This is a genomic window from Armatimonadota bacterium (assembly GCA_031459715.1).
Classification (GTDB): domain Bacteria; phylum Sysuimicrobiota; class Sysuimicrobiia; order Sysuimicrobiales; family Humicultoraceae; genus Humicultor; species Humicultor tengchongensis.
The window spans coordinates 1-56,845 of record JAVKIA010000016.1 but is presented as its reverse complement, the minus strand read 5'-3'; the positions used below and the strand labels follow the sequence as shown (position 1 = coordinate 56,845).

Annotated in this window: 53 protein-coding genes, 1 other RNA gene, 1 pseudogene and 1 riboswitch (1 of these 56 cut by a window edge); of the genes and pseudogenes, 5 read left to right on the top strand and 50 right to left on the bottom strand. The window is 70.9% G+C overall.

The genetic code is table 11. From position 1 onward, the window contains the following. The 8 genes from QN152_07840 to hisS all read right to left on the bottom strand — a co-directional run. On the bottom strand, positions 1-100 hold the 5' portion of the coding sequence (locus QN152_07840) for a hypothetical protein (GenBank protein MDR7539424.1). 50 nt of this gene lie to the left of the window's left edge; only the first 100 of its 150 coding nucleotides appear in the window; its start codon is at positions 98-100; its stop codon lies off the left edge, out of view. Next, positions 97-1,428 carry a CCA tRNA nucleotidyltransferase gene (locus QN152_07835; protein ID MDR7539423.1) on the bottom strand — a complete coding sequence of 444 codons (1,332 nt, stop codon included), beginning with the start codon at positions 1,426-1,428 and terminating at the stop codon, positions 97-99. Before QN152_07835 ends, QN152_07840 begins: the two co-directional genes overlap by 4 nt. Before the next feature lie 64 nt (positions 1,429-1,492). Further along, on the bottom strand, positions 1,493-1,813 hold the full coding sequence (locus QN152_07830; GenBank protein MDR7539422.1) for a YtxH domain-containing protein: 321 nt from the start codon (positions 1,811-1,813) through the stop codon (positions 1,493-1,495). Next, positions 1,803-2,948 (bottom strand): tRNA 2-thiouridine(34) synthase MnmA, encoded by a 1,146-nt coding sequence (gene mnmA / locus QN152_07825; GenBank protein ID MDR7539421.1) that lies wholly within the window; start codon positions 2,946-2,948, stop codon positions 1,803-1,805. The genes QN152_07830 and mnmA overlap by 11 nt, the downstream gene beginning before the upstream one ends. Before the next feature lie 81 nt (positions 2,949-3,029). Beyond that, positions 3,030-4,367 carry a replication-associated recombination protein A gene (locus QN152_07820; protein ID MDR7539420.1) on the bottom strand — a complete coding sequence of 446 codons (1,338 nt, stop codon included), beginning with the start codon at positions 4,365-4,367 and terminating at the stop codon, positions 3,030-3,032. A 51-nt stretch (positions 4,368-4,418) separates the two neighbouring features. Further along, a non-coding RNA gene (gene ssrS / locus QN152_07815) (6S RNA) lies at positions 4,419-4,621 on the bottom strand. A gap of 115 nt (positions 4,622-4,736) precedes the next feature. Beyond that, positions 4,737-6,533 (bottom strand): aspartate--tRNA ligase, encoded by a 1,797-nt coding sequence (aspS, locus tag QN152_07810; GenBank protein MDR7539419.1) that lies wholly within the window; start codon positions 6,531-6,533, stop codon positions 4,737-4,739. Between the two features lie 19 nt (positions 6,534-6,552). Continuing rightward, entirely contained in the window at positions 6,553-7,911 is a 1,359-nt protein-coding gene (hisS, locus tag QN152_07805; protein MDR7539418.1) for a histidine--tRNA ligase, read from the bottom strand. A 286-nt stretch (positions 7,912-8,197) separates the two neighbouring features. On the opposite strand from hisS, the gene QN152_07800 reads away from it, so the two are divergent. Next, positions 8,198-8,965 (top strand): nucleotidyltransferase family protein, encoded by a 768-nt coding sequence (locus QN152_07800; GenBank protein MDR7539417.1) that lies wholly within the window; start codon positions 8,198-8,200, stop codon positions 8,963-8,965. Positions 8,966-8,968: 3 nt separating this feature from the next. Here the strand turns inward: QN152_07800 and dtd are convergent, their stop codons facing one another. From dtd to secD, 9 genes are all read right to left on the bottom strand, one after another. Continuing rightward, a complete protein-coding gene (gene dtd / locus QN152_07795) occupies positions 8,969-9,430 on the bottom strand; it encodes a D-aminoacyl-tRNA deacylase (GenBank protein ID MDR7539416.1) in 462 nt (153 codons plus the stop codon). Positions 9,431-9,484: 54 nt separating this feature from the next. Next, positions 9,485-10,588 (bottom strand): DUF763 domain-containing protein, encoded by a 1,104-nt coding sequence (locus tag QN152_07790; protein ID MDR7539415.1) that lies wholly within the window; start codon positions 10,586-10,588, stop codon positions 9,485-9,487. A 47-nt stretch (positions 10,589-10,635) separates the two neighbouring features. Next, complete coding sequence (locus QN152_07785) at positions 10,636-11,811, bottom strand: aminotransferase class I/II-fold pyridoxal phosphate-dependent enzyme (protein ID MDR7539414.1); 1,176 nt, start codon at positions 11,809-11,811, stop codon at positions 10,636-10,638. Beyond that, positions 11,757-12,212 carry a nuclear transport factor 2 family protein gene (locus tag QN152_07780; GenBank protein ID MDR7539413.1) on the bottom strand — a complete coding sequence of 152 codons (456 nt, stop codon included), beginning with the start codon at positions 12,210-12,212 and terminating at the stop codon, positions 11,757-11,759. The genes QN152_07785 and QN152_07780 overlap by 55 nt, the downstream gene beginning before the upstream one ends. A gap of 85 nt (positions 12,213-12,297) precedes the next feature. Next, the gene (locus QN152_07775) at positions 12,298-14,502 is read right to left on the bottom strand and encodes a bifunctional (p)ppGpp synthetase/guanosine-3',5'-bis(diphosphate) 3'-pyrophosphohydrolase (protein MDR7539412.1); all 2,205 of its coding nucleotides are present in this window, start codon (positions 14,500-14,502) and stop codon (positions 12,298-12,300) included. Positions 14,503-14,521: 19 nt separating this feature from the next. Continuing rightward, positions 14,522-18,013 carry a single-stranded-DNA-specific exonuclease RecJ gene (gene recJ, locus QN152_07770; GenBank protein ID MDR7539411.1) on the bottom strand — a complete coding sequence of 1,164 codons (3,492 nt, stop codon included), beginning with the start codon at positions 18,011-18,013 and terminating at the stop codon, positions 14,522-14,524. Between the two features lie 45 nt (positions 18,014-18,058). Beyond that, positions 18,059-18,349 carry a LapA family protein gene (locus tag QN152_07765; GenBank protein MDR7539410.1) on the bottom strand — a complete coding sequence of 97 codons (291 nt, stop codon included), beginning with the start codon at positions 18,347-18,349 and terminating at the stop codon, positions 18,059-18,061. Between the two features lie 4 nt (positions 18,350-18,353). After that, positions 18,354-19,328 carry a protein translocase subunit SecF gene (gene secF / locus QN152_07760; GenBank protein MDR7539409.1) on the bottom strand — a complete coding sequence of 325 codons (975 nt, stop codon included), beginning with the start codon at positions 19,326-19,328 and terminating at the stop codon, positions 18,354-18,356. Between the two features lie 11 nt (positions 19,329-19,339). Next, positions 19,340-20,674: a protein translocase subunit SecD gene (gene secD, locus QN152_07755; GenBank protein MDR7539408.1), complete on the bottom strand. Its 1,335-nt coding sequence runs from the start codon at positions 20,672-20,674 to the stop codon at positions 19,340-19,342. Positions 20,675-20,825: 151 nt separating this feature from the next. Here secD and QN152_07750 point away from each other — a divergent pair, with 151 nt between their 5' ends. Further along, positions 20,826-21,848: a DUF72 domain-containing protein gene (locus tag QN152_07750; GenBank protein MDR7539407.1), complete on the top strand. Its 1,023-nt coding sequence runs from the start codon at positions 20,826-20,828 to the stop codon at positions 21,846-21,848. 70 nt (positions 21,849-21,918) lie between these two features. Here the strand turns inward: QN152_07750 and QN152_07745 are convergent. The 10 genes and pseudogenes from QN152_07745 to QN152_07700 form a co-directional block, all read right to left on the bottom strand. Next, positions 21,919-23,178: pseudogene (locus QN152_07745) on the bottom strand (DNA polymerase domain-containing protein). 871 nt (positions 23,179-24,049) lie between these two features. Continuing rightward, a complete protein-coding gene (locus QN152_07740) occupies positions 24,050-24,376 on the bottom strand; it encodes a hypothetical protein (GenBank protein MDR7539406.1) in 327 nt (108 codons plus the stop codon). 42 nt (positions 24,377-24,418) lie between these two features. After that, positions 24,419-25,054, bottom strand: coding sequence for a hypothetical protein (locus tag QN152_07735; protein MDR7539405.1), 636 nt, complete (start codon positions 25,052-25,054; stop codon positions 24,419-24,421). Positions 25,055-25,149: 95 nt separating this feature from the next. Further along, complete coding sequence (locus QN152_07730; protein ID MDR7539404.1) at positions 25,150-26,421, bottom strand: PAS domain-containing protein; 1,272 nt, start codon at positions 26,419-26,421, stop codon at positions 25,150-25,152. 249 nt (positions 26,422-26,670) lie between these two features. Further along, positions 26,671-27,777, bottom strand: a complete 1,107-nt coding sequence (locus QN152_07725; protein MDR7539403.1) for an HD domain-containing protein — start codon at positions 27,775-27,777, stop codon at positions 26,671-26,673. Next, positions 27,767-28,825 (bottom strand): response regulator, encoded by a 1,059-nt coding sequence (locus tag QN152_07720; GenBank protein MDR7539402.1) that lies wholly within the window; start codon positions 28,823-28,825, stop codon positions 27,767-27,769. The genes QN152_07725 and QN152_07720 overlap by 11 nt, the downstream gene beginning before the upstream one ends. Further along, on the bottom strand, positions 28,806-31,394 hold the full coding sequence (locus QN152_07715) for a PAS domain S-box protein (GenBank protein MDR7539401.1): 2,589 nt from the start codon (positions 31,392-31,394) through the stop codon (positions 28,806-28,808). Before QN152_07715 ends, QN152_07720 begins: the two co-directional genes overlap by 20 nt. Continuing rightward, the gene (locus QN152_07710) at positions 31,391-31,798 is read right to left on the bottom strand and encodes a response regulator (protein ID MDR7539400.1); all 408 of its coding nucleotides are present in this window, start codon (positions 31,796-31,798) and stop codon (positions 31,391-31,393) included. Before QN152_07710 ends, QN152_07715 begins: the two co-directional genes overlap by 4 nt. Positions 31,799-31,812: 14 nt before the next feature. Beyond that, the gene (locus tag QN152_07705; protein MDR7539399.1) at positions 31,813-34,602 is read right to left on the bottom strand and encodes a PAS domain S-box protein; all 2,790 of its coding nucleotides are present in this window, start codon (positions 34,600-34,602) and stop codon (positions 31,813-31,815) included. Between the two features lie 142 nt (positions 34,603-34,744). Next, positions 34,745-35,278 carry a DinB family protein gene (locus QN152_07700; GenBank protein ID MDR7539398.1) on the bottom strand — a complete coding sequence of 178 codons (534 nt, stop codon included), beginning with the start codon at positions 35,276-35,278 and terminating at the stop codon, positions 34,745-34,747. Between the two features lie 147 nt (positions 35,279-35,425). On the opposite strand from QN152_07700, the gene QN152_07695 reads away from it, so the two are divergent. Beyond that, positions 35,426-36,739 (top strand): hemolysin family protein, encoded by a 1,314-nt coding sequence (locus tag QN152_07695; protein MDR7539397.1) that lies wholly within the window; start codon positions 35,426-35,428, stop codon positions 36,737-36,739. Positions 36,740-36,819: 80 nt separating this feature from the next. On the opposite strand, the gene QN152_07690 is transcribed toward QN152_07695, so the two are convergent. From QN152_07690 to recG, 16 genes are all read right to left on the bottom strand, one after another. Next, positions 36,820-38,088 (bottom strand): M28 family metallopeptidase, encoded by a 1,269-nt coding sequence (locus tag QN152_07690; GenBank protein MDR7539396.1) that lies wholly within the window; start codon positions 38,086-38,088, stop codon positions 36,820-36,822. After that, on the bottom strand, positions 38,085-39,371 hold the full coding sequence (locus QN152_07685; protein ID MDR7539395.1) for a GGDEF domain-containing protein: 1,287 nt from the start codon (positions 39,369-39,371) through the stop codon (positions 38,085-38,087). Before QN152_07685 ends, QN152_07690 begins: the two co-directional genes overlap by 4 nt. A 61-nt stretch (positions 39,372-39,432) precedes the next feature. Beyond that, positions 39,433-39,972 (bottom strand): HIT domain-containing protein, encoded by a 540-nt coding sequence (locus QN152_07680; protein ID MDR7539394.1) that lies wholly within the window; start codon positions 39,970-39,972, stop codon positions 39,433-39,435. Then, positions 39,969-40,721 (bottom strand): ribonuclease III, encoded by a 753-nt coding sequence (gene rnc / locus QN152_07675; GenBank protein MDR7539393.1) that lies wholly within the window; start codon positions 40,719-40,721, stop codon positions 39,969-39,971. Before rnc ends, QN152_07680 begins: the two co-directional genes overlap by 4 nt. Before the next feature lie 4 nt (positions 40,722-40,725). Then, positions 40,726-41,976 (bottom strand): beta-ketoacyl-ACP synthase II, encoded by a 1,251-nt coding sequence (fabF, locus tag QN152_07670; protein ID MDR7539392.1) that lies wholly within the window; start codon positions 41,974-41,976, stop codon positions 40,726-40,728. A gap of 16 nt (positions 41,977-41,992) precedes the next feature. Continuing rightward, positions 41,993-42,241, bottom strand: a complete 249-nt coding sequence (acpP, locus tag QN152_07665) for an acyl carrier protein (protein ID MDR7539391.1) — start codon at positions 42,239-42,241, stop codon at positions 41,993-41,995. A gap of 101 nt (positions 42,242-42,342) precedes the next feature. After that, positions 42,343-43,092 carry a 3-oxoacyl-[acyl-carrier-protein] reductase gene (fabG, locus tag QN152_07660; GenBank protein MDR7539390.1) on the bottom strand — a complete coding sequence of 250 codons (750 nt, stop codon included), beginning with the start codon at positions 43,090-43,092 and terminating at the stop codon, positions 42,343-42,345. Beyond that, positions 43,092-44,030, bottom strand: a complete 939-nt coding sequence (gene fabD, locus QN152_07655; GenBank protein MDR7539389.1) for an ACP S-malonyltransferase — start codon at positions 44,028-44,030, stop codon at positions 43,092-43,094. Before fabD ends, fabG begins: the two co-directional genes overlap by 1 nt. Next, the gene (locus tag QN152_07650) at positions 44,027-45,088 is read right to left on the bottom strand and encodes a beta-ketoacyl-ACP synthase III (GenBank protein MDR7539388.1); all 1,062 of its coding nucleotides are present in this window, start codon (positions 45,086-45,088) and stop codon (positions 44,027-44,029) included. The genes fabD and QN152_07650 overlap by 4 nt, the downstream gene beginning before the upstream one ends. Next, the gene (gene plsX, locus QN152_07645) at positions 45,085-46,164 is read right to left on the bottom strand and encodes a phosphate acyltransferase PlsX (GenBank protein ID MDR7539387.1); all 1,080 of its coding nucleotides are present in this window, start codon (positions 46,162-46,164) and stop codon (positions 45,085-45,087) included. Before plsX ends, QN152_07650 begins: the two co-directional genes overlap by 4 nt. A gap of 39 nt (positions 46,165-46,203) precedes the next feature. Next, positions 46,204-46,392, bottom strand: a complete 189-nt coding sequence (gene rpmF, locus QN152_07640) for a 50S ribosomal protein L32 (protein ID MDR7539386.1) — start codon at positions 46,390-46,392, stop codon at positions 46,204-46,206. 39 nt (positions 46,393-46,431) lie between these two features. Further along, positions 46,432-46,938 (bottom strand): DUF177 domain-containing protein, encoded by a 507-nt coding sequence (locus tag QN152_07635; GenBank protein MDR7539385.1) that lies wholly within the window; start codon positions 46,936-46,938, stop codon positions 46,432-46,434. A 70-nt stretch (positions 46,939-47,008) separates the two neighbouring features. Further along, positions 47,009-47,461 (bottom strand): hypothetical protein, encoded by a 453-nt coding sequence (locus QN152_07630; GenBank protein MDR7539384.1) that lies wholly within the window; start codon positions 47,459-47,461, stop codon positions 47,009-47,011. Further along, entirely contained in the window at positions 47,461-47,976 is a 516-nt protein-coding gene (gene coaD, locus QN152_07625) for a pantetheine-phosphate adenylyltransferase (GenBank protein MDR7539383.1), read from the bottom strand. Before coaD ends, QN152_07630 begins: the two co-directional genes overlap by 1 nt. Beyond that, positions 47,973-48,518 (bottom strand): 16S rRNA (guanine(966)-N(2))-methyltransferase RsmD, encoded by a 546-nt coding sequence (rsmD, locus tag QN152_07620; protein ID MDR7539382.1) that lies wholly within the window; start codon positions 48,516-48,518, stop codon positions 47,973-47,975. Before rsmD ends, coaD begins: the two co-directional genes overlap by 4 nt. Position 48,519: 1 nt before the next feature. After that, on the bottom strand, positions 48,520-50,637 hold the full coding sequence (gene recG, locus QN152_07615) for an ATP-dependent DNA helicase RecG (protein MDR7539381.1): 2,118 nt from the start codon (positions 50,635-50,637) through the stop codon (positions 48,520-48,522). Between the two features lie 181 nt (positions 50,638-50,818). On the opposite strand from recG, the gene rpmB reads away from it, so the two are divergent. Further along, complete coding sequence (gene rpmB, locus QN152_07610; protein MDR7539380.1) at positions 50,819-51,010, top strand: 50S ribosomal protein L28; 192 nt, start codon at positions 50,819-50,821, stop codon at positions 51,008-51,010. Here rpmB and hslO read toward each other — a convergent pair. From hslO to QN152_07590, 4 genes are all read right to left on the bottom strand, one after another. After that, positions 50,994-51,869, bottom strand: a complete 876-nt coding sequence (gene hslO, locus QN152_07605) for an Hsp33 family molecular chaperone HslO (GenBank protein ID MDR7539379.1) — start codon at positions 51,867-51,869, stop codon at positions 50,994-50,996. The genes rpmB and hslO overlap by 17 nt on opposite strands. Before the next feature lie 82 nt (positions 51,870-51,951). Next, positions 51,952-52,587 carry a thiamine diphosphokinase gene (locus tag QN152_07600; protein ID MDR7539378.1) on the bottom strand — a complete coding sequence of 212 codons (636 nt, stop codon included), beginning with the start codon at positions 52,585-52,587 and terminating at the stop codon, positions 51,952-51,954. Then, positions 52,584-53,102, bottom strand: a complete 519-nt coding sequence (gene thiT, locus QN152_07595) for an energy-coupled thiamine transporter ThiT (GenBank protein ID MDR7539377.1) — start codon at positions 53,100-53,102, stop codon at positions 52,584-52,586. Before thiT ends, QN152_07600 begins: the two co-directional genes overlap by 4 nt. A 74-nt stretch (positions 53,103-53,176) precedes the next feature. Beyond that, a riboswitch (TPP riboswitch) is annotated at positions 53,177-53,302 on the bottom strand. Positions 53,303-53,350: 48 nt separating this feature from the next. Further along, on the bottom strand, positions 53,351-54,343 hold the full coding sequence (locus QN152_07590) for an AIR synthase family protein (protein MDR7539376.1): 993 nt from the start codon (positions 54,341-54,343) through the stop codon (positions 53,351-53,353). Positions 54,344-54,365: 22 nt separating this feature from the next. Between QN152_07590 and QN152_07585 the strand changes: the two genes are divergently transcribed. Next, a complete protein-coding gene (locus tag QN152_07585) occupies positions 54,366-54,599 on the top strand; it encodes an Lrp/AsnC ligand binding domain-containing protein (protein MDR7539375.1) in 234 nt (77 codons plus the stop codon). Between the two features lie 42 nt (positions 54,600-54,641). Here the strand turns inward: QN152_07585 and QN152_07580 are convergent, their stop codons facing one another. The 3 genes from QN152_07580 to QN152_07570 form a co-directional block, all read right to left on the bottom strand. Further along, the gene (locus tag QN152_07580) at positions 54,642-55,043 is read right to left on the bottom strand and encodes a secondary thiamine-phosphate synthase enzyme YjbQ (GenBank protein ID MDR7539374.1); all 402 of its coding nucleotides are present in this window, start codon (positions 55,041-55,043) and stop codon (positions 54,642-54,644) included. Position 55,044: 1 nt separating this feature from the next. Further along, a complete protein-coding gene (locus tag QN152_07575) occupies positions 55,045-55,965 on the bottom strand; it encodes a Gfo/Idh/MocA family oxidoreductase (GenBank protein ID MDR7539373.1) in 921 nt (306 codons plus the stop codon). Beyond that, positions 55,962-56,845 (bottom strand): DegT/DnrJ/EryC1/StrS family aminotransferase (locus tag QN152_07570; GenBank protein MDR7539372.1); only part of this gene is annotated, 884 nt, incomplete at its 5' end. The genes QN152_07575 and QN152_07570, both read right to left, overlap by 4 nt.

Genomic DNA, 56,845 nt, shown 5'->3' with positions numbered 1-56,845 from the left:
GGGAAACCAGCCAGGGGGCTACAGTGGGCAGAATGGCCCCGACCACGACCATCACCGCCAGGGCCAGGAAGAAGATGCGCAGCGCGTTCTGTTCGCTCATAGTTCCCCTCTTCCGCCTGCCGGCTCGATTTCCTTGCCATCCCCCGCAGGATCCGGGCGCTCCCCCCGGGGGAACCGTCGCTCCACCAGGGCCAGCGCCTCCTCCCGTGTCCGCACCATACCTTCCAGCTGAGCGTCCCGTACCGCCTCCAGGATCTGGCGGAATCGCGGGCCCGGGGGATAGCCGCGGGCGATAAGATCGTCCCCACTGACCAGGCGGGGCGGATGCCGCTCCTCCTCACTGAGCCGGGCCAGCGCCTGCTGAGCCCACCGCCACAGGCTGAGGTCGCCGTGGCTGGCCAGGCAGTCCGCGCGGTGCAGCTCCAGGTGGTCGGCGATGTCAGGACGTGCCAAGAACCGCTTCGCCTTTGCCGGCCGCATCGACGGCAGGGTACGCACCCGCAGGTGCTCCCGCACCAGGTCCACAACCCGCGTGACCTCCTCACCCTTCAGGCGCAGCCGGCGGCAGACCGCCTCGGCCATCCGTGCGCCCACCTCATCGTGCCCGTCGAAGCGGATGCGCTCGGCGCGGCGGAACGTAAGAGGCTTGCCCACATCGTGCAGGAGCACCCCCAGGGCCAGCACCGGGGAGGGATCGCGCAGGTGGGCCAGGGCCAGTCGGGTGTGGGTTAAGACGTCCCCCTCCGGATGGAACTCCGGGGGCTGCTCCACGCCCTCCAGGGCCGCCACCTCCGGGAGGATCACCGCCAGCAACCCGCTCTCCCGCAGCCGGTCCAGCCCCACGGCACGTCCCCCGCTGGTCAGCAGACGGAGAAGCTCGTCACGAATGCGCTCACCGCTGACCCGGGCGATCTCCCCCGACCGCCGCTGGATGGCACGGAACGTCTCCTCCTCGATGGCGAAGTCAAGCTCCGCGGCGAGGCGAACGGCACGGAGCATGCGCAGGTGGTCCTCGGCGAAGCGCGCCTCCGGGTCCCCCACGGCGCGGATACGCCGCGCCTCCAGGTCCTGGCGGCCGCCCACCAGGTCGATCACCGCCCCATCCAGGGGGTCGTAGAGGAGGGCGTTGATGGTGAAGTCCCGGCGGGAGACGTCCTCCTCCAGGCTGGCGTACTCCACGAAGGATGGACGTCGGCCGTCCAGGTAGGGGCCTTCGCGGCGGAAGGTAGCCACGTGGTAAGTCCCGCCCTCGGTGACCACCTCCACCACGCCGAAAGCCGCGCCCACGGCAAGGGTGCGCGCAAAGAGTGCACGCACCTGCTCCGGGCGGGCCTCGGTCACGATGTCGATGTCACGCGGTGACCGACCCATGAGCAGGTCGCGCACCGCACCGCCAACTAGGTACGCACCCCAGCCGGCGGCACGCAGCCGCCGGACGATCTGCGCCGCCCCCTCCAGACCGGTCAGGCCCGCCTCCGCCGCCCCGACGCGCTCACTCGTCCAGGGAGGATCCCTCGTCAGCGACCAGCCCTTCCCGCCCTCGACGCAGAAGCTCCTCCGCCTTCTCCCGGAGGTCCTCCACCGTCTCCCGGGCCCGGCCGCGGAACTCCTCTGCCCGGGCCCGCGCCCGGGCCACGGCCTCCTCGGCGCGTTCCCGCGCCCGATCGCGCCACTGCACGCCGCGCTCACGCAGCCGCTGCCGCGCCTCCTGGTCGACCCGCGAGGTCAGCAGGAGGGCCAGCCCCGCGCCCAGCGCGGCTCCCAGCAGCAGGCCCACAGTAAACCCGGTATTGCGCTTTCCTTCAGATACCATCGGCCACCTCCGTCAGTGCCGCCTCGGAAGAGGCGGCAGGCTCTCCATTGCCGGGCCGGACGCACTCGATGACGCCCCCGCCCAGCACCACTTCTCCGGCGTAGAGGGTAACCGCCTGTCCCGGCGCGGCAGCCCGCTGAGGCTGGTCGAACCTGACGCGCAGGACGCCCGTGCGGTCCACCCATGCCGTCGCCGGCACCTCCCGGCCCGCATGGCGCACCCGCGCCGTTACCCGCAGGGGGCCGGGCGGCGCCTCCCCGCCGATCCAGTTGACCTCGCGCGCCACGATCTCCCGCACCAGCAGCTCCTCTTCCGTCCCCACGACGACGGCATTGCGGACCGGGTCGATATCCACCACGTACAGCGGCCGGCCGGCGGCCACCCCCAGGCCGCGGCGCTGCCCGACGGTGAACCGCCCCAGGCCCGGGTGGGTTCCCAGCTGCCGCCCTCGCCGGTCCAGGATCGGGCCTGGGCGCGCCGCCTCGGGACGGCGGTGGGCCACTACCTCCCAGTAGCGCCCGCGGGGGACAAAGCAGATCTCCTGGCTGTCCGGCTTGTCTGCCACGCGCAGTCCCAGGCGGCGGGCCATCTCCCGGACCTGGGGCTTGGCGAACTCTCCCACTGGGAACAGCAGGTGATGCAGCTGCCCCTGCTGCAGGGCGTAGAGGACGTAAGACTGGTCTTTCTGGGCGTCGCGGGCCCGCAGCAGTAGGTAGCGCCCGGTTTGCGGGTCGCGGCGCACCCGGGCGTAGTGACCGGTGGCCAGGTAGTCCAGCCCCATGGCCCGGACCTTGCGCAGCAGCAGCGAGAACTTCACCGCCCGGTTGCAGGCGATACAGGGGTTGGGGGTTCGCCCCCGCGCGTAGGCGTCGCAGAAAGTCTCGATCACTGCCCGCTCAAACTCCGCCCGCAGGTTCAGGACGTAGTGCCGGATTCCCAGGCGCTGGGCCGCGGCCCGGGCGTCCCCGATGGCCCCCGCGCCGCAACAGGTCCGAAAGCCCTCGTCGGTTGGGGGAAGCCAGTGGGGCCAGAGGTTCATGGTAAGCCCCACCACCTCGTGGCCCTGGTCCACCAGGAGGGCCGCTGCCACCGCACTGTCCACTCCGCCGCTCATGGCGACGGCCACACGCGCCATACCGTCTGATTATACCCTCCTTACCGTCCCGCGGCCGGGCCACCGCAGTGGGCGCACCCCGCAGGAGTGCGCCAGGAGGGCCTACAACCTGGAAAAAGCGTACCGCTTGATCCCCTTCCACCAGGCCAGGAGGCGGCGGCGGATCTCCTTCTCCAGGCCGGAGGTCGACGGCTGGTAGTAGATGCGATCGCGCAGGTTGTCAGGCAGGTACTGCTGCTCGGTGAAGTGCCCCGGGTAGTCGTGGGCGTACTTGTATCCCTCACCGTGGCCGAGGCGGGCGGCAGCCAGGCTGTGGCTGGCATCCCGCAGGTGGCGCGGCACGGGGTCGGCGCGCTCCTCCTCCACGTCCCGCATGGCCGCGCCGATGGCCGCCACCACCGAGTTGCTCTTGGGGGCGGTGGCGATGTAGATGGCCGCCTCGGCCATGGGGATGCGGGCCTCGGGCAGACCCACAAACTCCACCGCCTGCGCGGCAGCGGTGGCCACCACCAGGGCCATGGGATCGGCCATGCCCACGTCCTCGGCGGCGTGCACCACCATCCGCCGGGCGATAAAGCGGGGATCTTCGCCGGCGGCGAGCATGCGGGCCAGCCAGTAGACGGCGGCGTCGGGGTCGCTGCCGCGCAGGCTCTTGATGAAGGCGGAGATGGTGTCGTAGTGGACATCCCCCTCCCGGTCATAGAGAAGGGCGCGCCGCTGGCTGGCCTCACGCGCCACCGCCAGGTTGACCCGGCGCGGCCCACCGGCCTCCGCCGGAGCCATGGCCACGGCCGCCTCCAGCATGTTTAGCGCCACCCGGGCGTCCCCATTGGCGATGCGCACCAGGTGGGCCAGGGCGTCATCCTCCAGCACCACCTGCTGCCCGCCCAATCCCCGGGGATCGGCCAGCGCGCGCTGTATGATCGCCCGCAGGTCCTCCTCGCGCAGTGGCTCCAGCTGAAGCACGCGGGCGCGGGAGACCAGTGTGGCGTTAACCTCGAAGAAAGGGTTCTGGGTGGTCGCCCCGATAAGGATGATCGTCCCGTCCTCCACCGCCGGCAGCAGGACGTCCTGCTGCGCCTTGTTGAAGCGGTGGATCTCGTCAATGAAGAGGATCGTCCGCGTCCGGTAGTAGGCGCGGCGGTCCAGGGCCTCGGTAATGATGCGCTTCAGGTCAGCCACGCCCGCGGTGACCGCGTTGACCTGCTCGAAGTGAGCGCGAGTGAGCCGGGCAATGATGTGCGCCAGGGAGGTCTTCCCCGTCCCCGGAGGACCATAGAGGATCAGGCTCACCAGCTCGTCGGTCTCGATGGCGCGGCGGAGGAAGGTTCCCGGACCCACGATGTGCTCCTGCCCCACGAACTCCTCCAGGGTCCGCGGTCGCAGACGCGCCGCCAGTGGTGCATCGGCGGGAAGACGGTCGGGGAGGAAGAGGCTCACGGTGGCCTCAGGCAGGGAACGATGGCTTCACTGCATGGACGCACAGGTAGACAAATCCCCGCCGTACCGAAGGCGCCGGAGTTCCCGAACCTGTCCTCGACAGGTGGGTGCCCTCCCGGCCGTTTCTGACACTCCCGGCAGAGACCGGACCGCCGGTCCGGTCCCCGGGGCTGTCATCCGCGTCCAGCGTCCGGGCTCCCGTGTACACAGTGTTGGCTCGGAACTACTGGCGCGCTCGCGTACGGCAGGGATCCCTGCTCATACCCATCATACACGCCCCCGTCCGGGCTGACAACGAATCCCCAGGCCGTTTCTTGACCCGCAGGCCCCCTGCCCATCCCCCTCCTGCGCTTGCCGCCCTTAGGGGATTTACCCTGCCCGATGCGGCGGCGGAGCGGCACCTGCAGCCTCCTCTTCCTCAAGGATGGCGATGTGGACCTCCCGCAGCTGCCGGGGATCGATCCGGGATGGCGCTCCGGTCATCAGGTCAGTGCCGGCCGTCGTCTTGGGAAAGGCGATGACCTCCCGGATGGTCTCCTCCCCCGCCAGGAGCATCACCAGGCGGTCGAAGCCCAGGGCGATGCCCCCGTGCGGTGGAGCACCATAGCGCAGGGCCTCCAGGAGGAAGCCGAACCGCTCCTGAGCTTCTTCCTCGCTCAGCCCGATGACGCCGAACACCTCTCGCTGCAGCGCGTGGTCTGCGATACGGATGCTCCCACCCCCCAGCTCCACCCCATTCAGGATCAGGTCGTAGGCACGCGCCCGCACCGCCAGCGGGTTGCTGGCCAGCAACGGCCGGTCGGCCTCCAGCGGTGCCGTGAACGGGTGGTGGACAGCGACCAGCCGGCCCTCCTCCTCGCTGGGTTCCAGCAGGGGAAATTCCGTCACCCAGCAGAAGTGGTAGGTCCCAGCCGGCACCAGCCCGGCGGCCTGCGCTGCCATCTGCCGCACCCTCCCCAGGGCCGCCGCTACCATCTGGGCCGGGCCCCAGGTGAAGAGCATCAGGTCGCCGCCGCCTGCCCCCAACCGCTCGGCCAGGCGGGCGGCGAGGGCTGCCGGCAACCGGGAGCCGAGGCTACCGCCCGTGGTCTCACCTTCCAGGGTCAGGGTGGCCAGCCCGGTGCCTCCAGCAGCCCTGGCCGCCTCCGCCAGGGCTTCCTCCTGTCGCCGGGGGAGGTTCGCTCCACCGGGAACCGCCAGGCCGCGGACGACCCCCCCGGCGGCGACCGCCTCCCGCAGGAAGGCGGGCCCTGCGGCCGTGAACAGATCGGAGAGATCGCTGATGGCCAGGCCGAAGCGCAGGTCGGGTTTGTCTGTCCCATAACGCAGCATGGCCTCGGCGTAGGTCAGGCGGGGAAATGGCCGCGGCACGGAGATCCCCGTGGCCTCCTCGATCGCCTCAGCCAGAACGGCCTCGGTCACCTCCAGCACGGCGCTCTCGTCGGCGAAGGACATCTCCAGGTCCACCTGGGTGAACTCCGGCTGGCGGTCGGCGCGGAGGTCCTCGTCGCGGAAGCAGCGGACGATCTGGTAGTAGCGGTCCAGTCCCGCCACCATCAGAATCTGCTTGAACAGTTGCGGCGACTGGGGCAGGACGTAGAAGCGGCCGGGCTGCAGGCGGCTGGGCACCAGGAAGTCGCGCGCCCCCTCAGGTGTGGACCTGATCAGCATGGGCGTCTCTACCTCCACGAATCCCCTGGCGTCCAGCGCGCGGCGGATGGCCTGCGCCATCCGGTGTCGAAGGACGAGGTTACGGGTCATCCGGGGCCGGCGCAGGTCCAGGTAGCGGTAGCGCAGGCGGACGCTCTCGTCCACCGGATGCTCCTCGTTCAGGGGAAATGGCGGCGTCTCCGCTCGGGCCAGGGTGATCACCCTGTCGGCCCGCACCTCCACCGCCCCCGTGGCCAGGCGCGGGTTTTCCGTACCCGGCGGCCGGGCCCGCACCTCCCCCTCGACCAGGACCACGTACTCCAGGCGCACCTCTCCGGCCTCCCGGTAGGCCTCGGCTGCCTGCGGCTGGACCACCACCTGGACCAGTCCCTCCCGGTCCCGCAGGTCCAGGAAGATCACCCCGCCCAGGTCGCGCCGGCGGTGCACCCAGCCGGCCAACCGGACGCGACGGCCGGCATCGGCCGGGCGCAGGCTGCCGCAGTGATCAGTGCGCATCAGGCCGTCCACTCTCCCGTCACCTCCCCTCGCCCATGGTGGCCGAGACGGCAGAGACGACCTCGCCCAGCGGTACCCGCCGCTCGCTGCCCGCAGCCAGCACGCGCAGCGTCACTTCCCCGCTGGCCAGCTCAGAGTCTCCCAGAATCAGGGCCACGCGGGCGCCCAGCCGGTCGGCGTGGCGCATCTGCGCCCGCACCGCGCGGTTGAGCAGGTCCCTGTCGGCGGCGATCCCCGCCCGCCGCAGCCGATCCACCACGCGGATGGCCTCCCGCCGCGCGGCCTCCCCCACCGCCACCACGAATACCGCAGGAGGGGTCTCCGCCGTGGGGATGGGCAGCCCCTCCTGCTCCAGCACCAGGAGCAACCGCTCCAGCCCCAGGCCGAAGCCCACCCCCGGGGTGGGCGGGCCGCCGAGCTGCTGGGCCAGGCCGTCATAGCGCCCCCCGCCGAACATGGCGTTCTGAGCGCCCAGCCTGCCGGAGAAGACCTCCACCGCGGTGCGCGTGTAGTAGTCCAGTCCGCGGACGATGAACGGATCCAGGACGTAGGGGATCTCCAGGGCCTGAAAGTGCGCCTGCACCCCTTCAAAGTGCTCGCGGCAGGCGGCATCCAGATATCCGTAAATGGGCGGGGCCTCCGCGGTGATCCGACGGCAGCCTGCCTCCTTGCAGTCCAGGATGCGCAGGGGGTTGGTCTGCAGCCTCCGCTGGCAGTCGGCGCACAGGGCCCGGGCGTACCGACCAAAGTACTGGCGAAGGGCCTCCAGGTACCGGGGACGGCAGACGGGGTCACCGACGCTGTTCAGGCGCACCTCCACCTGCGTCAGGCCCAGGCTCTGCAGCAACCGCACCGGCAGGCTGATTACCTCCGCGTCTGCCTCCGGCCCGGGGACGCCGATGATCTCTGCGCCGAACTGGACGTGCTGCCGGTAGCGCCCCAGCTGGGGGCGGTCGTACCGGAACATGGGGGCGACGTAGTAGAGCTTCACTGGCTGCGGCCAGGAGGGCCCACCGTGTCCCAGGTAGGCGCGCACCACGGCCGCCGTTCCCTCCGGGCGCAGCGTCAGGCTGCGGCCCCCGCGGTCGGTGAAGGTATACATCTCTTTCTGCACCATGTCGGACTCCTCGCCCACGGTGCGGGCAAAGACCTCGGTGTGCTCCACCGCGGGCGTGCGGATCTCCCGGAAGCCGAAGCGCTCCGCCGTCTGCCGCACGCGCTGCTCCAGCGCCTGCCAGCGCCCGACCTCCTCGGGCAGGATGTCCCGCATGCCTCGGGGGACCTGGTACCGCATCTCCTCCTCCAGCGCTCCGCGCCGCCCGACAAGCGAACACGCTCCCGTCCGCTCAGGGACGGGAGCGTGAACCCGTGGTGCCACCCTGCTTCCGCCGCGCCCCCGGCGCGGCGGCCCTCGTACCGCCGTAACGGAGCGGACCTGCGGTGGCCGCGTGGTGCGGCCACAGCTCCGGGCTGTCTTCGGAGGCGAGAACCTGGAGACGCTCTCCACCGCGGCCCTGCGGCCGGGCGCCTCCTCTCTAGAAGGGTCGCCTCCTACTCCTGCCCGTCATCGCGCGTGCTCTCATTCTAGGTGTCCGCGCGACCGGGGGTCAAGGCAGGGTGCAGGCTGGCAAGGCCGGGAGCCCCGAGGAGGCGGAAGGGCGGGGGTGGCCCAGCCCGCGGGACGGGGAGCCAGGAGAGGTCCGCCCCCGGCGGGAATACACCTCTTCGGGATGCAGGCCGTTATCCTGGCAGGTGGACGCGGCGAGCGGCTGCGCCCCTTCACCGCCGACCGACCCAAAGCCATGGTGGAGGTGCACGGCGCTCCGCTGCTGGCATACCAGCTCCGCTGGTTGCGCGGCCAGGGCGTGACCGACGTGGTCATCGCCTGCGGGTACCGCCACGAGGTGATCGTCAACTTCTTCGGCGACGGCGCCGCCTGGGACCTGCGCATCGCCTACTCCGTGGAAGAAGAGCCTCTGGGGCGCGGGGGAGCCCTGAAGCAGGCCATGCGCACCTTGCCGGCGGCTACCGCTCCGTGGCTGGCCACCAACGGGGATGTCATCACCGACCTGCCTCTGGCCCCGGCGCTGGACCAGCACCGCAGCCACGGTGTCCCCGCCACAGTGGTGGTCACGCCATTCCGCAGCCCGTACGGGATCGTGGACGTGGACGCCCGCAACCGGGTGGTGGGGTTTCGGGAGAAACCCGAGCTCCCCTACTGGATCAACGCCGGGATCTACCTCTTCTCCCCCGAGGTAGTACCCCTGCTGCCGGAACGCGGCGACCATGAGGACACCACTTTCCCCCGCCTGGCCGCCGAGGGACGTCTTGGGGCCTACCGCTCACGGGCGTTCTGGCGCGGGGTAGACACGGTGAAGGACCTGGCCGAGGTGGCCAGGGCCCTGCAGGAGAACCCCTTTCTCCGCCCCTGACCGTCAGCGGCCGATCCCCTGCATGCGCTCGCGCTCCAGGAGGATGGTCACCGGACCGTCATTGTGGATTTCCACCAGCATGACAGCGCCAAATCGGCCTGTGGCCACCGGCACCCCCAGCGCGCGCAGCGCCTGGTTGAAGGCCTCGTAGACCGCCTCCGCCTGGGGGCTGGCGGCGGCCTCCACGAAGGACGGCCGACGGCCCCTGGAGATGTCACCGTAGAGGGTGAACTGGGAGACGCTGAGCACCGCGCCCCCCACCTCCAGCACCGACCGGTTCAGCCTGCCGGTCTCGTCACCGAAGATGCGCAGGTTGGCCACTTTCTCCGCCAGCCAGCGGGCCTCTGCCGGCGTGTCGGTAGCCCGCACCCCTACCAGGACCACCAGCCCTGGACCGATGCTGGCGGCCACCTCTCCCTCCAGGCGCACCGCCGCCTGCCGCACCCGCTGCACGACCAGGCGCATCTGACTCGGCTAGGCTGCTGGAGGCCACACCGCTTGAGAGTTTCCGGACACGTTCTAGGCCGCGCCCAGCGTGTGCAGGCGGCGGATGGCCCCCAGCCGTTCCGGCTCCCCCAGGCGGGCCCGGCGGACGGCATCTTCCAGAAGGGCGATGGTCCGATCGTAGGTGGTCCGGTCTACGGGGAAGGGATGGCCGTCTTTGCCCCCGTGGGCGAAAGCGAACCGGGCCGGATCGCGCCAGGAGGGTGGAGCGCCGGCCAGCACCTCCGAGAGGAGGGCCAGCGCCCGAAGCGTGCGGGCACCCACCCCGGGCAGGCCCAGCAGGGCTTCAAATGTTGAGGCCTGAGCCTGGTAGGTACGCAGCAGAGCACCGGCCAGGCGTTCCGGGTGGATGTCCGTCCACTCCACGGCGTGATGTACGGGCAGCCGCAGGTCGGGCGTTGGGAGCTCTGCGGCCGGCGAACGGATGCGGGCCAGCTCGGCCAGCAGGCGCTGTGGCGGCTCGCTGGCCAGGGTGGTGATAGCACTGCGGGCGGCTGCGCTTTCAGCCGCCACCAGGTTCAGCACCGGACCGGTGTGGTCGCAGCAAATGGCGGCGTGAGGCTCGCAGACGAAGCTCTGCACCGCCTCACCCAGCCAGTGGTACCGCCTGGCCGTCCGATCGGCCGGCCGCATTCCCTGCTGGACCACCCCCCAGGCGCCCTCCCGGGTGAGGAAGAAGGTGTGGTGGTAGAGCTGGTAACCGTCCTGCAGGGCGTTGTTATCCACTTTGGCTGCCAGGCGGCTGGCGTAGACCAGGGGAGCTGGGTCCAGCCCGAACCGCTCTCCGTAGGCGGACAGCTCCCAAGGCGTGTGCCGGGAGGCAGCCCCCTTCCCTCCGGCCACCAGGAGGCCCAGCGTCCCTTCGGTGCCCTTCAGCCCTTCTTTGAGGGCGCCGCAGACCGTGGTGGTCACCCCACTGCTGTGCCAGTCGAATCCCAGCAGGCAGCCGAAGGCCTGGAACCAGAAGGGGTCTGCCAGGCGGCGCAGGACACCCGCGGGGCCGGCGTCCTCCACCAGCGCCTCCACCACGGCCCGCGCCAGCCGCACCATGCGGGCAAACAGCCAGCGCGGAGCCCGCCCGCCGTGAAGGGGAAGGGTGGCGGTGCCGGTGCGGCGCATGCTTTACCCCCCGCCGGCCCGAGACTTTGGTCTGCCCGCGGCCCGCCTCACCGCGCCATCTCCACGCGCGCCCGCTGCAGCCGCTCTCCTGCCCGGGCCAGGGTCTCCTTCCGCTTGGGGAAGGCGAAGCGGAGGCAGGACCGCCCCAAAGCCTGGGTATGGTAGAAGGAACTGCCGGGGACCGCGGCCACTCCTACATCCATCACCAGACGACGGGCGAAGGTGACGTCGTCCTGGCTGCTCAACCCGCTGAAGTCGGCCATCACGTAGTAGGCCCCCTGCGGCCTGAAGGGGCGGAATCCCGCCGCAGCCAGGATCTCCATCATCAGGTCCCGCCTGGCCTGGTAGGCCGCCGCCAGGTCGCGGTAGTAGCTTGGCGGGAAGCGCAGCCCGGTGACCGCTGCCTGCTGGAGCGGGGCCGCCGCCCCCACCGTGAGGAAGTCGTGTGCTCGCCGGATGCCGTCGCTGATTCGGGGGTCGCGGGCAATTGCCCAGCCCACCCGCCAGCCGGTGACGCTGTATGTCTTGGATACGCTGTTGACGGTAACCGTGCGCTCGGCCATACCTGGCAGGCCGGCCAGGCTGAGGTGCCGGGCCCCATCATAGAGGATGTGCTCGTAGACCTCGTCGGTGACGGCCACCGTCCCGAAGGTGCGGCAGAGGTCGGCCACCAGCTCCAGCTCCTGGCGGCTGAACACCTTGCCCGTGGGGTTGTGCGGGGTGTTGACGATGACAGCTCGGGTGCGCCCGCCGAAGGCGGCGCGCAGTTCCCCCGGGTCGAAGGCGAATCCGGAGTGGTCGAGGTGGAGCCGCACAAACCGGGGCACCGCCCCCGCCAGCAGGGCGTCGGGGACGTAGTTCTCGTAGAAGGGTTCGAAGATGATCACCTCGTCTCCCGGGTCGAGCAGCGCCAGCAGGGTGGCCATCATCGCCTCGGTGGCCCCGCAGGTGACGGTGACATGCCGGTCCGCGTCGACTTCTACACCGCTGTCCCGGGCGAACTTCTCGGAGATGGCCGCCCGCAACGGCGGCGCCCCCCAGGTGATGGCATACTGGTGGACGCCCTCGCGCAGGGCACGGATGGCGGCGTCCACCAGCTCCGGCGGAGGGTCGAAGTCGGGAAAGCCCTGGGCCAGGTTGATCCCCTGGTGGAGCGCACTCAACCGGGTCATCTCCCGGATGACCGACTCGGTAAAGAGGCCCACACGCGCCGCAGTGCCCATTCACCCTCCTCCCAGGAGCTGCCGCACCAGGTCGCGGGAATCGTAGTAGACCCGGTGTCGGCGAATCTTGCCCTCCGCCACCTCCAGGAAGACAGCGAACCCTGGCGGTAGGTCCGCCGCGGTCCGGGGATCCGCCCGGGAATGCGCAGGTGCAGGGTGCGGTGCCGGCCCTGGGCGATCCCCTCCGCCGCCACAACCTCCCCCGCAGCGACCACGCGACGCAGGGTGATCTCCTCCTCCCAGTCCTGAAAGAATCGGGAAAACGCCTCGCGGATGGCCCGCTGTCCCTGGATCAGGGGACTGGCCGGGAACTCCAGGACGGCGTCCTCCGCGTACAGGGCCATCAGCGCGTCCAGGTCGCGATGGTTGAGGGCCGCCACCTGGCGCTGGGCGACCTGCACCGGATCCCGCCTTGCGCCCCGCCCTCCCACCTCCGCCCGCCCCCCAGGAGCACGTCCGGGAGATCTCCCACGGCACGCCCCGGGGCTAGCCCGGGAGGACCCGCTCGACGTTGAAGACATCGGCGACCTGCCCCACCCGCTGCAGCACGCCGCGCAGCTGCTCCACGTTGCCCACGTCCAGCACCAGGTTCACCACCGCCACCCTGTCCTTGCGCACGCGGGCGTTCACCGAGACCACGTTGGTGCGGGATTCGGCGATGGCCGCCAGGATGTCCTTGAGCAGCCCCACCCGGTCGAAGGCTTCCACTTCCACCTCCACGGGGTAGCAACCGTCCTGCAGCGCCTCCCACTCCACGTCCAGCAGCCGCTCCGGGTGTTGCCGCAGGAAGGCCATGTTGGGACAATCTTCCCGGTGCACGGCCACCCCCCGGCCCCGCGTTACGTAGCCGACGATGCGGTCGCCGGGCAGGGGGGTGCAGCAGCGGGAGAAGCGCAGCAGGGCATTGTCCACGCCGCGGACACGCACGCCCCTCCGCGGCCGCAGTGCCGCGGGGACCGCCGCCTCCGCTGGAGCCGCCCCTTCGCCCGCCGCCTCCTCGCCCCGCAGCGCCTGCACCACCTGCAGCAACGACAGGTCGCCGTTGCCCACGGCAGCCAGCAGCTCCTCCTCGCCGGGCAGTCCGAACCGGCGCACCACCTCCCGCAGCCGTTCCCCCTTGGCCAGTGCCGCCGCAGCCGCGCCGCCGCTGCGGCGCAGCTCCCGCTCCAGCAGCTCCCGGCCGCGCTCGATGTTCTCCTCACGGCGCTCGCGCTTGAACCACTGCTTGATCTTGGCCTTGGCGTTGCTGGTAACAACGAAGGTGAGCCAATCGCGGCTGGGGCCGGCGCTGGTCCTGCTGGTGATGATTTCGACGATGTCTCCCGTGTGCAGGCGGTGCGAAAGCGGGACCAGCCGGCCGTTCACCCGGGCGCCGCTGGCGCGGTGCCCCACCTCGGTGTGGATGCGGTAGGCGAAGTCGATGGGGGTGGCTCCGGCGGGCAGGTCGACGACGTCGCCCTTGGGCGTGAAGACGAAGACCTCGTTCTGGAAGAGGTCCAGCCTGACGGACTGGACAAAGGCCCGCGCGTCCTGCACCTCCTGGTGCCATTCCAGGAGCTGGCGCAGCCAGGAGAGCTTGCGGGCGAACTCCCGCTCCTCCGGCCGGCCCTCCTTGTACCGCCAGTGGGCGGCGATGCCGTACTCCGCCTCGTGGTGCATCTGGTGGGTGCGGATCTGGATCTCCAGCGGCTCCCCCTCATAGATGACGGCGGTGTGCAGGGATTGGTAGCCGGTAGTCTTGGGATTGGCGATGTAGTCGTCGAACTCCCCGGGGATGGGCCGCCACAGGGCGTGCACCACTCCCAGGGCGGCGTAGCACTCCTGCACGGTGTCCACGACGATGCGCACCCCTAGCCGATCGTAGATGCGAGCCACCGACGCCCCGGCGTACTTGGGCCGTTGCATCTTCTGCCAGATGCTGTAGATGTGCTTGGGCCGGGCGCTGATGTTGTAGCGCTCCACCTTGATCCCGGCCCGGTTCAGCTCCCGGTGCAGCACGTCGATGACCCGGTCCAGGTGGCTGGTGGCCGCCGCCTGGGCCAGCTGGGTAGCGATCTCGTCATAGGCCTGAGGGTGCAGTTCGCGGAAGGCCAGGTCCTGCAGCTGCGCCGTGATCTGGCCGATGCCCAGCCGCTCCGCCAGCGGCGCGTAAATGTCCAGGGTCTCCTGGGCGGTGCGCTTGCGCTTCCACTCCGGGAGGTACTGCAGGGTGCGCATGTTGTGCAGCCGGTCGGCCAGTTTTATGAGGACGATACGGATGTCGTTGGCCATAGCCAGGAACATCTTGCGCAGGCTCTCCGCCTGCCGCTCCTCCCGACTCTGCCACTCGATGCGGCCCAGCTTGGTCACGCCGTCCACCAGGGCGGCGATCTCGCCGCCGAAACGCTCCTCCACCTGCGCCAGGGTCACGCCCGTGTCCTCGGCGACGTCGTGCAGCAGGGCGGCGGCGATGGTCACGGGGTCAAGGCGCAGTTCGGCCAGGATGGTGGCGACGGCCAGGGAGTGGTGGACGTATGGCTCGCCGGAGGCGCGGACCTGCCCGCTGTGGGCCGCTTCGGCGAAGAGGTAGGCCTCGCGCAGGATGTCCAGATCTGCCCGGGTGAAGTGCGCGCGCACCCTGGCTATCAGGTCCTGCGCCTCCTTCGGCAGGTCCTGGAAGACGTGCTGGCGGCGCTGCTCCAGCCACTTCATCTCTTTGCACTTTAGGGTATCACGGCGGGGCGCCGCGTGCGACGGGCGCGGCCAGCGTCTGCAGGATGGCGGAGGCGGGCCCGAACGCCCACGGCAGCATGGCCTCCAGGGCGGCCCGCTCGCGCATCCCCTCGGCGAACCAGACGGAGGCCGACAGCTCCCGGCGGGCGGCCACCACCGGCTCCAGGCGCCATCGGCCATCGGCCTCCTCCCGCTGAATCACCCCGACCTCCGCCAGGATCTCCAGCGCCGCCTCCGTGGCCACGGGGGACCAGCCAGATGGCTGGAGGAGGCGGTCCAAGGCCTCCCCAGGCCAGACCAGCGCCTCCTGGGGCGCGTCCCGGAGCAGACGGTAGAGGTCCGCCAGCCGGGCGCGCGGGGGAAACTGCTCGTCCAGGCGGGCGCGGGCGCGGACGACATCTTCCTGACTGTAGGCCAGGACCGTCGAGGCGGCCCTCCCCGACAGTCCGGCCAGCGCGGCTACCTCCACCAGCTCTCCGCGGCTGCGTGGGAGGCCGGCCAGGATCACCCGGGTGATGTCGCCGGGGGCAAAGAGCTCCGGAAACGCCGCTGTGGTCACCAGGAGGGAGATCCCGCCGTCCAGGAAAAGCTGTTCCAGGACGCGGCGCACGCGGACGGGGAGGCGGCCGTGGTAGTAGGCCACGGCAGGACCCATCCTCTGGCGTAGCCGGTCGGCCAGCGCCACCGCCTCAGCGGCTTCGGGCAGGAAGACCAGTGTCTTCTCCCCCTCGGGCGGCCGCCCGATCACCGCTTCCAGATCCGCCCCCCGCCGGTCGACCAAGCGCAGGTTGGCCCGCACGTGCCTCTCGTCCACCGCGGCGGGTACCCCTGGGCCCGACCCCTCCCAGGCGAAGCGGACCAGCACCTGCGTGCCTGCCCACGATGACCCAACCCGGGAAGGCAAGCCGGCACCGCTAACGACCACTACTGCCGGAGGCGGCTCCGGCAGGCCGCCCCGGCACAGCCATTCCTCGCTGGCCAGGAGGATGTCCGCCCTGCCCTCCTCCAGCGCCCGCAAAGTGCTCTGCCGCCTCCGCAGGGGCAGGGCGCCGTGGGCCCGGTAGGGACGAAATCCTGCCTCGCGCAGCAGCGGCGCATAGACCTCGTACCAGCGGTCCACCAGGGTGGCCAGGGGGAGGGCGAGGACCGCCGGCCGCCCGCGTCGCACGGCCAGCGCTGCGGCGGCGAGCACCGCGGTGGCCGCGCCGCGCCGCCCGGGGCCCAGCGTCGTGGTCACCTCCGCTTCCTCCAGGGCTGCCAGGAGCAGCCGCATCTGCACCTCGCGCAGAGATTGTCCGGGGTGGAGGTAGAGGCGCAGGCGGTCGATAAGTTCCGCGGGGGGAAGCTGCCGCCAGGCCATCCACAGGAGCCGATCCACCGTCGCTTCCCCGTCGTCCCGCTGCACGAAGATGTTCAGGCCGTACGAGCGCTCGCCGCCTCCGGTGACCTGCGAGGCGGTAGCCTGGTAGCGGGTCCCCGCGTCCATGGAGGGGGCGAGCCGCCCGGCCAGACGGGCGCTCAGGTAACCCAGGTGCTGGCCATCCTCGGTACATACGGCGACGGCGTGCGGGTCGTGCGGGTTGGCCGGCTCACGGACCAGGCGCAGCCGCTGACCCGGACGCACGTGCGGGATGACGCTCTGCCGTCCCTCGAAGGTCACGCCGGCGACCTTGGTGTGGAAGGACACTGCCTCCTCGACGCCGCGTAGCTCCCCACCGAGGTAGTCCGGGGCGCGGGCGAAGAGGCGCTCCACCAGCAGCCGGCCGTCGGCAAGCACCGCATCCAGGTCGAGCCCGGGAGCACTCAGGTCCCGCAGAACCAGGGAGACCTTCTCCTGGTCGTCCCAGCGCTCCAGCTGCAGGCTCCCGGCGACGTCGAGGCGGGCCCCGGTGAAGGCCAGGACCTCCGCCACATCCCCCCGGGCAAAGCCGATGGCGTCGATGAAGCTGTGCCCGTCGGTGAGCCCCAGCCGCAGGTGCCCCTCCCCCACCACCCGGGTGGCCGCCGCCCGCACCCCGCGCACGGCAAAAACCGGCTCCGGGTTGCCCGGGCCAAATGGCGCCAGACGTTCCAGCTCCCTGGCCAGGTCCAGCGTCAGATCGCCCAGCGCCAGCTCGGCGTCGATTTGGATGGCGGGGACGAGGTCCTCCGGCCGCAGCCGACGGCCCGCCTCCTGGAGAAATCGACCGCGGAAGGCCTCGATCTGACCGGGGGCGATGGTCAGTCCCGCGGCCATGGCGTGCCCCCCGTAGCGCTGCAGCAGGCCGGCACACGCGTCCAGGACATTCACCAGCGGCAGCGCCTCGATGCTCCGGGCCGATCCCCTGCCCACCTCCCCCTGCACCGCGATCACCACGGCCGGCCGGCTGTACCGTTCCACCAGGTACGAGGCTACGATTCCGATGACGCCAGGATGCCACCCCTCCCCCGCCACCACCAGGGCAGGCGCGTCGGCCCACCCCTCCCCCTCCACCTGGGCCGCGGCTTCAGCCAGGACCTGGTCGGTCAGGTCCTGGCGGCGGCGGTTCTCCTGGTCCAGCATCCGCGCCAGGTCCGCGGCCTCCACGGGATCGTCGGTTAACAGCAGGGTAACTGCCGCGCGGGCGTCGCCCATCCGCCCCGCGGCGTTCAGCCGCGGTGCCAGGGCGAACGTAACGTCCCGCGGCCTGACCCGGCCACACAGGCCGGCCTCCCGAAGCAGCGCGCCCAGCCCCACCGAGGGGGCGGTGGAGAGGCGCTCCAGCCCCCGACGGGCCAGAATGCGGTTGTCACCCACCAGCGGAACCACGTCGGCCAGCGTGCCCACCGCTGCCAGGTCCACCAGCTCCTCCGGAAGCCGGTGCATCCCCGCCTGTTCCCACACAGCCCGCACTACCTGGTAGGCCAGGCCGCAGGCGGCGAGGGGAGTGACCGGCGGCTGGCCGGGGCGGGTGGGTGCGACCACAGCCCAGGCCGGGGGTAGCAGCTCTCCCGGTTCGTGGTGGTCGAGCACAATCACCTCGAACCCCCGCGAGGCGGCGTACCTCACCTCCTCCACCGCGGTGATACCGCAGTCTACGGTGACCAGCAGCCCCGGGGCTTCCAGACAGCCGACCGCCTGCGCGCTGAGGCCGTAGCCCTCGACCTCCCGCCTGGGGATGAAGAACGCCACCTCCGCTCCCAGCGTCCGCAGGCCGCGTACCAGGATCGCCGTGGCGGTCACCCCGTCCGCGTCGTAGTCGCCGTAGACGGTCAGGAGCTCGCCGTGGCGGACGGCCTGCAGAATACGGCCGGCGGCCCGGGGCAGGTCGAGCAGTACCGCCGGATCGCTCAGGTCCGCCAGGTCGGCCCGGAGGAACCGTTCTGCCGCCGCCGGATCGGTCAGGCGGCGGTGCAGCAGGAGCTGGGCGGCTGGCAGGCTGAGGTGGAGAGCGCGGGCGAGAGAGGCCGCCTGCTCCGGATCCGGCGGACGCAGGATCCAGCGGGTCGCGGAAAGCGCGCTAGGGACCAAGGAGGCGGCGCTCCCTTTGCCCGCCAGTATAGCAGGCCGTGGCGGCTAGGAGCGCGGCGCGGAACCGGGTGCCTGGCCGGAGGTGGCCCTTTCCCTTTCCCACTCCCGCAGGCGCGCCTCCGCCGCCCGCAGGCGCCCCCGCAGGGCGCCGTGAGAGACAACGCTGGCCACGTAGACGATCAGCCCCCCCAGCACCGCGGCACCGATCACCGCCAGTGCCAGGGTCGTAGAGAGCGACCAGGCCACAAAGCGCAGGGTGACGGTCGAAGGGTTCTGCAGGGCGAAGATGGTCGCCGCCGCCAGCAACAGCACCCCCAGCGAAATCAGCCCGCGCACGCTGCTACCTCCGCCGCCGGCTGCGGCGCCGCCGCGCCGGAAGAGGGCTCTCGCCCACCGCCGCCAGCTCGGGGACGGCGGCACTCTCCGCCACCTCTGCAGGCCGGCGCTGCCGGCGCTCACTTATCCGCTGCCACTCCACCAGGATCGGGCTGGCCACGAAGAGGGAGGAGTAGGTGCCGGTAACCACCCCCAGGCCCAGGCCGAAGACGAAGTCCCGCAGTGTCGGGCCGCCGAAGAAGTACAGGAGGACCAGCGCCACGATGGCCCCAAACCCGGTAGTCAGCGACCGCACCAGGACCTCCAGGATGGAGCGGTTGACCAGGCGCTCGAATGGCTCCCGCAGCCGCAGGTTGACGTTCTCCCGGATGCGGTCCAGGATCACCACCGTGTCGTTGATGGAATAGCCCACCACGGTGAGGAGGACGGCGACGAATGAGGAATCGACCTCCCGCCGGGTGAGGGCGAAGACGCCCACCACCACCAGCAGGTCGTGCACCAGGGCCACGTCCGCGGCCAGGGCGAAGCGCAGGGAACGGAAGCGCATGGTGATGTAGACCACCTGCAGGAGGAGGCCGATGACCACCGCCTGGATGGCCCGCTGCCGCAGCTCCCGGCCGATGGTGGGGCCCACGCGCTCCGCGCGCAGCACCTCTGCGCCGCCGTACTCCCGGGCGAAGGCGGCTTCCAGCCGGGCCGTCTGCTCCTCGTCCAGCGGCCTGGTGCGCACCAGCACCTCCCGCGGCCGGTCGGCGGACTTCTGGATGACGGCGTCCTCATGGCCAAACGGCCGCAGGGTGGCCCGCACCTGGTCCAGGGAGGCGTCTGTTCCCAGGCGCAGGTTGAGCAGGGTGCCGCCGGTGAAGTCGATGCCGAAGTTGATGCCCCAGGTGGCCAGGGCCAGCGCCCCGGGGAGAACGACCAGCAGGGAGAGGAGGTAGCCCCAGCGCCGGTTGCCGATGATGTCCCAGGCGCGCACTCTGTCCCTCCTCACAGGCCGAAGCGGAGGTAGCGGTCCAGGGGGGGCCGGGCAGCTGCGTCCACCAGCATGCGGGTGATGACGATGGCGGTGAACATGCTGATCAGCACCCCGATGAACAGGGTGGTGGCGAAGCCCTTGATGGGCCCGGTACCCAGCACGAAGAGGACCGCCGCGCCCACCAGGGTGGTCACGTTGGAGTCGAGGATGGCGCTCCAGGCCCGCTCCCACCCGGTCTGGATGCCGGCGCGCAGGGTTTTGCCGGCGCGCAGCTCCTCCTTGATCCGCTCGAAGATGAGCACGTTGGCGTCGATGGCCATGCCCACGGAGATGATGAAGGCGGCGATGCCGGGCAGGGTCATGGTTGCGCGCAGGGTGGCCAGCGCGGCGAAGAGGAAGAGAGCGTACAGCACTAGCGCCGCGTTGGCCAGCACGCCGGGAAGCCGGTAGAGGGCGATCATGAAGGCGATGATCAGCACCACGGCGATGGCGCCGGCGCGCAGGCTCAGATCCAGCGAGTCTCGCCCCAGGGAGGGCCCGATGGTGCGTCGCTCCACGACCTCCACGGGAACCGGCAGGGCGCCGGCGCGCAGCAGCACCGCCAGCTCGCGGGCTTCCTCCAGGGTGAAGCGGCCGCTGATCTGGCCCGAGCCGCCGGTGATCCGGCTCTGGATCACCGGTGAGGAGATCACCCGGTTGTCCAGGACGATGGTCAGGTACTGCCCGATGTGGCTGCCGGTGAACTCCTCGAACTTCTTCGCCCCGGGCCCTTTGAACTGAAAGGTGACGATGGGTGCGCCGGTTCTCACCTGGCCCTGCTCGAAGGCGGCACGGGCGTCAGCTAGATCCGCCCCGGTGACCACCACCTCTTTCTTCAGAGGGATAGTCCGCTTCTCCGGCCCGGGAAGGGTTACCTCAGTCCCCGCCTCGTTCCAGGTGGCCCCCTCGGGCAGTGACCGGGCCCCCGTATTCACAAACTCCAACAGCGCCGTTTGCCCGATGACGCGCAGCGCCCGCTGGGGGTCTTCGATGCCGGGCAGCTCCACGATGATGCGCCGCTCCCCTTCGCGCTGGATCGTGGGCTCTACCACGCCCAGCTGGTCGATCCGGCGGCGGATCACTTCCAGGGCAGCGTCGACCGCCTCGCGAGTCACCGGCACCTCCGGGGTCTGGCGCGCCTCCAGCACGATGTGGCTGCCGCCCTGCAGGTCCAGCCCGAGGTTGACCTGGAGGCGGGGCGGCTGCAGGTAGGGCCGCCAGCCCCGCAGGCCAACAGGCGCGGCCGCCAGCTGCACCGCCACCAGAACCAGCAGCACTACTGTGATCCGCCCGAAGAGACGCAGCACGCTATCCTCCGCAGAACACAAAAAAAGACGCTAGCCACTCCGGCATCCTTCCTCCGAGCCTGCCGGCCGGTTCATTATACCCGCCGTCCCCCGCGGGGAGGAACCCTTCCCCATTGAAAATCTCGCCCGCCGTAATACCATTAGAGCCGATATGGGCCCAGTTCCCGATGCCGCCGGTGCTCCCGCGGCGCCCCTGGTCTATCACGGTTGCGAAATCTATACAGGGACCTGCTCCTGGGCTGACCCCGGCTTCGCGGGCGAGTTCTACCCCGAAGGGGTGCGCACCCGGCCCCGCGCCCGGCTGCGCTACTACGCCAGCGTCTTCCCCACCGTAGAGGTGGACGCCTCTTACCACGCGCTGCAGCCGGCGGAGCGGGCGGTGCAGTGGGCGGAGACCGTCCCGCCCCCGTTCGTCTTCAACGTCAAAGCCTTCGCCTGGCTCACCTGGCACGACAGCGACCCGGCGCGCCTGCCCCGGGGGATCTTCCCGCTGCTGCCCAAACCGCTGCAGGTGCTGAAGAGCCTCTCCCCTATGCGCCTGCCCGAGGAGATCCTCACAGCGGTGTGGGACTACTTCGCCGCCTTCGTGGACGCGCTGCGCCTGCGGGAGCGGCTGGGGTACGTCCTCTTCCAGTTCCCCAAGGGGCAGGGCTTCACCCAGGAGCTCTTCCACTACCTGGATGCCTGGGCCCTTTATCTGGAGAACTGGCCCGTGGCCATCGAGGTGCGGCACCGGGAGTGGCTGGAGGGCAAAGCCCGGCGCACTCTGCTGGGCTACCTGCGGGAGCATGGCTTCGCCCACGTCATCGCCGACCTGGCGCCGGTGCGCTACCTCCCTGCCCCCCTGGTGGAGACGACCACTGACTGGAGCCTGGTCCGGTTCCACGGACGCAACCCGGCGCTGGCGGAGCATGGCGTCTCCACGGCCCGGGCCTACGACTACCTGTACTCCTCCGATGAGCTGCGCCCCTGGGTAGAGACCGCAGAGCGGCTGGCCGGCGACGTGCGCCGGCTCTATCTGATGTTCAACAACCACTTCCGCGGGAACTCTGCCCGCAACGCGCGGGAGCTGCAGATGATGCTGGCGCAGCGCCTGCGCCTGCACGGCCCCGCGGCGCACCTGGTGGGGCCGGAGGCCCCCCACGCCGAATCGGACCTGACGGCGCGGGAGTGACGGATTCCCGCAGACGGCGCCACGAGTAGCCGAAGGGCTCCAGGACGGTCCCGGCGGCGCGGAGTAGAAGCTCGGCGTAGTAGTCCCTATCGTAGGACCACGCCGGCCCCAGCAGGGTCAGGGGGCGGACGCGGTCTTCCGGGTTCCTGGCGTCTGTGTCTGTGACCACGTACTGCACCGCCTCGCCGGGATGGAGGTGAATCCCGCTTCGGGCCAGCATCCGCGCGGCCAGGGCGATCGGGTGGTTGCTGCGATACGCCTCCGGCCTCCGGGAGATGGTGGCGGTGAGGGCCAGGTCCCAGGGACGGATATGGCCCTCCCGCACCCGCAGCAGCGCCCCCTCCAGCACCGCCAGGATCTCCGGCAGCCTCTCCTGCAGGGCCGCCACCGTGGGTGCGGCAAACATCTCCTGCAGCATCCGCGCCTGCATCTCCTCCACCAGCGGCGGGACGTCGGAGCGACGCACCTCAATGCCGCGCACCTTCGTGCTTCCGTCGGTGAAGACGCCCATATAGCGATTGGGGACGCCCACACCGGGATGCGTTTTGGAGGGAAGGAAGGCGATCCAGCGGTAGACCCCCTCCACGAAGATCGGTAGCTTCGTGGCCGCCTGGATCTCCCGGGCCAGGGTCTCGTACGCAGCCGGCCCCGCCCCCGGCCGCTGCAGCCACATGGAATCCACGATGGCGTGCAGCATGCGGAATCCCCGGGCCTCCGCCACCTCCTTGGCCTGCAGCAGCATCTCGCGGGCGTAGGCGGTGGTGGCCTCGTGCGCTTCGATGCGCCCGTAACGGGCGTTGCGATACCCCAGGTAGCCGAATGACGTGACCAGGCACCACTTCAGCGCCGTCTGCCGCTGGTCGTAGATCGCCCGCTCGCCGCCACTGGCCTCCCGCTTTCGCCGCTTGTAGTACGCCCGCCGCTCCAGAAGGTGGTCCAGCACCTGCGGCACCAGACCGCGGCGCCGCCGGCAGACCGTGTGCCCGATCTCGGGGACGACCTCTCCCGTCCGGCAGCAGGAGCAGTTGACGGTCTCCGGCGAGATGTTGAACCGCGCCATGATCGTGGGATACATGGAGGAGAAGTCCAGCTCCCCCACACCCTCGTAGACGCCGACCAGCGGCTGGTAGGTGAGGCCCCCCTTGTCCGCCAGCAGCAGCTCGGCTGCGGTCTTGAAGGCCTCCGGTTCGCTCTTGTGCCAGGGCACCAGGATGTGCTGCTGCACGGCGCGGGCCAGCTGCATGGAGGAGATGGCTGTGCCCGTGGAGGTGCGGGCCAGACGCTGTACCGGCAGGCGGGCCAGACGGGCGATCTCCAGCAGGCCGGCCATCTCCGACTCGCTATAGATGAAGGAGTTGCGCAGGTCCAGGTGCCACCGCCCGTGAAGGAGGTGGGCGCCGGCGGCGTACACGGTCCTGCCGTAGGTGAGGTACGACCGTCCGCGGCGGCGGGCGACCCTGGCGTGCGGGTCCCGGTTGAGCAGCAGCGGTTGCCCCGTCTGCCGGCTGAGCCGCAGCAGCCGCGGCAGCAGGAAGGTGTCGCCCCACTCCGAGAGCAGGACGTCGGGGTCATAGCGGGAGAGCATCCGGTTGAGGCTGCGGACGGCGTCCTCCGGACGTTCTCCGCTCAGCACCACCTCCTCCCCCTCCACCGCCACCACCAGCTCCCCGCGCCATCCGTGATTGGGGTTAACCGGGTCGCCGTCGAGGCGCAGCCGCATCACCACCAGCGGGGGAAGCGTGTACTCCAGGTCCTCCGGACGGGACCGCGGAATTGCCTCGCGCAGCACGCCGTCCTCCGCCACCAGGTCGTACTCGCCGAGGGGAAAGAAGTCGCGCTCATAGAGAAACAGCTGCGCGGGACTGAGGTCGCAGGTGTAGAGGGTGAGGGGGCGCAGCGCGGCCGCCTGCCGCACGGCCGCCGAGAAGTGCAGCGGGCGACGCACCGCCACACGGAGCACCGGGAGCTCGGCGCCGCTGAAAAGCTCCCGGCGGACCACCGGGGTCAGGTCCGCAGGGATACCCCGCGCCTCCAGGAGAGGGCCCAGGCGGTCCAGTGCCCTCCGGGGACCCGCGGCGTAGAAGGCCGGATGGTATTCCGCCAGCAGCCGGTGGGGATGGCCCTCCGCGTCGAGGAACCACAGGACCATCCCCTCGGCGGCAGGGTAGAGGTCGAAGAGCCAGCCCCGCACCGGTCCCGCCTCACGGCCCCCGAGCACGTGGGGGGTGGGGAGCAGGCACGGCCCCGGAGGCATAGGGAGCGGGGAGGATAGGCACCTGCTCCAGCTCCGCCAGACGGCGCTGCAGCCCCACCACCGCCTTCCCCAGCTCCAGCAGCATCGCCAGCAGGATCACCTCGAAGGGGGAGGCATGCGACTGGTAGGCGGCGGGCGCGGCGTGGTGCCGGGCCGCGGCAAAAAGGAGGTCAAAGACCTCCTGGTCCTCCCTGCGCAGGGCGCGGCGGAACCGGCTGAAGCTGGCCGCCTCCTGATCGACCACCTGCGTCATTGTGGCCACGGTTCGTCCCATCCTCAACCTCCCTTCATCGCCACCGCCGGGCCATAAGGACGCCTACGGGCTGCCACACCCGGGTGGGCCCCCCGCCCCTGCGTCGATCCGCCACCCCTCCCCCTCCACCGTGACCCGGAGGAGGAGCCGCGCCCGCCGCTTCACCTGAGGCAGGAAGTGCTCGCGGCCCGGCGGAGGACGGGAGCTGTCGGGGCAGGCGGCGACCACGGTCCAGGGCCACTGCAGCACGCGGTCAAGCGCGCTCAGGATCCGGCGGAAGACGCGCTCCGCCTCCTCCCTTGGGAGCTCTTCATCGAGCAGCGGCTCCAGCGGCCCCGACAGGAAGAGGCCGGAGGGGGCGAGCCGGTCCCGCAGGTGCGGGAGTCGCTCCTCCAGCAGCGCCTCCAGCTGATAGCAGGTGAAGATCCGGGAGATGCAGATCCGCTCGAGCAGGCACTGCGGCTCCAGGTCCTGCCGGCGGGCTAGGTCAGCGATCAGGTAGGGGTCAAAGGCATTGGCTCCGTCAACGACGAGCAGCGGGCGTCCGGTGGCCGTCCCCCGAAGCGCCAGCAGCAGCCCCACGGTGAGGCAGGCATCCTGGCCGGTGAGCACGACCAGCCCTGGGGACGATGGCGACTGTCCTAGAGGCGACGGCCACAGTCCCCGAGCCGATGGCCACAGCGACAGCAGGTCCCGCATGCTTTCCGGCTCCCGTCGGCATTTCCATTATGTCGAACATGTGTTCGCATGTCAAGGGAGGACACTCCCCCTGGCCCGGATCTGTCTTGGGGATCTTACCAGGAGATCTGCCCGGAAAGAGAGCCGCCCGCGGGGCGGCGCGCCGCCTCCAGGGCCAGGCGCAGCTCCTCGGTCCGCACCCGCTCCGTCACGTCCAGAGCCACCCCCGTGGTCCCGCCGATGGAGCCGTCGGCAGCGCGCAGGGGCTCCACGTGCGCCTGGTAGGCCCGCCCACCCCACTTCATCTCGTACGCCGCGGACTTGCCTTCTAGCGCCTCGCGGTGCGCGGCCACGGCGGGGAGGCGCGGGTCGCCGGTGCCGAAGACCTCGTACAGGGTCCTGCCGACCAACTGGTTGGGACGAAGGCCCAGCACCGCCAGTCCCGCCCCCAGGAAGGAGGTGAACCGCATCTGTCTGTCGGTGGTCCAGACCAGGGCGGGGATCTGGTCGACCAGCAGGCGGAGGCGGGCCTCGTTTTGCCGCAGGACTTCCTCCGCCTTCCGCCGCTCGGTAACGTCCTCCAGCATGCCCTCGTAGGCCACCACGTGCCCGTGGTCGTCCCGCACCTCCCGGGCGTTATCCCGCACCCAGATCACCGAGCCATCGAAACGCCGCAGCCGGGCGATGAAGTCCCGCACCATGCCGCGCTGGGCCATGGTTGCCATCCACAGTGCCCGGGCATCGGGGTCGACGTGCAGTGTTGTGGCAGTCGCGGCCAGCAGGGAGTCCCGGTCGGGGTAGCCCAGCATCTCCACCAGAGCCTCGTTGGCATCCAGGATCCGCCCGTCGGGGGCGGCGCGGTAGAGGGGCACGGGCACCCGCTCAAAGAGAGCGCGGTAGCGCTCTTCCCGCAGGCGCAGCTCCCGCATCAGGCGGGTACGCATCCGCGCCTTGGCCCGTGCCTGGCGAAAGGTCTCCCGCGCCAGCAGTGCCGAGGTGGCCGCGATGACGAAGATAAAGCCTACACGGACCAGCACCTCCGGCAGGTTGTCCCCCAGCTGCCCCAGCGACCAGAGCAGGACCATGTAGCTGGCCGCGTAGACCACCGCGGCCACGGCCGTCTCCCGCAGGTTGAAGCGCAGCGCCACCGAGACTACCGCGGCGTAGATGGCCACGTAGAACGGGGAGTGGAACCCGCCGGTGGCCAGGAGCCAGAGCATGGTGAACAGGGCGTCGGTAATCGAGATGAAGTAGCTGGAGACCAATTGCGGCAGGCGCAGGTAGGGCTGGACGATGGGCACGGAGAGGCCGTAGAGCCAGGCCAGCCCCAGGAGCAGGTAGGCCAGGGGAGCCACTCTCCCCTCCCGCTCCAGGGCGGTGATGTACACGGAGGTCCCCAGGGCGACGACGGCCAGCCGGACCCAGATCGCGCTGCGTTCGGCGCCTCGCGCCTTCCGCTGGTCGAAAGCCCCCGTGGTGACCCCTCCCCCGCGACACCGGCGGCGCGTTCGGCCCCGCCGGCGGATGTCCCCTGGCTACTCCGGTATATGCCACTGCCGCGGTCTTTTAGACCTGCGGGAGCTCCTTGTAGACCTGCGGGAGTTTGTGACAGGCGCGTGAGCCCAAGCCGGGCTGTCCTATCGCCGCGGGTCCAGCATCGCCTGCTCCCGCTGGAGGAAGGCGGACAGGTCGAAGGGACGGTCCACCTGCACCTGTGGGCCCACCAGGGAGGCCAGAGCGTCAACCACCTGCAGGTCCCACTGCTTCCCCGCTCCGTCCACCAGGATCTCCCACACCTCCTCCGAGGAGAGCGCGAGACGGTACGGCCGGTCGGCGCTCATGGCGTCGAAGGCATCCGCTACGGCCACGATGCGCGCCTCCAGCGGAATGGCCTCACCACGCAGCCCCTGGGGAAAGCCCCCGCCGTCCCATCGTTCGTGGTGAGAGAGGGCGATCCGCTGGGCCATCTGCAGGACGGGATGCCGGCTGCCCGCGAGCATGGCCGCGCCCAGGGACGTGTGGCTCTGCATCACCGTCAGCTCCTCGGGCGTCAGGCGGCCCGGCTTCAGCAGGATGGACTCGGGAATGGCAATCTTCCCCAGATCGTGCAGCGGGGCGGCCAGCCGCACCATCTCCACTTCGGCCTCCCCCAGGCCAAGGGCGCGCGCCAGGAGGGCGGAGGCCTGGCCCACGCGCTTCACGTGCTCGCCGCGTGAGAGGTCGTCACGGTATTCCGCCACCAGGGCCAGCCGCTCCAGTGCTTCCACGTCCAGCGCCACCACCCCCTCCGCACGGGATGCCGCGGACTCTTCCAGGAATGGCCCGGGCCCGCGTTCCTGCAGGCGGCGGAGGCGGGCCTCCAGGAGGGCGCGCACCCGCAGCGGCAGAGCGGCAGCGTCCACGGGTTTGGCCATGAAGTCGCTGGCCCCCGCCTCCAGCACGGTCTCCCTGACCCCAGGCCCGTCATCTGCTGTGACAATGAGGATGGGGACCCCTTCGGCGGCGAGCAACGCCCGGGTCTGGGCCAGGACCTCCAGGCCGCCGGCGTGGGGCATGTGCAGGTCCAGCAGGACCAGATCGGGTCGGAAGGTCCGGATCAGCGTGCAGACGGTCCGGGGATCGTAGGTGCTGCGCAGGTTGGTCCACCCGCAGGCGCGCAGCAGGCGCTCCAGCAGGCGGACGCTGGCCTTCTCGTCGTCGACGATGAGGATGCGGGCCTCCTTCAGCAAGCTCTCATCCAGCATAGACACCCTCCACTGGCCGCTGCGCGGACATGACGGTGGCAAACGCCCGGACGAGCCGTTCCTCCCACTGGGTCCCTGCGCCCGCCCACAGCAGGGCCCAGACCTCCTCCTGGGAGAGCGACGAGCGGTACGGCCGGCCGGAGGTCATGGCGTCGAAGGCATCGGCCACGGCCACGATCCGTCCGGCCAGCGGGATCTGCTCCCCGCGCAGTCCGCGCGGGTAGCCCAGGCCATCCCACCGCTCGTGGTGGGTGAGGGCGATCTCCTCGGCCAGCTGCAGGAGGGGGAAGCGGCTGCCGGAGAGGATCCTGGCGCCGATGACGGTGTGGGCCTTCATCATCTCGAACTCCTCCACCGTAAGCGGGCCTGGCTTGAGGAGGATCCCGTCGGGAACGCCGATCTTGCCGATGTCGTGCAGGGGGGCGGCCCGACCGATCAGCTCCACCTGGTCCTGAGGAAGGCCCAGCGCCCGGGCCAGCAGGGCGGCGGTCTGGCCGACGCGCCGGGTGTGCTGCCCGGTGGCGTCGTCGCGGTACTCGGCGGCCAGGGCCAGACGCTCCAGGATCTCGAGGCGCGCCTCCTCCAGCTCGCGGGTTCGCTCCCGCACCCGCTCCTCCAGCAGGCGGTTATGCTCCTGGAGCTGGCGGTGCAGGCGCCGGGTCTCCAGGAGGTTGTGGACGCGCAGCAGGACCTCCGTGGCATCGAAGGGTTTGGTCAGGAAGTCCTTGGCCCCCGCCGCCAGGGCCCGCCGTTTGGCCTGTGCGGTGATGTCGGCGGTAAGGACAACGACCGGCAGGTAGTCCCCCGAAGGGATGTGGGGCCTCAGGCGCTCCAGCACTGCAAAGCCGTCCAGGTAGGGCATGTGCAGGTCCAGCAGGATCAGGTCGGGAGAAAGAGCCTGGTGCAGCGGGAGGACCTGACGCGGATCCGTGGTGCTGACCACACCGCTGTAGCCGGCCTGCTCCAGCAGACGCCTGAGCAGCAGGACGTTGGTCTCCTCGTCGTCCACCACAAGGATGACTGCGTCCTTACGTGACTGGTCCGGCATGACGTCCCTTCACCCGGCGCAACGCCTCATCCAGGGTGCGCAGCAGCTCCTGGATCTCCACGGGCTTGCGCAACAGGCCCGCGGCTCCTATGGCCAGGAGGCGTTCTGTCTGTCCGCTGCTGGAGTCGGCGGTGATAACGATGACCGGGATAAACCGGGTTCGCGGGTCGGCCTGCAGGCGGCGGAGGACCTCCTCCCCGGAGAGGTCGGGCAGGTGCACATCCAGCAGGATCAGGTCTGGGCGGTGCTGCCGGGCCAGGTCCAGCCCCATCCGGCCCTGCATGGCGGCCAGCAGCCGGATCCGCGGCCGGTCCTCCAGAATGCGCTGCAGCAGCTCCACGTTGGCCAGGTTGTCCTCGATGTGCAGGATGGTCCCGCCAGCGACACCGAGGGCCTCCTCCCCGGGGGGAGGGAAGGGCTCTTCCCACATGCGCTCCCCGCGCTGCGGAGAGCTCTCGGCCAGGGGCAGCTCCACCCAGAAGGTGCTGCCCTTCGCCACCACGCTCTCCACACCCATCTCCCCGCCCATCACCTCCACCAGCCCCTTGGAAAGGGCCAGGCCGATGCCGGTCCCCTCCACCCCGGTCTGCTCGGCCCCCAGGCGGGCGAAGGGGACGAAGACCTGGTCCAGCTTCTCCGGGGGAATCCCCCGCCCGGTGTCCCGCACGCTGAGACGCAGCCAGCCGTGGCGGGAGGGCTCGCAGGAGACGGTGACGCTACCGCCGGGGACGTTGTACTTCACGGCGTTGGAGAGGAGGTTGAGCAGCACCTGCTTCAGGCGCTGCAGGTCGGCCAGGACGAAGGCGTCACCGTCTGTGGCCTCGGTGCCCAGGCGGACGCCCCGCTGCGCCGCCAGGGGGGCGATGAGGTCCACTACCTCCTGCAGGACCCCCGCGGCGTGCACCGGCTCCGGGGAGAGGGTCAGCCGCCCGGCCTCGATGCGGGAGATGTCCAGCACCTCGTTGATCAGCTGCAGCAGGTGCCGGCCGCCCTGCAGGATGTGGGCCACGCTCTCCCGCTGCTCTGGCGGCAGCGGTTCCATCTCCAGCAGCTGGGCGAACCCCAGAATGGCGTTCAGCGGCGTGCGCAGCTCGTGGCTCATCCGGGAGAGGAACTCACTTTTGGCCACGCTGGCCCGCTCGGCCTCCTCCTTGGCCCGGTGCAGCTCGGCGGTGCGCTCGGCCACCCGCTGCTCCAGCTGGGCGTTCAGGCGGCGGATCTCCTCCTCCGCCTGCTGCCGTGCGGTGACGTCTCTGGCGGTGGAGACGAAGTACATGATGCTCCCGTCCCCGTCCAGGACAGGTGTGATCGTCTGGTCCGCGTAGAACACCTCACCGTTCTTCTTTCTGTTCATCAATACTCCGCGGAAGACCTTACCGGCGAGAATCGTCTTCCAGAGCTGCTCGTAAACCCGCGGATCATTTCCCTCGGCTTTGAGGACCCGGGGAGTCCGCCCGATAACCTCTTCCCTGGCGTAACCGGTCACGTCTTCAAAGGCACCGTTGACGTACTCAATCGCACCATCCCGACTGGTGATCATCACCAGGTCCGCCGTCTGCTCCAAGGCCCGGGAGAGCTTGCGCACCTGCTCCTCCGCCAGGAGGGCCTCTGTGACGTCGTGGATGTACAGCCGCAGGCGATCACGGCCCGTCGGGTACACGAACCGCTGGTAGAACGTCTCGCCCACCTTGGTCACCCCGGTGAGCGACCCCTTGCCACGATCCCCCAGCTCCGCCAGCAGATCCGGCAGGTCCGCCAGCAGGGGGTGCTGTCGGCCGGCGGCCCGCAGGTCGGGAAGCTGCACCGAGGCCTGGGGGTTCATGTAGGTGATCTTCCCGGAGAGGTCGGTCTCCACCACCGGATCGGGATTCTGCTCGGGAAAGGAGGCCAGAGCGGAGAAGCGACGGCTGACCCTGCTGACCAGCGCGGAGCAGGAGGCGTAGAGTAGGGCGAAGGCGGCCGCCGCTCCTCCCCAGACCAGCCGCCTGATCCTGTCGATTCTGGCCTGCAGCGGTGCGAAGCTGCGGTAGACCTCGTAGACCCCGGCCACCCCGGCACGGTCGGGTAGCGTGACCGGCACGTAAACCTCCAGCAGCCGCCGGTGGTTGCGCTCCAGCGCGTTCTCCGCCTTCTCCAGCCCGCTGACCTGGTGGACCAGGCGGCCCTGCAGGGCATCAGCCAGCCCGCTGTTCTCCTGCAGAGGATACACCCGGCCGATCAGGTCCGCCGCGTCCGCGTAGACGACCTGGCCGCGGGCATTCCACACCTTGATGCGCACGATGTCCGCCCCGTCCACCACCCGGCCCACAAGTGCCCGCCAGGCAGCCACCCGCATCGGAGTCGGCAACGCGAAGTCCTCCGCCCTCACCTGGGGGGTGATGAGCAGCTGCACCACCCGGGCGGCCTGGCGGGCGGCGTCGTCCAGGGCATCCTGCACCATCTGCCTGCTGACCACCCAGGCGAAACCCGCGGCCACCAGCGCCGTCAGCAGCAGGGCCAGCAGAGTGAACTGCCCCAGCAGGGTGGCGCCGGCCCACCGGATCGCTGCGGTAAGGCGCTGTGGCCTCATTCCCCTTCCTCCAGCGCCTGCCGCAGGACGGCCATGAATGCCCGGACGTCCAGGGGCTTGGTCAGGTAGTCCCGCGCCCCCAGGGAGAGCAGGCGCGCCCGCTGTACCGGGGTAGCGTCGGCGCTGATGACCACGACGGGGATGCTGGCCAGCGGCCCCTCACTCTTCAGCCGGCGGAGGACCTCGTCGCCGGAGAGGTCCGGCAGGTGGACGTCCAGCAGGATGACCCGGGGATGGTGCTGCTGGGCCAGGTGCAGGCCCTCCTGCCCCCGGGTAGCAGTGAGCAGGCGCAGGTCCGGCTGGCGCGCCAGGATGCGTTGGACCAGCTCCAGGTTGGAGAGGTTGTCCTCGATGTAGAGGACGGTTCGTGCACCGTCGGGACTGGGGGCGGATGCCGGGGCCAAGGCCGGTTGCCTCCTCAGTCCACCAGCTCCCCGCCCGGCGGGGCGGAGAGGAAGACGGCATCCGGGAAGCCACCGGGCGAGGCCGAGGCGGCCAGTCGGTGGCCCTCCAGCGGATCCGGCACAGCGGGCAGCTCTACCCAGAACGTGCTGCCCGCACCCGGGGTGCTCTCCACGCCGATCTGGCCGCCCATGGCCTCTACCAGGCGCTTGGAGAGGGCGAGGCCCAGCCCCGCCCCTTCCACGCCCGTCTGGTCGGCGTGCAGGCGCTCGAAGGGCTGGAACAACCGCTGCTGCCACTCCGGGGGGATGCCTGGACCGGTGTCGCTGACCAGGAAGCGCAGCCGGTGGGGGGAGGCGGTGTGCAGCGTTACCTCCACCGTCCCCGCCGGACGGTTGTACTTGACAGCGTTAGAGAGGAGGTTCAGCAGCACCTGCCTCAGCCGCTGCCTGTCGGCGCGGACGTAGGCCGGTGAAGCCGCCGCCTCTCCCCGGACCCGGATGCGCCTGTCTGCGGCCACAGGGGCCATCAGGTCGAGCACCTCCCGGATCAGCCCGCCTACCTGGACCGGCTCCAGGGAGATAGCAACGCGCCCGGCCTCGATGCGGGCGATGTCCAGGACCTCGCTGATCAGCTCCAGCAGGTGGTGGCCGGCCCGGAGGATCTGCCGCACGCTCTCCTCCTGCTCCGGCCGCAGGGGCTCCATCTCCAGGAGCTGGGCGAACCCCAGGATGGCGTGCAGAGGCGTGCGCAACTCGTGGCTCATCCGGGAGAGGAAGTCGCTCTTGGCCAGGTTCGCCCGCTCCGCCTCCGCCCGGGCCTCCAGGAGGGCCTCCTCGGCCCGCTTGCGCTCCGTGACGTCCAGGGCGTGTCCCAGGATGGTGGCGGGGGTACCGTCGGCATCGTGGCTGATGCGCATGGCCACGGAGAACCAGCGGTAGGTCCCGTCGCGGTGCCGCAAGCGCACCTCCCGCACCAGCCCCACCTCCCGCCCCGGAGACGGTCGCCCCCCGCGCGGCCTCTGCTCATCTGCCACCTGCACCTGATCCCGATCCTCCGGGTGAATCTTCTCCAGGAAGGAGTACGGGACACCCACGACCTCCTCGGGACGATAACCCAGTATCCGCTCCAGGTTGGGGCTGATGTAGGTGAGGGTGTAGTCGCGGGCGGCCTGGAAGAGGATTCCGGGGCTGGTGGCGATGAGGTGCTCCAGAAACGCCTTGGCTTCGCGCAGCTCGGCGGTGCGTTCCCGCACCCGCCGCTCCAGCTGGACGTTCAACGAGCGGAGGGCCTCCTCAGCGTGCCGCCGTTCGGTGACGTCCAGGGCGATCCCCAGCACTCCGATGGTCTGGCCGGTCCCATCACGCAGCGGCTCCACGTGGCTCACGTAGGCCCGCCCTTCCCACTCCAGCTCGTAGGCCACCGACTCTCCCGCCAGCGCGGCACGGTGCGCGGCAATGGGAAGGTAGTCCGGATCGTCGGTCCGGAAGTACTCCCGGAGGCTCTGTCCCACCACCTGGTTGGGCCGAAGGCCCAGTCGGGCCAGGCCCGCGCCCTGCGAGGCGGTGAATCGCAGTTCCCGGTCGGTGGTCCAGACGACAGCCGGTAATTGCTCCACCAGCAGGCGCAGCCGTTCCTCACTGGCGCGCAGCGCTTGCACCGCCGCCCGTGTTTCAGCCTGGCGCTGTTCCAGGGCACCGGCCATCTCGTCGAAGGCGCGGGCCAGAAGGCCCAGCTCTCCTGCGGTGTGGGGCAGCTCGGTACGCGCGGCCAGGTCGCCGCTGCCCAGCCGCTGCGCCGCCTGTACCAGCGCGCGAACGCGTCGCACCACCAGCAGGTCTCCAACCCACCAGGTCGCGGCCAGCATCAGAGCGCCGGCCAGGAGCAGCCCCAGCAGGTTGCGGACCAGGAGGCGGGTGGCTCCCGCGTAGGCGACGGCGGTGGGAATACCGATGCTGACGAACGGCCCCCTCGGCTGCGGCGACGGCGTCAGTGGGGCGAAGGCGTAGAGGCGCCGCACTCCGTCCACTCCCGAGACCTCGGCCGTGCCTTCGCCTCCTGCGGCCAGTACGGCCCTGATGCTGGGGGCATCAGGGAATGCCTTCCCCACCCACGGCTGGGGGTCCGGGTACCGGGCCAGGATCGTGCCCTGAGCGTCGACCACGTGCAGGACGGCCCCCGGGGGCAGGCGGGATTCGGCGGCCAGGGTGTTGAGCCAGTCCAGGCCCAGGGCGGCGAAGACGACGGCCGTTACCTGCCCGGCCCGGTCCAGCACGGGATAGCCCGCGTTCACCGACGCCTTGCCCGTGATCCGGCCGACCTGGTACTCGCCCAGGGCGAAGTCCCGCCTCTCCACAGCCAGGCGGAAGTAGGCGCGGTCGGCGATGTTCACCGGTGGGGTCAGCGGGAGGGCGCTGCAGAAGACGTTCCCGGCTGGGTCGGCCGCGCCCAGGTTGGCATAGCGGGGATAGCGGCGCAGGGTCTCCAGGAGCAGGGCACTGCAGGCGGCGTCCTGCCGCCGGGCGATCTCCGGATGGCGGGCCAGGTCCACCAGGAGCACGCGCGTCTGGTCGATGAGCTGCCGCTGCTGCAGGGAGAGCAGGCGGACCAGTTGCGCGGCCTCGGCGTGCGTGGCCGCTGCGGTGGCCCGCCGGCTTTCCAGCCCCATGGAGAAGGCCAGGCCGAGTCCGGGCAGGCCGGCCAGCAGCATCAGCGCCAGCAGGCTGGCCCGCACGCGGGAGAGGGGGAGTCGCCGGACGGTCCGGCACCAGAGCGGATCTCCTTGTGGGCGGCGCAGTCCCCCCATGTCAGTCCTCGCGGAGAGCCTGCCCCCCTCGCCCCGCGACATCCAGTCCGACCAGGGATTTATTCCCCACCTGAACCGGCCATAGACCGGCCCGCACCTTCCGCCCGAGTGCCCCCGCGACTGCCGGCCCGGGGCGCGGGCCTCAGGTCCCCGCCTCCTCCCGCACAAACATCAGGATCGAATAGTCCAGCGACTCCACGGGGACATTCAGGTGGCGCAGCATGGCCATCACCTGCGCGCGGTGGTGGACCTCGTGCAGCACCAGCTGCGTGGCAACGCCGCCGGTGGTGGTGCGGATGCGCACCCCGGGCCCTCCCGCAGCTGCAGCTACGTACTCCACCGGCCGGCTCCAGTCCCCGATACCCCGCAGGGTGCGGCGGGTCTCCTCCGCCAGCTCCTCCCAGGCCTGCTGCAGCGGAGGAAAGCCCGTCTGGTAGAAGCGGGTGAAGGGACGCTCCCCCAGCGGCGGGACCGGTTCGCCGCGCAGCCGCCGGTTGTAGGCCCACTCCGCACCAGCTATATGCGCCAGTGTGTGGCGGATCGTCCGCTCACCAAATGGAAACTGCCGCGTGTAGTCGGCGTCGGACAGCGTCTCCACGCGCTCCAGGACGGGCCTTCGGGCTCGCACCAGGTACTCGTAGATCTCCACAGGGTCCAGCCCGGCTGGGTTGCTCATGCTGCAGACCTCCCGTTGCGCCGGCGTCTCGTCTGCTCCGGGCGCCGGCCGCGTGTCTTGTGCGTCCTAGTCTGCCAGAACCTCCTGCAGGGCGCTACGGCGGTGCCGGGGAAAAGCGTAGGGCAGGCCGTCTGAGGAGTGAGGCCCATGGAGCTGTCGGTCACGTCCATCATGTGGCGCCTGGTCGCCGTGCTGGTGCTGGTGGCGGCCAACGGCATGTTCGTGGCCGCGGAGTTTTCCATCGTGGCCGTGCGGCGGACGCGACTGCTCCCCCTGGTGGAGAGTGGCTCCCCGCGGGCGCGGATGGTGCTGCGGGCCACGGACAACCTGGACCCGTACCTGGCGGCGACGCAGCTGGGCATCACCATGGCCAGCCTGGGGCTGGGGTGGATCGGCGAGCCGGCGGTGGCGGCGCTGCTGGAGCCGCTGCTGCACCCGCTCCCCCTCGGCCTCCAGGAGGCCACCACCCGGGTGGTGGCCATCGTTCTGGCCTTTGCCCTGATCACCACGCTACACATCGTCTTTGGAGAGCTGGCCGCCAAGAGCCTGGCCATCTGGCGGCCGGAGGCCACGGCGCTGGTGGTGACGCCTCCCACCGAGCTGTTCTCCCGCCTCTTCCGGCCGTTCATCTGGGTCCTCAACGGCGCCGCCAACGCCACCCTCTCCCTTTTCGGCCTGCGGGCGCCCAGCGGACGGCACGTCTACTCGCCGGAGGAGATCCGCCTGCTGGTCAGCGAGAGCCGCCGCGCGGGCGTCGTGGAAGAGGAGGAGGCGCTGCTGGTGCACCGCGTCTTCAAGTTCGCCGACCGCCTGGTGGAGGAGGTAATGGTGCCGCGGGTGTCTGTGCGCGGCGTGCCCAACAGCGCCGCAGTGGTCGAGGCCGTGGCCGCAGTGCGCGAGGCCGGCTTCACCCGCCTGCCGGTCTTCAGCGAGGACCTGGACCACATCGTGGGCATGGTGCACGCCAAGGACCTGCTGGTGGCGCAGGCGGAGGGGCGGGAGGGAGAGCCGGTGGACCGGGTGATGCGCCCTGTGCTCTACGTCCCCGAGATGAAGCCGGTGGTGGACCTGCTGGAGGAGATGCGCCGCCAGGGCATCCAGCTGGCCGTGGTGCTGGACGAGTTCGGCGGCACCTCGGGCATCGTCACCATCGAGGACCTCCTGGAGGAGCTGGTGGGGGAGATTCCCGGCGAGTTCCGCCCGGAGCGCCGCCTGGTGGTCCTCCAGCAGCCGGACCGCATCGTCGTGGACGCGGCCATCCCCCTAGACGAGCTCAACGAGCGCTTCCACATCGCCCTGCCCACCACAGCCGCCAATACCCTGGGCGGCTTCATCTTCCACCACCTGGAGGCGATTCCGGAGGCGGGGACGACCTTCCGCTACCAGGGGCTGGAGTTCCGCATCGAGTCGGCGACGCGCACGCGAATCGGCCTGGTGCAGATCCGCAGGGTCAGACCGTAGCTCAGGAGCCTGTCCGCGAAATCTCGCCCGGTATGGCCGGGGGCACCCAGAGAGTTAACCCGGCCAAATTCCGGGGTGGACTAGCGGATAACCCTGGGGGCCTCCAGCACCACCGCGGCGGCCAGCTGCGCCGCCTGGGCCAGCAGGCGCGGGTCCAGCCGCTCCAGGACGTCGCCGGGGGTGTGGATCTGCGGGTCATCGCCCGTGTGCAGGAAAACGGTGGGGATGCCGGCCCGCTCGAACGAGGCATGATCGCTCCCACCGGGAAGACGGAAGCGCGGCAGAGCCACACCCTGCCCGGATGCGACCCGCTCTGCCGCCTCCAGCAGCGGTCCGTCGCCGCTACCGTTCCCGGCCCGCAACACCCCCACGCCCACCATGTCCAGGTTTACCATGGCGGCCACCTGCCCGCCCCGCTGGCGGACGTAGTACGCTGATCCCAGCAGGCCGCGCTCCTCCGCTCCGAAGGCGACCACCTCCAGCGGCAGCTCCAGCGGTGCGCCCGCCAGCAGGCGCGCCGCCTCCAGGACGGCGGCCACCCCTGAAGCGTTGTCGTTGGCGCCAGGGCTGACCTCCACGCTGTCCAGGTGGGCGCCCACCACGATGGCCCGGCCGCCGCGCCCCTGGCGGCGGCCCACCACGTTCCAGGTGGTGCGCTCCTCCAGCACCGTCTCCACGCGCAGGTGGACGCGCACCTCGCCCTGGCGCAGCAGCCCCAGAAGCCGCTGCCCCGCTTCCTGGGTCACCACCACTGCGGGGATGCGGGCTGGCGTCAGCAGGGTGACCTGGGGCACGGGGTCGGGCGTGTGATTGTAGATGATGATGGCCACCGCCCCCGCGGCGGCAGCGTTGGCCACCTTGTCGCGGAAGAGGAACCCCGCCGGCCCGCGCTGCACCAGGGCGATCCGGCCGGCGACCCGCTGCAGCTCCTCCGGGCGGCCGAACCCCCCGTCGGCCAGCGCCGCCTCGATTCCCGCCGGCGGAGTGGCGGCTGAGTACTCGGGCACCACCGTGGGGATTGTCTCCCCGGTGGCCACCAGCCGCAGGACGGAGCCGCGGACCTCGAAGTAGAGAAAGGGAAAGGGCTGCCGCTCCACGGTGTACCCCCAGGCGCGGAGACTGCCGTCCACGTAGTCCGCCGCGCGCAGGAAGGCAGGTGTTCCGGAGGGCCGTGGGCCGACCTCCCGGGAGAGGACCGCGGCGTGCCGGATAGCACCTTCGGCCGAGGCCGCCGGCAGCGCTGGCGCGACCAGTGCCGGCGCCAGTAGCGCCGGTGCCGCCAGCAGGAGAAGCAACAGCGCCCGGACTGCCCAGTGGGTCGGGCGCAGGGCGCCGGAGGAAGGTCTCATCTCGTGCCGGCCAGGGCCAGCAGCCGGACGAGACGGCGATTCACCGCCTTGAGTACGGCCCGGACCACGACGCGGGTGTCATTCCTGGCGTAAGGGACGGTGCCCACGAGCAGCTCCTCCCCGGTCGGGGTAGCCAGCACCAGCGCCACGCTGACCGCAGCGCCTACAGGAAACGGCGTATAGGTGATCTCCTCCACCTCCGCGGTCCACCCCGGGGGCAGCAGCTGAGCCAGGGCGGCGGTGGTCGCCTGCGCCATCGCCCGCAAGGGTCCACCTCCGGCCGCCGGGCCGCTGGCGACACCGGAGTAACGCCGTCCCTCCAGCTCCAGTTCCACGCGCGCGCTGGCCTGCCCCCCCTCCACGGTCAGGCCCAGCGGGCCGATGCGCAGGCGCGTCCCCTCTTCCACCACGGCCTGCTGCAGCACCGCCATCGCCTCCATCTCGTGGGCGTGCAGCAGCGGGCGCTCCAGGGACTTGGCCGCGGTGGAGGCGCGACTGGCCATGGTGATCAGGTCGTCCACCGTCGCCCCGGGGTGCGCCTCCCGCTCTCCGCTGCGCCGTCCCCCCGCCAGCCCCACGCTGGCCGTCAGCGACACCCCTTCCAGCTCGGGCAGGGTGAGCTCCCGGATAGCGGCCAGGAGCCTCTCCGCCAGCGCCTCCGCCTCCGCCGCCGGCCGGGTGGTGACCAAGGCGAACTCGTCGCCGCCGTAGCGGCAGAGCAGGTCCTGGGTTGTGTCCGTGGCCCGCAGGAGCGCCGAGGCCACCGCGCTGATCAGCCGGTCTCCCGCCACGTGGCCGAAACGCTTGTTGATCAGGCGGAAGCGGTCCAGGTCGATGAAGATGACCACGATTTCCCGCCGCTGGGCCAGCAGCTCGGCCGCGCGCTGTCGCAGCGTCCCCGGCCAGGGCAGCCCCGTCAGGGGGTCGGTGAGCTTGCCCAGCTCATGCAGAACCTCCAGGCGGGTGACCATGCCGATCAGCCGCCCGTGCTCGACCACCGGAAGCTGGTTGACGTGGCGCGCCTCCAGGAGCTGGTAGGCGGCGGTGACGGGCTCGTCGGGGCCGATGACCGCCAGGTCGGTGGTCATGACGTCCCCCACCAGCCTGTAGAGAGCCTGCCCCAGCAGATCGCGGGCGGTGATGATCCCCAGGATGCGCTGCCCCTCCACCACGGGCAGGGCGCCCACCCGGTGCTCCAGCATGGTGCGCATCGCCGCCGCCACGCTGGCGTCCCGCGGCAGCGTGACCAGGTCCACGCGCATCAGCTGCCGGACGGTCTTCATGTTGCCTGCCCCACCCTTCCGTCTCCATCATACGGGAGCGCGGCGGGGAGACCATCTGTCTTCAGAGGGAATCTTCGGGGCGCGGGTGAGGTGTAGGTGCTCCGCCGGAGGCGTCGGCCTGCACAGCGTGCAGGGCCTGTCGCAGCTTCTCGTAGGTGACATCCAGGTGCTCGGGAAGCACCTTCGTATCGGCAAGAACCGGCATGAAGTTGGTGTCCCCCACCCAGCGGGGGACGACGTGCAGGTGGAGGTGCTGCTCCACCCCTGCCCCCGCCGCCCGGCCCAGGTTCAGCCCCACGTTGAACCCCTCCGGCTGTAGTGCCGCCTGGAGCGCCTGCATGACCAGGACCAGGGTGTCCATCAGGTCCAGACGCTCCTCTTCATCCAGGTCCTGCGGACGGGCCACGTGGCGCAGCGGGGCCACCATGACGTGCCCGCTGTTGTAGGGGAAGGAGTTGAGGATGACGTAGACGCGCCGGCTGCGGTGCACGATGCGGCGGCCGGGGTCATCGCCGGCGGCCGGAGCGGCACAGAGGAAGCAACCTTCCTCCCGCGGCCCCATCACGTACCCGCTCCGCCACGGCGCCCAGAGCGCCTTCACGGCCGGCGCGCCCTCCGCCGCTCCACCGCGTCCAGCCAGCGCAGCGCCTCTTCTGCCGCTGCCTGCTCCGCCTCCTTCTTACTGCGACCGTGCCCCTCCCCCACCACCGTCCCCTCGACCTCCACCCGCACCCGAAAGAAGCGGGCGTGGTCGGGCCCTGCGGCCTCCACGATCCGGTAGCGCGGCAGCCGGCCACTCCCCTGGAGACGCTCCTGCAGCCGGCTCTTGAAGTCTTCGGCGCGGCCGGGGAGGCTCTGCAGTAGCTCCCCCAGCCAGCGAGTGGCCAGGGCGTGGGCCACCCCGTATCCGGCGTCTGCGTACACCGCCCCCAGCACAGCTTCCACGGCGTCGGCCAGCAGGCCGGGCCGCTCCCGCCCTCCGCCCTTCTCCTCACCCCGGCCCAGCAGGAGGTAGCCGCCCAGGCCCAGCCGCCGCCCCAGGTGCGCCAGCGCCGCCTCGCTGACCAGGCGGGCGCGCTCCTTGGCCAGCTCCCCTTCGCTGTGCTCAGGGTACTGTCGGAAGAGGTAATCGCTGACCACCAGGTTGAGGACCGCGTCCCCCAGGAACTCCAGCCGCTCGTAGTGCTCCCTACCCGCGCCCCGCTCGTGGGCAAAGGAGTCGTGGCGCAGGGCGAGCTCCAGCAGGCCGCGGTCGCGGAAGCGCACGCCCAGGGCCTGCTGCAGGGCGTCCAGCTGCGCCGCGCGCTCCTGCGGAGGAGCCGGGATATCCCTGGGGCGGCTGCGGGGCATGGGCTTAAGGCATGCGGCGGACGATGAGGATGGCGTTGTGCCCGCCGAAGCCAAACGCGTTGGACATGGCCGTGGTGATGCGCGCCTCGCGCGGCCGGTTCGGCACGTAGTCGAGATCGCATTCCGGATCGGGGTGCTCGTAGTTGATGGTCGGGGGGATGGCCCCGCGGGTGATGGCCAGCACGCAAGCGATGAACTCCACGCCCCCCGCTGCGCCCAGGAGGTGCCCCATCATGGACTTGGTGGAGCTGACGGCAAGACGCCGGGCGTGGGCACCGAAGACCTTCTTGATGGCCAGCGTCTCCAGCCGGTCATTGTAGGGGGTACCGGTGCCGTGGGCGTTGATGTAGTCGATCTCCTCCGGCGCCAGGCCCGCGTCCGCCAGGGCATTGCGCATGCTGCGGGCGGCGCCGTCGGCCTCCGGGTCGGGCTGGGTGATGTGGTAGGCGTCGCCGCTCATACCGTAGCCTACCAGCTCGGCGTAGATCCGGCCGCCGCGGCGCTCGGCGTGCTCCAGGGCCTCCAGGACCACCACCCCCGCCCCCTCTCCCATGACGAACCCATCCCGCGTGGCGTCGAAGGGACGGACGGCCCGCGCCGGGTCATCGTTGCGCGTGGACATGGCCTTCATGGCGCAGAAGCCAGCCACGCTTAGCCTGGTGATGGCCGCCTCCGTCCCCCCGGCGATCATGGCATCCGCGTCGCCCCGCTGGATGATGCGCATGGCGTCGCCGATGGCGTTGCCCCCGCTGGCACAGGCGGTGACCACACTGGAGTTGGGGCCCTTGGCCCCGGTGAGGATGGAGACCACCCCCGAGGCCATGTTCATGATCACGTTGGGGATGAAGAAGGGGCTGACCCGGCGCGGGCCCTTCGTCATCAGGATCTGCGTCTGTTCCTCCCAGGTGATGGCGCCGCCGATGCCGGAGCCGATGAGCACACCCACGCGGGGGGCATTGCTCGGGGTGATGGCCAGCCCCGAGTCCTCCAGGGCCATCCGCGCCGCCGCATAGGCGAAGAGGACGAAGCGGTCATTGCGCCGGGCCTCCTTGCGGTCCATGAATTCGGTGGGATCGAAGTCCCGCACCTCGGCAGCGATCTGCGTCTCCAGCCCGGTGGGATCCCAGGAGGTGATGCGCCCCACCCCGGAGCGCCCCTCCATCATGGCATCCCAGAACCGATCCGCACCGATACCCAGCGGGCTGACCACCCCCAGCCCGGTGACCACTACCCGCCGCTGTTCCCGCTCCCTCACAACCTCTCCGCCCGCGCTAGCCCCCGGACTCCGCCAGGTGCTGCTCGATGTACTTCACGGCCTCGCCGACCTTGACGATCTTCTCTGCGTCTTCGTCGGGAATCTCGATCTCGAACTCCTCCTCCAGGGCCATGACCAGTTCCACCACGTCCAGGGAGTCGGCCCCCAGGTCCTCCACGAAGGATGCCTCCGGGGTCACCTCCGACTCGTCCACGCCCAGCTGTTCGACGATGATGCTCTTCACGCGGTCGAATACCGTCGCCATCCGCCTTCCCTCCTCAATCCCCACCCCGCCGCCCGGCTGCCTGCCGCGACCGGGTCGCGGGAGCCCCGGGGCATATGCGCCATCGCCTTCTTCATTTACGCTTACCGCATCACCATGCCTCCGTCCACATTCAGGACCTGCCCGGTGATGTAGGCAGCGTCGTCGGATGCCAGGTACACCACGGCGTGCGCCACCTCCTGGGCCGTCCCCAGCCGTCCCAGCGGAATCTGCTCCTTGAACCGCTGGACCTGCTCGGCTCCCAGGTGCGCGGTCATGCCTACGTCGATGAGCCCCGGGGCGACGACGTTTACGGTGATACCCCGGGAAGCGACCTCGCGGGCGGTGGCTTTGGTCAGGCCGACCAGCCCCGCCTTGGCCGCCGCGTAGTTAGCCTGCCCGGCGTTTCCCACCTGGGCGGCGATGCTGGCCACGTTGATGATCCGCCCGAAGCGCTGCCGGATCATGGGCCGCAGGGCGGCGCGAGTGCAGCGGAAGGCGGCGGTGAGGTTAGTGCCGAGCACCTCCTCCCACTCCTCGTCCCGCATGCGCACGATCAGCGAATCCCGCACCACCCCCGCGTTGTTCACCAGAATGTGTAGCCCGCCCAGGTGGGCCAGGGTCTCTTCCACCAGGCGGGCGGGGACCGCCGGATCGGTGAGGTCTCCCTGCAGCGCCACCGCCCGCCCCCCGCGTCCGGTGATCTCCTCTACCACTCCCTCCGCCGCCGCCCGGTTGGACCAGTAGTGCACGGCCACCGCCGCGCCCTCCGCCGCCAGGGCCAGGGCCATCGCCCGGCCCAGTCCCCCCGAGGCGCCCGTCACCAGCGCCACCCGTCCCTCCAGCCGCGGCATTACGGGTTCACCCCTGCCCCCAGGCCCTGCAGGCTCCGTTCCAGGCTGGGCACGTCCTCGATGTGCAGCACCGCTGCGGGCACTGTCTTCCTGATCAGGCCGGAGAGGGTGGTCCCCGGACCCGCCTCGACGAAGGCGGAGGCGCCCATGGCGGCCAGACGCCGCACCGACTCCTCCCAGCGCACCGGGGAGACCACCTGGCGCACCAGCAGGCGGCGGATCTCTTCGGCCCGGCGCACCGGTTCCGCCGTCACGTTGGAGACCACAGGCAGGGCGGCGTCCGCCAGCCGCACACGCTCCAGCGCCTCCGCCAGCCGCTCCGCCGCAGGAGCCATCAGGCTGGTGTGAAACGGCGCGGAGACAGCCAGCAGCACCGCACGGCGGGCCCCTGCCGCTCGCGCCGCCTCCGCCGCGGCCCGCACCGCGGCCGCGTCCCCGCCGATGACGATTTGCCCGGCACCGTTGTAGTTGGCCGGCTCCACCACCCCCAGGTGGCGATGCGCGGCGCAGAGCCGCTCCACCTGCTCCGCCTCCACGCCGATCAGCGCGGCCATGGCCGTCTCCCGTCCGGCAGCCGCCTCCTGCATGAAAAGGCCGCGCTGCCGCACCAGCCACACCGCGTCCTCGAACTCCAGCACCCCGGCGCTGACCAGCGCCGCGTACTCCCCCAGACTCAGGCCGGCCACGGCGCCAGGGCGTACGCCGTGGATCTCCAGGGCTGCGGCGCAGGCCAGAGCGGTCACCAGGACGGCCGGCTGGGTATTCTCGGTGGCCCGCAGCCGCGCCTCCGGGCCCCGGGTGCACAGTGCCAGCAGGTCGAACCCCAGGACGGCACTGGCCCGGGCGAAGAGGGCCGCCGCCGCGGGGTAGCGCGCGGCGATGGATTCTCCCATGCCCACGTACTGCGCGCCCTGGCCGGGGTAGACGAAGGCGATCATGGCACACTCCCTCCCCCCGCCCCGGAGGCGGCCGTTCCGCTCCTCCCGCCTGCCGCGCGCAGAGGCTTCGTCCAGCGCAGGGCGGCGGCACCCCACGTCAGGCCGCCGCCGAAGGCCACCAGGACCAGCAGGTCCCCGGGGCTGATCCGCCCTGCCATGAAGGCCTCGTAGAGGGCCACCGGCACCGACGCCGAGGAGGTGTTGCCGTACCGCTCCACGTTGACGAAGAACTTCTCCCGCGGCTGCCCCAGGCGCTCCGCCGCCGCGTCGATGATGCGGATATTGGCCTGGTGCGGGATGAAGCAGGTGACGTCGTCCAGGGCGAGGCCGGCCCGCTCCGCCGCCGCCTGGATGGCGCGAGGAATGCAGCGCACGGCGAACTTGTACACCTCGCGCCCGTTCATGTGGATGTAGTGCTGCCCCCGCTCCACCGTCTCGAAGCTGGCGGGCAGGCGCGAGCCTCCCGCCGGCATGTTCAGCAGCGGCCCCCCGGAGCCGTCCGCCCCCAGCATGAACGAGAGGAAGCCCTGTCCCGGCTCGGCCGGCCGCAGCACCACCGCCGCCGCGGAGTCCCCGAAGAGGACGCAGGTGGAGCGGTCCTTCCAGTTGGTGATTCGGGAGAGGGTCTCCGCACCCACCACCAGGACTGTCTCCGCCATCCCCGCGGCAATGTAGCCGTGCGCCATGGCGCAGCCGTAGACCCAGGAGGTGCAGGCCGCGGAGGCGTCAAAGGCGCCAGCGTGCCTGGCGCCCAGGCGGTCCTGCAGCAGGCAGGCCGTGGCCGGGAAGAGCATGTCCGGGGTGGCAGTGCCCACGATGATCAGGTCCAGGTCCGCCGCCTCTACCCTGGCGTCCTCCAGGGCCTCTACCGCGGCCTCGTAGGCCAGGTCGGAGGTGGCTACCTCGTCGGAGGCGATGCGCCGCTCCCGGATGCCCGTACGGGTGATGATCCACTCATCGGTGGTGTCCACCATCCGCTCCAGGTCGGCATTGCTCAGCACCCTGTCCGGAATGGCCCGTCCCAGGCCCACGATGGTGGACCCGCGCACGGCCTTCATCTCTCCGCCCCGCCGGGGGGCGGCACCGGCCGCGGCCCCAGCGTGGCTGGGACCGGCCCCATCCGTCCCTCCACCTCCGCCATCTTCTCAGCGATAGGCTCTACGAGCTGTCGGGCGGCCGCCTCCGCCGCCACCCGGATGGCGTTGCGGATCGCCCAGGCGTTGGAGCGCCCGTGGGCCACGATGACGATGCCGCCCACCCCCAGCAGCGGCGCCCCGCCGTACTCCCGGTAGTCCAGGCGCCGCCACAGGGTCATCCCCCGCCACTTCAGCGGGGCCAGGTAGAGCGGCAGCAGCAGCTTGCCGGCTGCACGTCCCAGCTCGTCGCGGAGGACCTGGCGCAGCGCCAGGGCCAGCCCCTCGCCGAACTTCAGGACGATGTTGCCGACAAACCCGTCGCAGACCACCACGTCGGCCAGCCCGGTGAAGAAGTCGCGCCCCTCGACGTTGCCGATGAAGTTCAGGCCGGAGGCCCGCAGCAGGTCGGCGGCGCGGATGGTCACCTCGTTGCCCTTGTTGGCCTCCTCGCCGTTGCTGAGTAGAGCCACCCGGGGCGCGGGAATCCCCAGTACCCGGTGCGCGTAGACGTGCCCCATCACCCCGAACTGCAGCAGGTGCCTGGGCTTGCAATCCACATTCGCCCCCACGTCCAGCAGGATGGCCGGGGTCTTGTGCAGGGTGGGCAGGATGGCGCCGATGGCCGGCCGCTCCACAGCGGGGATACGTCCCAGCACCAGCAGCGCGGCCCCCATGACCGCCCCCGTATTGCCGGCGCTCACCGCCGCCGCCGCCCGTCCCTCCCGCACCTGTTGCAGGGCCAGGTGGATGGAGGAGCGGCGCTTGCGCCGCACGGCCGCAGCCGGCGGCTCGTGCATCTCGATGACCTCGGGGGCATCGACGACCTCGATGGGAAGACGGCGCGCGCCTCCCCTGCGCAGCAAGGGTGCAAGCCGGGAGACGGGCCCCGCCAGCACGATCTCCACCCCCAGCGAGGACGCCGCCTGTACCGCCCCCGCCACCACCTCCTCGGGGGCGTAGTCGCCGCCCATGCCGTCGACGGCTATGCGCACGGTCACGCCCTTGCGGCCCTCCGCCCGCCTGTTCTGGGCACCGGACTACTTCTTCTCTGCCTCCCGCTGCAGCACCGACCGGCCGGCGTAGTACCCGCACGCGGGGCAGACCCGGTGGGGCAGCGTGAGCTGGTGACACTGCGGACAGGCCACGAGCGAGATCGCAGGGATCCGCCACTGGCGGCGGCTGCGTGTGACCCGTGCTCGGGAATGGCGTCGCTTCTGAATCCCCACATCCTTCCCTCCTTAGTTCTTGCCGCTGCGAGATCGGCTTCAGCCGGAGGCTGGCCGGAAGTCGCGCAGCCCGGCCAGCCGCGGGTCGCCCTCCCCCGGGGCGCAGGCGCAGGCCACCTCGTTACGGTCCGCACCGCAGACGGGACAAAGACCCCGGCACTCCGGCTGGCACAGCGGCGCCATCGGCAGTGCCATCAAAAGGTGCTGCCGCACCACCTCGGTAATATCCAGCTCCGGCCCGGCCAGATCCAGAATCAGCTCCGCACCCTCCCGCAGACGTCCTGAATCCCCTGCCCCCTGGCGGAACCCCTCGCGGAAGGTCCCCCTCAGGCGGTAGGGGAAGGGACGCAGGCAGCGGCTGCAGACAAGCGTCACCTCGGTCTCCACGGCCCCATCCACCCAGACGGTCTCCCCCTCCCGGGTGAAGCGAATCTCCCCCTGCACCGGCCCGGGGAAGGCCACCTCCGCCCCGCTTTCGACCATCTCGGTGAAGGCCAGCATCGTGCTCGGCTCTTCCCGGCAGATGGTGTCCAGTTGCACAATCACGGCCCTGCTCCCGGCAAACTCCCTAGATTATAGCCACCCCGCCGCTGCCGCCACAAGGAACGGCGCCGCTCTAGCACTCGGGTGGCTCCAGGAGACTCCGGCCACGCTGGATGGCACCTAGGATGCGTGTCACCTGCGCCTCCAGGTCGGCCAGGACGCGCGCCGCGTACTCCTCCGCCCCCCGCCGGATGCGCCCCGCTTCCGCCTCCGCCTCAGCCAGTATCTGGGCCCGGCGCCGCTGCGCCTCCGCCATCACCGGCCCCTCCTCCACCAGACGGCGGGCGTGCGCCTCCGCTTCCACCAGGATGCGGCGGGCCTCGTCTGTGGCTCGCCGGTGCAGCGCCTCGGCCTCCTCGTTCAGGCGCTGCGCCCGGTGCAGCTCTGCGGGGAGCTGGGCCCGGATCATGCGCAGCAGCCCCAGCACTTCCTGCGCGTCTACCACGCGCCGGTCGGAGAGGGGCACCGGCGCTCCCCGGGTGATCACGGTCTCGATGCGGTCCAGCAGCGATAGCACCGACTCCACTAGCTCCTCCCGGGGCGCGACGCGGCGCGCGCCCGTCCACGGACGCCACGATGCGGCGGGAGGCGCCGGGCCACGGCCGCAGGCACGAAGGCGGAGACATCCCCGCCCAGGCGGACCACCTGGCGGATCAGCGTGGAGCTGATCTGCGCGTAAGGAGGCGAGGGCATGAAGAAGGTGGTGTCCAGACCCCCCAGGCGCCGGTTCATCACCGCCTGGCGCAGCTCGTGCTCGAAGTCCTCAACCCCCCTCAGCCCCTTGACGATGAGATCCGCGCCCACCCGGCGGGCGAAGGCGACGGTCAGCCCCCCGTAGGGGCGCACCTCCACCCCCCGCAAGCCGGCGGTCGCCTCCCGCAGGATGGCTACACGCTCGGCAACCGCGAAGAGCCCGTTCTTTTGTGTCTTTCTGGCCACGCCCACCACCACACGGTCAAAAATGGCAGCCGCCCGCTGGATCACGTCCAGATGCCCGTTGTGCGCGGGGTCGAAGCTGCCCGGATACAGCGCTGTCGTCACCGCTGGGCCTCCTCCTCGCCGCGCGGGCCCCGCGCGGCGTACTCCCAGACCCGGGTCTCCCCGTAGCGGGCGGTGCGTACGCAGGTCAGGCCGGGGGGAGGATGCGGCTCGTCACGCCAGTGCCCCTCAGCGACGACCCGCGCCCCCGGAGTGAGCAGAGCTCCGCCGGCCAGCGCATCCAGGGTCTCCTGCAGCAACCCCCGACCGTAGGGGGGGTCCAGCAGGACCAGGTCGAACCGCTCCCCGGCCGCCTCCAGGGCACGCAGAGCCGTCCGCACCGCCGCCCGCCACACCTGAGCCCGCGCCGTCCATCCCTCCCGCCGCACGTGCTCGCGGATCCGGGCGGCCAGGCGGGGGTCGCGTTCCACAAAGACGACGCGCCGCGCGCCGCGGGCCAGCGCCTCAAGTCCCAGAGCCCCGGTACCCGCGTACAGGTCCAGCACCGCCGCCTCGGGCAGCAGCGCCCCCAGGCTCTGGAAGAGGGCCTCCCGCACGCGCTGCGCCGTCGGGCGCACGCTCTCCCGGCGACCGACCCGGCCCACCTCAGCTCACCAGGAGGAGGCTGGCGTCGGCAAAGCGCTCCCGCACCGCCGCCCGCAGGCCGGTGTGCTCGGAAGCCCGCAACCCTGGATCCCGCCGCACAATCTCCGCCGCCACCTCCCGCGCTTCCTCCATGAGGGGGAGGTCCGCCTGCAGGTCGGCCACCCGCAGGTCCGGCAGCCCGTGCTGCCGGGTACCCAGCAGCTCACCGGGTCCGCGTAGCCGCAGGTCCTCCTCGGCGATGCGGAAGCCGTCGGTCGTGGCCACCATCACCTCCATGCGCCGCCGCCCCTCCTCTGTCGAGGGCGAGGCGATGAGGATGCAGTAAGAGCGGTGCGCCCCTCGCCCCACCCGCCCCCGCAGCTGGTGCAACTGCGCCAGACCGAAGCGGTCCGCGTCCTCGACGACCATAACGGAAGCATTGGGGATGTCGATGCCCACCTCGATCACCGCGGTGGCCACCAGCACCTGGATCCTCCCCCGGCGCATGGCGTCCATCACCCGGTCCTTCTCCTCCGCGGGCATACGGCCGTGGAGCAGCCCCACGGTCAACCCCGGGAAGAACTCCCGCTGCAGCTCCTCCGCCAGCTGCGCCGCGGCCCTGGCCTGCAGCTTCTCTGAGTCCTCGATCAGGGGACAGACCACATAGGCCTGGCGGCCCTCCGCGACCTGCTGGCGCACGAAGGCGTAGACCTTGGGTCGCGCCGCCGCCTGGCGCCAGTAGGTGGCCACGGGCCGCCGGCCTGGCGGCAGCTCGTCCAGGACGGTCACGTCCAGGTCGCCGTACAGGGTCAGCGCCAGGGTACGGGGTATGGGCGTTGCCGTCATCACCAGCACGTCGGGGGCGAATCCCTTGCGCCGCAACCTCGCCCGCTGCAGCACCCCGAACTTGTGCTGCTCGTCCACCACCACCAGCCCCAGCCGGGCAAAGGTCACCTCGTCCTCGATCAGGGCGTGCGTGCCCACCACCAGGTCCGCGGTGCCGCCGCGCACCGCCTGGCGCACCCGCTCCCGCTCCGCGGCGCCGCGGCCGCCGGTGAGCAGCACCACGCGGACGCCCAGGTCTCCCACCAGCCGCCGCACGGTCAGGTAGTGCTGCTCCGCCAGGATCTCCGTGGGGGCCATCAGCGCAGCCTGGCACCCCCCCTGTACGCACAGGAGCATGGCCGCCACCGCGACGACGGTCTTCCCCGACCCCACATCCCCCTGGAGGAGGCGGTTGAGGGGGTGCGGTCCTCGCATCTCGGCGCTGATTTGGGCAATGGCCCGCTGCTGGGCCGCCGTCAGGGGGAAAGGCAGTCCGGCGATGAAACGGTCCACCAGGGTCCCCGGCGCGTACTGAAACGGCCGGGCCAGCCGCGCCGTCTGCCGGCGGCGCAAAGCCAGCCCCAGCTGCAGCACCAGCAGCTCCTCGAAGGCCAGCCGCCGCCGCGCTGCCTGCTGCGCCTCTACCGTCTCGGGGAAGTGCAGAGCCCACAGGGCCTGCGGCAGCGGCGGAAACCCACGGGCCGCCCGCAGCTCCTGGGGGAGGATCTCTTCCGCCTCTGCGGCGTGCAGGGTGAGGGCGGTACGCACCAGAGTACGCAGCACGCGCTGGGAGAGTCCCTCCGTGGCCGGGTAGATGGGGACCAAGCGGCCGGTGTGCCAGGTCTCCTCCATATCCCCGTCCAGGGGCTCGAACTCCGGGGACTGCAAGGTGATCTCCCCCGCGCGCCGCTCCACCCGACCGAAGAACAGGCCGCGCATGCCCCGGCGCAGCTGCTGCTTCAGGTAGGGCTGGTTGAACCAGACAGCGTAGGCGATACCGCTGTCGTCCACCAGTGCGGCCTTCACTACCACCAGCCCGTGGCGCGGCCGGAACTGGCTCACTGCGGCCACGGTGGCCTGCACCGTGGTCTCGCTACCATGCACCAGGTCCCGCAGGGGGGTGAGCCGGCTGCGATCCTCGTGCCGTCGCGGCAGGTGCAACAGCAGGTCGCCCACGGTGTTGATGCCCAGGCGGGCCAGCGCTGCGGCCCTGGCCGGACCGACTCCTTTGAGGTACTGCACCGGCGCGCGCAGGGGAGACGCGACGGTAGGTGGCGATACTGGCGAAATAGAGGTGGATGCGTGACCGCTCAAGCCGGCCATGGTCTTCTCCGCTGGCTGCACCTTTCCTCTCTAAGAAACGATCCGAAGGGCAGCGGGGGAAGCGGTGCGCAGCGGCGGGCTGTGCGGGTTATGCCGTTGCGTCCCCAACGGGGCGCGTGGTAGGATGTGAGCGTTTTGGGGCCGGGGACCAACTGCGACACAGAGGCATACCATGGGGCGGCAGTGCGAGATCTGCGGCAAGGGCACGACAACGGGTTTCTCCGTAAGCTTTTCCCACCGGCGGACCAAGCGGGTCTACCGGGCGAACCTGCAGCGCGTCCGAGGAGTGGTCGGCGGACGGCTGCGGCGAGTGGTTGTCTGCACCTCCTGCCTCAAGTCCGGTCGGGTCAGGCGCGCGGGGTGAACAACCGCTCCACGTCCGCAGCGCCCAGCACGTAACGATCGCCGCAGAAGCGGCAGATCACTTCGGCCTGGCCCTCCTCTTCGACCAGCCGGCTCACCTCATCGCGCCCCAGGGCCACCAGCACCCCTTCCACCCGCTGCCGCGAGCACCCGCAGCGGAAGGCCACCGGGACCTCCTCCAGCACCCGGGAGTCCAGATCGCCCAGCGCCTCAGAGAGTAGCTCCGCCGCGCTGCCACTGCGGCGCACCAGCTGGGTCACACCGGGCAGGTGGCTCATTCGCTCCTCCAGGTAGCGGGGGATCTGGGCGGGGGCACCGGGCAGAACCTGGATGATGAAGCCGCCGGCGGCCTCCACGCGCTGGTCTGGTGCCACTAGCACGCCCAGAGCCACCACCGCGGGAACCTGCTCTGAGACCACCAGGTAGTGGGCCACATCCTCGCCGATCTCTCCGGAGACGAGGGGGACGCTGCCGTGATAGGGATAGCGCAACCCTACGTCTTTGGTCACATGCAGGGTCCCCCGTCCCACCGCCGCGCCCACGTTGAGCTTCCGCCGCGGGGTCAGGGGCAGGTCCACCCGGGGGTTCTGCACGTAGCCGCGCACCTCTCCGCGGCCGTTGCCCTCGGAGATGATGCCGCCCAGCGGCCCATCGCCCAGCACGCGCACGGTAAGGCGCTGCTCGGCCTTCAGCCCCGCCCCCAGCATCACGGTGGCGGCGAGGGTCCGTCCCAACGCCGCGGTGGCGGTGGGAGCGGTCTGGTGTCGGCGGCGGGCCTCCTCCACGGTGTGGGTGGTCACCGCGGCAAATCCCAGCACGTTGCCTCCGGCGGCGATGGCGCGGACGAGGTGGTCGGGCATGCTCGTATTCTACCACCAGCCGAGGCGACGGCCGGAGCCGCCGCATTAGCGGTTGATGCGAAAATCCTGCCGGACCCAACGGCTACCGCGGCGTGTGCACCAGCAGCAGGTCCCCTGCGGTGAGGCGCACCGCAGCGGCGGAGGCGGTCATCTCATTGCTCAGGCCTCGGGTGGAGCCGCGGTGCAGCACGCCGCGCCGCAGGCGATAGCGCAACCCCACCGTGGTGATCCCCCGCACCACCGGCGAGAGGGGCAGCAGGGAGACGGCGTCCCCCTGCCGTCCCTGCACTTCCACCACGCCATCCACCAGACAGGCCACCGCCCGGCCGTCAGTCAGCCGGGCGACCACCTGCAGCCGCCGGGCGGCGAAAAGCAGGAGTACGTTGGCCAGGGTCTGGTCCAGCCGTCCGGACACCGCGCCGAAGAGCCACACCAGACGCGCCCCCCGCCGCCGCGCCTGCCGCAAGGCCAGCTCGGCGTCCGTGGCCTCCTTGGCCCGGGGGAAGACGCGACGCCGGATGCGGCGCTGTCTCGCCCACCGCCTGGTAGCCGCATCCAGCGAGTCCAGATCGCCGACGATCTCATGAGGCACGACCCCGGCCAGGCGGGCGACCCGCGCACCACCGTCTGCGGCCAGCACCAGATCCGCCGCCGCCGCCAGCCGCCGCAGGGCCCGGTGCCCGCGGGCCGGGCACTGGGTGATGATAAGCGCCCTCACCGCGTCGCCGGCTGCACCCGCTGCAGACTGCGCAAAAGCACCAGGGTGACCACGATGCTGATGACCACCTCCGGCAGCATGTAGCTGCCGTTGTAGATCGCCGAGTAGACCCACGGGCTCTGCCCCGGCGGCGCGTAGGAGGCGAAGAAGACCACGCCCGAGACGAAGTGGGCCAGCCAGCGGCCCGCCCCGCCAGCGACGATGCCAGCTGCCGGCCAGCGCGCCAGGAACCCGGCCAGGCCCAGGGCGCCGAAGGCCGCAGGGTAGTCGAGCAGCACCTGGACGGGGTGGACGAAGAACGGCTCAAGGATGTAGTTGACCACACCGGCCAGTGCGCCGGCCAGCATACCCCAGGGGGCGCCCCAGCGCAGGGCGATGTAGAAGATGGGGACCAGGCTGGCCGCTGTCACCGAGCCACCCTGGGGCAGCTTGTAGACACGGATGTTGCTGAGCACGGCCACGAGGGCCACCGCGATCGCCGTCTCCGTGAGCCGTCGCAACCGCTCCCGGGACATCACATCTTCCCTCCTTCCCCACGTGCTGGCGGAGGCGGCAAAAATGGTCGAGCCGCCGACCCGACCGGGCCTGGCGGCTTCCTCTTCCGCTTCCCCACGCCAGAATTACCTGGATCGGGTTCAAGGGGTCTGCAGCAGCGTACCCGCCGGTACCGACTGCACTCTCAGCCCGGCTCAACCGAGCTCCCCCAGCCGTGCCTGTGCAGTTTCAGCCCTGATAATAGCAGGCGGGGCGCAGGCGCACCACCTCAGCGCGCGGCGTACTCCTCCAGGATGCGCCACAACTCGTCTCGGGGAGCCGGCGCCAGCGCCTGCAGCCGACCCCCCTGCTGCACCACCCGCTCCCCCGCCAGCATGGTGCCGATGTGCGCCGCGGGGATGCCGGCACCGCGCAGCGCTGCCAGTGTCGCTTCCGGATCACTCGTGGTCACCAGCAGCGCCCCGCTGCCGATGAGCAGCAGGGGATCCGCCCCCAGCGCCGCGCAGATGGCGGCGGTCTCAGGGCGCACGGGCACGGCGTCTGCCCGCACCGTCACCCCCAGGCCGGACGCCTCGGCCAGCTCCCAGGCCGCGGTGAGCACCCCGCCCTCGGTGACGTCGTGCATGGCGGTGGCCCCTGCACGCACCGCCACCCGCCCCTCGGGGAGCACGCTCACCTCGTCGATGAAACGCCGCGCCCGCTCCAGGACCTGACGGGGGACCGGCCCGTCCAGCCGCTCTGCCAGGTCCGTGGCCAGAATGGCCGTCCCCTCGATGCCAGCCGCCTTGGTCAGCAGGAGGGCGTCGCCTGGTCGCGCCCCCCCGGCGTGCACGTAAGCGCCGCGCGGCGCACGACCGATGGCGGTAACGACGGCGACGGTCTCGGTCACCCGGGGCGTAACCTCGGTGTGCCCGCCTGCGATGGCCACGCCCATGGCCGCGGCGGCGTGCCCGGCCTCGCGCATGATCGTCTCCAGATCCTCCTCCCGGACCCCCGGCGGCAAGAGGAGGGTGAGCAGCAGGGCCACAGGCTCGGCGCCGGTGGCGGCCACGTCGTTGCAGGCCACGTGGACCGCCAGACGCCCCAGGTGCCGCACCGCGCCGGTGATGGGGTCGCAGGTGGCGACGCAGACGTGGGCCCCGAAGTCCAGGACGGCGCTGTCCTGCCCGATGCCGGCGGCGACCAGGACATCCGGCCGGTGGGTCAGGTGCGGATAGACGAGACGGCGGAGCAGCGCGGGGGGAACCTTCCCCGGAATCACTGCTTTACTATAGCATGAGGATGTGCTGGAAACCGCCTACTTCCTGATCACGCTGGGGCACAGGACCCCCGCGGAAGTCGCCCGGGCGGTGCGCCGGGTGCCGGGGATCACGGAGGCGGTGGTGACCATGGGCGAGGTGGACATCATCGCCATCGCCCAGATGGAGGGTACCCGGGGCTTCCCCGCGCTCACCGAAGCGTTGAAGAAGATTGACGGAGTGGCCAGCGTCACCGCCTGCGTCGTCGTCCGCCCCTAGCCCGCCCGGGGTGGTGCCACCCGAGATTTCCCAGAGGCGCTCTCAAGTGATCAGTCGCAGCCGCACCTGCCGCGTCCGGGGCCCGTCCAGCTCCACCAGGAAGATGCGCTGCCACCGGCCCAGCGCCAGCCGCCCCTGCGCCACCGGCAGGACCAGGGAAGGCCCCAGCGCCACGGCGCGCAGGTGGGCGTCGGCGTTGTCGTCCACCCGGTTGTGGGCGTAGGGCTCCGCCGTCGGTGCCAGGCGCTCCAGCCAGGCCCGCAGGTCCTGCAGGAGGCCCGGCTCGTGCTCGTTCAGTAGAAGTGCTGCGGTAGTGTGGGGGGTAAAGAGCACAAGCGCGCCCTCCGCCCCGGCGGGCAGGAGCGCGACCACCCGCGCGGTGATGTCCACCAGGTCAACGCGAGCGGTGCTGTGGACCTGCAGCGTCTCCCAGGAGGCAGGCACCCTAGACGTGCACCGGCGGCCGGATCTGCACCATCCGCGCCTCGGCCACCTGCAGCGAGCGCAGCCCGTCCTCCCCGCCGACCAGGGGGCGAGCCTGGCCGCGCACGCATTCCACGAAGTGGCGCAGCTCCAGCTCCAGCGGCTCCTCCCCCTGCACGGTCACCCGCTGCACTTCGCCGCTGAAGTGGTGAACGGTGATTATCTGCCGCAGCAAGTCCAAGTGCACGCTGCCGTCGGACATGGTGACTTCCAGCTCCGCCGTCTTCCGCGCCGCCACCCGGCTGGCCGTCAGGGTGATCAGGCAGCCGCTGCTGCTGCGCAACCGCGCCACCGCCAGGTCCTCGTGGGAATTGCGCACGCAGACGCCGATGGCCTGCAGTTCCTCGAAGCGGCCGGGCACCAGGGACTGGACGATGTCTACGTCGTGGATCATCAGGTCCATGACCACACCCACGTCCATGGTCCGCCCCGGGTCGTAGGGCCGCATCCGCCGTGCCTCGATGGCCAGCGGCTCGCGCACCAGGCGGAAGAGGCGCTGCACCGCCGGCTTAAAGCGCTCGATGTGCCCCACCAGCAGCAGGCGCTCCCGCCGGGCCGCCAGTTCCACCAGGTGCGCCGCCTCCTCCGCGGTTACCGTCATCGGCTTCTCCACCAGGACGTGCGCGCCCGCATCCAGGAAGTCCCGCGCCATCTGATAGTGCAGCGCCGTGGGCACGGCGATGGAGACCGCCTGCACCCTGCCCAGCAGCTCCCGGTAGTCCGCGTAGGGTCGCGTCTCGAACCGCTGGGCCAGGTGCAGGGCCTCGCGGCGGTCCCGGTCCACCACACCCACCAGGTCCACGCCGGGGAGTCGGGCCAGGATGCGTACGTGGTGTCGCCCCCACTGCCCCAGGCCCACCACGGCCAGGCGCACGCGGCTCATCGGGGGCGGAAGCGCCGGGCGGCGTCGATGATCCGCTGCAGATCATCCGCCGACAGCGCGGGGTGGACCGGGAGGGAGAGCACCTCCCTGGTCAGGGTCTCCGCGACGGGGAAGGTCCCGTCGAAGCCCAGCCGCCGGTAGGCCGGCGTGTGGGGGATGAGCAGAGGATAGAAAATCTTGTGCCCGATCCCCTCCGCCTCCAGGTGGGCCATGAACGCCTCCCGCTGCCGTACCCGCACCGTGTACTGGGTGTACACGTGGTACGCGCCCGGGGGTTCCAGGGGCACCTGCAGCCACTCCAGGTCCTGCAGGGCCTCGGTGAGGAGACGGGCGTGTCTGCGCCGTATGGCGTTGTGTCCGTCCAGGCGGCGCAGCTGCGGCAGTCCCATGGCCGCGGCCACGTCGGTCATGCGAAAGTTGTAGCCGATGACATCGTAGACGTACTCCCCGCCGAAGCGCGGGTCCACCAGCAGCCGCGCCCGACGGGCCACCTCCGGGTCTGGGGTGACGACCATCCCGCCCTCACCCGTGGTCATGTTCTTCGTGGGGTAGAAGCTGAAGATCGCCGCGTGGCCAAAAGTCCCCACCTTGCGCCCCTGGAAGGCGGCACCGTGCGCCTGAGCGCAGTCCTCGATCAACAGCAGGCGGTGGCGGCGGACGATCTGGTCGATGGCTGCCATGTCGCAGGGCAGCCCGAAGAGGTGGACGACGATCAAGGCACGAGCGCCTCTTTCCCCCACCGCCGCCTCCACCGCGGCCGGATCCAGGTTGTAGGTCCGCGGGTCTACGTCGGCGAAGACAGGCTGGGCCCCGGCATGGACGACGGCGTGGCTGGTGGCGGCGAAGGTGAAGGGAGTGGTGACGACCCGGTCGCCGGCAC

Bases quoted from the DNA above. Each gene is read 5' to 3' on its own strand.
- QN152_07830 (MDR7539422.1), bottom strand. From the start codon at position 1,813: ATGGTATCTGAAGGAAAGCGCAATACCGGGTTTACTGTGGGCCTGCTG.
- mnmA (MDR7539421.1), bottom strand. From the start codon at position 2,948: ATGGCGCGTGTGGCCGTCGCCATGAGCGGCGGAGTGGACAGTGCGGTG.
- aspS (MDR7539419.1), bottom strand. From the start codon at position 6,533: ATGCGCACTGATCACTGCGGCAGCCTGCGCCCGGCCGATGCCGGCCGT.
- dtd (MDR7539416.1), bottom strand. From the start codon at position 9,430: ATGCGCCTGGTCGTGCAGCGGGTGCGGCAGGCGGCGGTGCGCCTGGAG.
- QN152_07790 (MDR7539415.1), bottom strand. From the start codon at position 10,588: ATGCGCCGCACCGGCACCGCCACCCTTCCCCTTCACGGCGGGCGGGCT.
- QN152_07785 (MDR7539414.1), bottom strand. From the start codon at position 11,811: ATGGGCACTGCGGCGCGTGTGGGCCTCTTTACCGAGTCGGTCATCCGG.
- QN152_07775 (MDR7539412.1), bottom strand. From the start codon at position 14,502: ATGAAGTGGCTGGAGCAGCGCCGCCAGCACGTCTTCCAGGACCTGCCG.
- QN152_07750 (MDR7539407.1), top strand. From the start codon at position 20,826: ATGGGCCCAGTTCCCGATGCCGCCGGTGCTCCCGCGGCGCCCCTGGTC.
- QN152_07740 (MDR7539406.1), bottom strand. From the start codon at position 24,376: ATGGGACGAACCGTGGCCACAATGACGCAGGTGGTCGATCAGGAGGCG.
- QN152_07735 (MDR7539405.1), bottom strand. From the start codon at position 25,054: ATGCGGGACCTGCTGTCGCTGTGGCCATCGGCTCGGGGACTGTGGCCG.
- QN152_07725 (MDR7539403.1), bottom strand. From the start codon at position 27,777: ATGCTGGATGAGAGCTTGCTGAAGGAGGCCCGCATCCTCATCGTCGAC.
- QN152_07720 (MDR7539402.1), bottom strand. From the start codon at position 28,825: ATGCCGGACCAGTCACGTAAGGACGCAGTCATCCTTGTGGTGGACGAC.
- QN152_07715 (MDR7539401.1), bottom strand. From the start codon at position 31,394: ATGAGGCCACAGCGCCTTACCGCAGCGATCCGGTGGGCCGGCGCCACC.
- QN152_07705 (MDR7539399.1), bottom strand. From the start codon at position 34,602: ATGGGGGGACTGCGCCGCCCACAAGGAGATCCGCTCTGGTGCCGGACC.
- QN152_07700 (MDR7539398.1), bottom strand. From the start codon at position 35,278: ATGAGCAACCCAGCCGGGCTGGACCCTGTGGAGATCTACGAGTACCTG.
- QN152_07695 (MDR7539397.1), top strand. From the start codon at position 35,426: ATGGAGCTGTCGGTCACGTCCATCATGTGGCGCCTGGTCGCCGTGCTG.
- QN152_07690 (MDR7539396.1), bottom strand. From the start codon at position 38,088: ATGAGACCTTCCTCCGGCGCCCTGCGCCCGACCCACTGGGCAGTCCGG.
- QN152_07685 (MDR7539395.1), bottom strand. From the start codon at position 39,371: ATGAAGACCGTCCGGCAGCTGATGCGCGTGGACCTGGTCACGCTGCCG.
- rnc (MDR7539393.1), bottom strand. From the start codon at position 40,721: ATGCCCCGCAGCCGCCCCAGGGATATCCCGGCTCCTCCGCAGGAGCGC.
- acpP (MDR7539391.1), bottom strand. From the start codon at position 42,241: ATGGCGACGGTATTCGACCGCGTGAAGAGCATCATCGTCGAACAGCTG.
- fabG (MDR7539390.1), bottom strand. From the start codon at position 43,092: ATGCCGCGGCTGGAGGGACGGGTGGCGCTGGTGACGGGCGCCTCGGGG.
- fabD (MDR7539389.1), bottom strand. From the start codon at position 44,030: ATGATCGCCTTCGTCTACCCCGGCCAGGGCGCGCAGTACGTGGGCATG.
- QN152_07650 (MDR7539388.1), bottom strand. From the start codon at position 45,088: ATGAAGGCCGTGCGCGGGTCCACCATCGTGGGCCTGGGACGGGCCATT.
- rpmB (MDR7539380.1), top strand. From the start codon at position 50,819: ATGGGGCGGCAGTGCGAGATCTGCGGCAAGGGCACGACAACGGGTTTC.
- hslO (MDR7539379.1), bottom strand. From the start codon at position 51,869: ATGCCCGACCACCTCGTCCGCGCCATCGCCGCCGGAGGCAACGTGCTG.
- thiT (MDR7539377.1), bottom strand. From the start codon at position 53,102: ATGTCCCGGGAGCGGTTGCGACGGCTCACGGAGACGGCGATCGCGGTG.
- QN152_07575 (MDR7539373.1), bottom strand. From the start codon at position 55,965: ATGAGCCGCGTGCGCCTGGCCGTGGTGGGCCTGGGGCAGTGGGGGCGA.